The organism is Acrocarpospora catenulata (genome assembly GCF_018476525.1).
Lineage (GTDB): Bacteria > Actinomycetota > Actinomycetes > Streptosporangiales > Streptosporangiaceae > Acrocarpospora > Acrocarpospora catenulata.
On the sequence record NZ_JAHCST010000001.1, the window covers coordinates 245,740 to 302,414 of the forward strand.

General features: G+C 70.5%; 49 protein-coding genes (2 of these 49 only partly in view). 29 read left to right on the forward strand and 20 right to left on the reverse strand.

The annotated features are described in order from the left end of the window. The 6 genes in view from KIP79_RS01070 to KIP79_RS01095 are tightly spaced (at most 1 nt apart) and all read left to right on the forward strand, a layout consistent with a single transcriptional unit that may run on beyond the window. A protein-coding gene (locus tag KIP79_RS01070; protein ID WP_214102936.1) for a CoA-transferase subunit beta crosses the window boundary here: on the forward strand, positions 1 to 604 show its 3' portion. It extends 119 nt beyond the left edge of the window; 604 of the gene's 723 nt are visible here — the last part of the coding sequence; its start codon lies beyond the left edge, outside the window; the stop codon is at positions 602 to 604. Beyond that, positions 604 to 1,371: a protocatechuate 3,4-dioxygenase subunit beta gene (gene pcaH, locus KIP79_RS01075; protein WP_214102741.1), complete on the forward strand. Its 768-nt coding sequence runs from the start codon at positions 604 to 606 to the stop codon at positions 1,369 to 1,371. Before KIP79_RS01070 ends, pcaH begins: the two co-directional genes overlap by 1 nt. Further along, positions 1,368 to 1,928: a protocatechuate 3,4-dioxygenase subunit alpha gene (pcaG, locus tag KIP79_RS01080; protein WP_214102742.1), complete on the forward strand. Its 561-nt coding sequence runs from the start codon at positions 1,368 to 1,370 to the stop codon at positions 1,926 to 1,928. The genes pcaH and pcaG overlap by 4 nt, the downstream gene beginning before the upstream one ends. After that, a complete protein-coding gene (locus KIP79_RS01085; protein WP_250212483.1) occupies positions 1,915 to 3,267 on the forward strand; it encodes a lyase family protein in 1,353 nt (450 codons plus the stop codon). Before pcaG ends, KIP79_RS01085 begins: the two co-directional genes overlap by 14 nt. A 1-nt stretch (position 3,268) precedes the next feature. Next, positions 3,269 to 4,381 carry a bifunctional 3-oxoadipate enol-lactonase/4-carboxymuconolactone decarboxylase PcaDC gene (pcaDC, locus tag KIP79_RS01090; RefSeq protein WP_214102744.1) on the forward strand — a complete coding sequence of 371 codons (1,113 nt, stop codon included), beginning with the start codon at positions 3,269 to 3,271 and terminating at the stop codon, positions 4,379 to 4,381. Continuing rightward, positions 4,381 to 5,538, forward strand: a complete 1,158-nt coding sequence (locus KIP79_RS01095; protein WP_214102745.1) for a 4-hydroxybenzoate 3-monooxygenase — start codon at positions 4,381 to 4,383, stop codon at positions 5,536 to 5,538. The genes pcaDC and KIP79_RS01095 overlap by 1 nt, the downstream gene beginning before the upstream one ends. On the opposite strand, the gene KIP79_RS01100 is transcribed toward KIP79_RS01095, so the two are convergent. Continuing rightward, the gene (locus tag KIP79_RS01100; protein WP_214102746.1) at positions 5,527 to 6,273 is read right to left on the reverse strand and encodes a class I SAM-dependent methyltransferase; all 747 of its coding nucleotides are present in this window, start codon (positions 6,271 to 6,273) and stop codon (positions 5,527 to 5,529) included. The genes KIP79_RS01095 and KIP79_RS01100 overlap by 12 nt on opposite strands. 102 nt (positions 6,274 to 6,375) lie before the next feature. Between KIP79_RS01100 and KIP79_RS01105 the strand changes: the two genes are divergently transcribed. The 4 genes from KIP79_RS01105 to KIP79_RS01120 are packed head-to-tail and all read left to right on the forward strand — an operon-like array spanning position 6,376 to position 10,146. Next, entirely contained in the window at positions 6,376 to 6,915 is a 540-nt protein-coding gene (locus tag KIP79_RS01105) for a CGNR zinc finger domain-containing protein (RefSeq protein ID WP_308169500.1), read from the forward strand. A 42-nt stretch (positions 6,916 to 6,957) separates the two neighbouring features. Continuing rightward, positions 6,958 to 7,902, forward strand: a complete 945-nt coding sequence (locus KIP79_RS01110; protein ID WP_214102748.1) for a Ppx/GppA family phosphatase — start codon at positions 6,958 to 6,960, stop codon at positions 7,900 to 7,902. A 60-nt stretch (positions 7,903 to 7,962) separates the two neighbouring features. After that, positions 7,963 to 8,112, forward strand: coding sequence for a hypothetical protein (locus KIP79_RS01115; protein ID WP_214102749.1), 150 nt, complete (start codon positions 7,963 to 7,965; stop codon positions 8,110 to 8,112). 24 nt (positions 8,113 to 8,136) lie between these two features. After that, entirely contained in the window at positions 8,137 to 10,146 is a 2,010-nt protein-coding gene (locus KIP79_RS01120) for an MFS transporter (protein WP_214102750.1), read from the forward strand. Between the two features lie 197 nt (positions 10,147 to 10,343). Here the strand turns inward: KIP79_RS01120 and KIP79_RS01125 are convergent, their stop codons facing one another. Genes KIP79_RS01125 through KIP79_RS01135 form a run of 3 tightly spaced genes read right to left on the reverse strand, consistent with a single transcriptional unit; the run spans position 10,344 to position 12,556 of the window. Beyond that, on the reverse strand, positions 10,344 to 11,762 hold the full coding sequence (locus KIP79_RS01125) for an AMP-binding protein (RefSeq protein ID WP_308169521.1): 1,419 nt from the start codon (positions 11,760 to 11,762) through the stop codon (positions 10,344 to 10,346). A gap of 5 nt (positions 11,763 to 11,767) precedes the next feature. Further along, positions 11,768 to 12,358: a VOC family protein gene (locus KIP79_RS01130; protein WP_214102752.1), complete on the reverse strand. Its 591-nt coding sequence runs from the start codon at positions 12,356 to 12,358 to the stop codon at positions 11,768 to 11,770. Positions 12,359 to 12,412: 54 nt separating this feature from the next. After that, positions 12,413 to 12,556 carry a hypothetical protein gene (locus tag KIP79_RS01135; protein WP_214102753.1) on the reverse strand — a complete coding sequence of 48 codons (144 nt, stop codon included), beginning with the start codon at positions 12,554 to 12,556 and terminating at the stop codon, positions 12,413 to 12,415. A gap of 117 nt (positions 12,557 to 12,673) precedes the next feature. On the opposite strand from KIP79_RS01135, the gene KIP79_RS01140 reads away from it, so the two are divergent. After that, on the forward strand, positions 12,674 to 13,084 hold the full coding sequence (locus KIP79_RS01140; protein ID WP_214102754.1) for a PH domain-containing protein: 411 nt from the start codon (positions 12,674 to 12,676) through the stop codon (positions 13,082 to 13,084). 8 nt (positions 13,085 to 13,092) lie between these two features. Here KIP79_RS01140 and KIP79_RS01145 read toward each other — a convergent pair whose 3' ends face one another. After that, positions 13,093 to 15,348 (reverse strand): glycoside hydrolase family 3 N-terminal domain-containing protein, encoded by a 2,256-nt coding sequence (locus tag KIP79_RS01145; RefSeq protein ID WP_250212484.1) that lies wholly within the window; start codon positions 15,346 to 15,348, stop codon positions 13,093 to 13,095. 119 nt (positions 15,349 to 15,467) lie between these two features. Here KIP79_RS01145 and KIP79_RS01150 point away from each other — a divergent pair, with 119 nt between their 5' ends. From KIP79_RS01150 to KIP79_RS01160, 3 genes are all read left to right on the forward strand, one after another. Further along, positions 15,468 to 19,550: a glycoside hydrolase family 38 N-terminal domain-containing protein gene (locus KIP79_RS01150; protein WP_214102755.1), complete on the forward strand. Its 4,083-nt coding sequence runs from the start codon at positions 15,468 to 15,470 to the stop codon at positions 19,548 to 19,550. Beyond that, positions 19,547 to 20,356, forward strand: a complete 810-nt coding sequence (locus KIP79_RS01155) for a peptidylprolyl isomerase (protein WP_214102756.1) — start codon at positions 19,547 to 19,549, stop codon at positions 20,354 to 20,356. Before KIP79_RS01150 ends, KIP79_RS01155 begins: the two co-directional genes overlap by 4 nt. 88 nt (positions 20,357 to 20,444) lie before the next feature. Further along, a complete protein-coding gene (locus KIP79_RS01160) occupies positions 20,445 to 21,884 on the forward strand; it encodes a WS/DGAT/MGAT family O-acyltransferase (RefSeq protein WP_214102757.1) in 1,440 nt (479 codons plus the stop codon). A 6-nt stretch (positions 21,885 to 21,890) separates the two neighbouring features. Here the strand turns inward: KIP79_RS01160 and KIP79_RS01165 are convergent, their stop codons facing one another. From KIP79_RS01165 to KIP79_RS01200, 8 genes are all read right to left on the reverse strand, one after another. Continuing rightward, positions 21,891 to 23,717, reverse strand: a complete 1,827-nt coding sequence (locus KIP79_RS01165) for a serine/threonine-protein kinase (protein WP_214102758.1) — start codon at positions 23,715 to 23,717, stop codon at positions 21,891 to 21,893. Positions 23,718 to 24,421: 704 nt separating this feature from the next. Then, a complete protein-coding gene (locus KIP79_RS01170; protein ID WP_214102759.1) occupies positions 24,422 to 25,294 on the reverse strand; it encodes an ABC transporter permease in 873 nt (290 codons plus the stop codon). A gap of 43 nt (positions 25,295 to 25,337) precedes the next feature. Continuing rightward, positions 25,338 to 26,072: an ABC transporter ATP-binding protein gene (locus tag KIP79_RS01175; protein ID WP_214102760.1), complete on the reverse strand. Its 735-nt coding sequence runs from the start codon at positions 26,070 to 26,072 to the stop codon at positions 25,338 to 25,340. A gap of 144 nt (positions 26,073 to 26,216) precedes the next feature. Then, positions 26,217 to 27,035: a hypothetical protein gene (locus tag KIP79_RS01180; RefSeq protein ID WP_214102761.1), complete on the reverse strand. Its 819-nt coding sequence runs from the start codon at positions 27,033 to 27,035 to the stop codon at positions 26,217 to 26,219. Positions 27,036 to 27,337: 302 nt separating this feature from the next. Further along, the gene (locus tag KIP79_RS01185; protein WP_214102762.1) at positions 27,338 to 28,465 is read right to left on the reverse strand and encodes an AI-2E family transporter; all 1,128 of its coding nucleotides are present in this window, start codon (positions 28,463 to 28,465) and stop codon (positions 27,338 to 27,340) included. A 173-nt stretch (positions 28,466 to 28,638) separates the two neighbouring features. After that, on the reverse strand, positions 28,639 to 30,234 hold the full coding sequence (gene mctP, locus KIP79_RS01190; RefSeq protein ID WP_214102763.1) for a monocarboxylate uptake permease MctP: 1,596 nt from the start codon (positions 30,232 to 30,234) through the stop codon (positions 28,639 to 28,641). After that, complete coding sequence (locus tag KIP79_RS01195; protein ID WP_214102764.1) at positions 30,231 to 30,428, reverse strand: DUF3311 domain-containing protein; 198 nt, start codon at positions 30,426 to 30,428, stop codon at positions 30,231 to 30,233. The genes mctP and KIP79_RS01195 overlap by 4 nt, the downstream gene beginning before the upstream one ends. A gap of 212 nt (positions 30,429 to 30,640) precedes the next feature. Further along, on the reverse strand, positions 30,641 to 32,212 hold the full coding sequence (locus KIP79_RS01200) for a CocE/NonD family hydrolase (RefSeq protein ID WP_308169501.1): 1,572 nt from the start codon (positions 32,210 to 32,212) through the stop codon (positions 30,641 to 30,643). A gap of 229 nt (positions 32,213 to 32,441) precedes the next feature. Between KIP79_RS01200 and KIP79_RS01205 the strand changes: the two genes are divergently transcribed. From KIP79_RS01205 to KIP79_RS01220, 4 genes are all read left to right on the forward strand, one after another. Further along, entirely contained in the window at positions 32,442 to 34,592 is a 2,151-nt protein-coding gene (locus KIP79_RS01205) for an anthranilate synthase component I (RefSeq protein WP_214102939.1), read from the forward strand. An 87-nt stretch (positions 34,593 to 34,679) separates the two neighbouring features. Continuing rightward, positions 34,680 to 35,792 (forward strand): amidohydrolase family protein, encoded by a 1,113-nt coding sequence (locus KIP79_RS01210; protein WP_214102765.1) that lies wholly within the window; start codon positions 34,680 to 34,682, stop codon positions 35,790 to 35,792. A 150-nt stretch (positions 35,793 to 35,942) separates the two neighbouring features. After that, positions 35,943 to 36,452 (forward strand): hypothetical protein, encoded by a 510-nt coding sequence (locus KIP79_RS01215; protein ID WP_214102766.1) that lies wholly within the window; start codon positions 35,943 to 35,945, stop codon positions 36,450 to 36,452. Between the two features lie 91 nt (positions 36,453 to 36,543). Further along, positions 36,544 to 37,161 (forward strand): LysE family translocator, encoded by a 618-nt coding sequence (locus KIP79_RS01220; RefSeq protein WP_214102767.1) that lies wholly within the window; start codon positions 36,544 to 36,546, stop codon positions 37,159 to 37,161. A gap of 12 nt (positions 37,162 to 37,173) precedes the next feature. Here the strand turns inward: KIP79_RS01220 and KIP79_RS01225 are convergent, their stop codons facing one another. Next, the gene (locus KIP79_RS01225; RefSeq protein WP_214102768.1) at positions 37,174 to 38,010 is read right to left on the reverse strand and encodes a universal stress protein; all 837 of its coding nucleotides are present in this window, start codon (positions 38,008 to 38,010) and stop codon (positions 37,174 to 37,176) included. Between the two features lie 107 nt (positions 38,011 to 38,117). Further along, complete coding sequence (locus KIP79_RS01230; protein WP_214102769.1) at positions 38,118 to 38,798, reverse strand: gamma-glutamyl-gamma-aminobutyrate hydrolase family protein; 681 nt, start codon at positions 38,796 to 38,798, stop codon at positions 38,118 to 38,120. Positions 38,799 to 39,148: 350 nt separating this feature from the next. On the opposite strand from KIP79_RS01230, the gene KIP79_RS01235 reads away from it, so the two are divergent. Beyond that, complete coding sequence (locus tag KIP79_RS01235; RefSeq protein WP_214102770.1) at positions 39,149 to 40,264, forward strand: globin domain-containing protein; 1,116 nt, start codon at positions 39,149 to 39,151, stop codon at positions 40,262 to 40,264. A gap of 160 nt (positions 40,265 to 40,424) precedes the next feature. Next, the gene (locus KIP79_RS01240; RefSeq protein ID WP_214102771.1) at positions 40,425 to 40,733 is read left to right on the forward strand and encodes a ubiquitin family protein; all 309 of its coding nucleotides are present in this window, start codon (positions 40,425 to 40,427) and stop codon (positions 40,731 to 40,733) included. Between the two features lie 8 nt (positions 40,734 to 40,741). Here the strand turns inward: KIP79_RS01240 and thyX are convergent, their stop codons facing one another. The 3 genes from thyX to KIP79_RS01255 are packed head-to-tail and all read right to left on the reverse strand — an operon-like array spanning position 40,742 to position 43,199. Next, complete coding sequence (thyX, locus tag KIP79_RS01245; protein ID WP_214102772.1) at positions 40,742 to 41,452, reverse strand: FAD-dependent thymidylate synthase; 711 nt, start codon at positions 41,450 to 41,452, stop codon at positions 40,742 to 40,744. A gap of 56 nt (positions 41,453 to 41,508) precedes the next feature. Further along, positions 41,509 to 42,297, reverse strand: a complete 789-nt coding sequence (locus KIP79_RS01250) for an ABC transporter permease (RefSeq protein ID WP_214102773.1) — start codon at positions 42,295 to 42,297, stop codon at positions 41,509 to 41,511. Further along, positions 42,294 to 43,199 (reverse strand): ABC transporter ATP-binding protein, encoded by a 906-nt coding sequence (locus KIP79_RS01255; RefSeq protein WP_214102774.1) that lies wholly within the window; start codon positions 43,197 to 43,199, stop codon positions 42,294 to 42,296. The genes KIP79_RS01250 and KIP79_RS01255 overlap by 4 nt, the downstream gene beginning before the upstream one ends. A gap of 83 nt (positions 43,200 to 43,282) precedes the next feature. Here KIP79_RS01255 and KIP79_RS01260 point away from each other — a divergent pair, with 83 nt between their 5' ends. From KIP79_RS01260 to KIP79_RS01270, 3 genes are read left to right on the forward strand one after another with little or no spacing between them, the layout of a single operon-like run. Next, positions 43,283 to 44,008, forward strand: coding sequence for a phytanoyl-CoA dioxygenase family protein (locus tag KIP79_RS01260; protein ID WP_214102775.1), 726 nt, complete (start codon positions 43,283 to 43,285; stop codon positions 44,006 to 44,008). A 56-nt stretch (positions 44,009 to 44,064) separates the two neighbouring features. Continuing rightward, positions 44,065 to 44,709 carry a phosphatase PAP2 family protein gene (locus KIP79_RS01265; protein ID WP_214102776.1) on the forward strand — a complete coding sequence of 215 codons (645 nt, stop codon included), beginning with the start codon at positions 44,065 to 44,067 and terminating at the stop codon, positions 44,707 to 44,709. A 43-nt stretch (positions 44,710 to 44,752) separates the two neighbouring features. Then, positions 44,753 to 47,884, forward strand: a complete 3,132-nt coding sequence (locus KIP79_RS01270) for an NACHT domain-containing protein (RefSeq protein ID WP_214102777.1) — start codon at positions 44,753 to 44,755, stop codon at positions 47,882 to 47,884. Between the two features lie 28 nt (positions 47,885 to 47,912). Here the strand turns inward: KIP79_RS01270 and KIP79_RS01275 are convergent, their stop codons facing one another. Both KIP79_RS01275 and KIP79_RS01280 read right to left on the reverse strand, forming a co-directional pair. After that, entirely contained in the window at positions 47,913 to 49,094 is a 1,182-nt protein-coding gene (locus KIP79_RS01275; RefSeq protein WP_214102778.1) for an acyl-CoA dehydrogenase family protein, read from the reverse strand. Between the two features lie 18 nt (positions 49,095 to 49,112). Further along, on the reverse strand, positions 49,113 to 49,706 hold the full coding sequence (locus KIP79_RS01280) for a class I SAM-dependent methyltransferase (RefSeq protein WP_214102779.1): 594 nt from the start codon (positions 49,704 to 49,706) through the stop codon (positions 49,113 to 49,115). 131 nt (positions 49,707 to 49,837) lie between these two features. On the opposite strand from KIP79_RS01280, the gene KIP79_RS01285 reads away from it, so the two are divergent. The 6 genes from KIP79_RS01285 to ftsR form a co-directional block, all read left to right on the forward strand. Further along, a complete protein-coding gene (locus KIP79_RS01285) occupies positions 49,838 to 51,469 on the forward strand; it encodes a sensor histidine kinase (RefSeq protein WP_214102780.1) in 1,632 nt (543 codons plus the stop codon). Beyond that, positions 51,466 to 52,128 (forward strand): response regulator, encoded by a 663-nt coding sequence (locus KIP79_RS01290; RefSeq protein WP_214102781.1) that lies wholly within the window; start codon positions 51,466 to 51,468, stop codon positions 52,126 to 52,128. The genes KIP79_RS01285 and KIP79_RS01290 overlap by 4 nt, the downstream gene beginning before the upstream one ends. 76 nt (positions 52,129 to 52,204) lie before the next feature. Beyond that, positions 52,205 to 52,801 (forward strand): cardiolipin synthase ClsA, encoded by a 597-nt coding sequence (gene clsA, locus KIP79_RS01295; RefSeq protein WP_214102782.1) that lies wholly within the window; start codon positions 52,205 to 52,207, stop codon positions 52,799 to 52,801. Further along, on the forward strand, positions 52,798 to 55,302 hold the full coding sequence (locus KIP79_RS01300) for a mannose-1-phosphate guanyltransferase (protein WP_214102783.1): 2,505 nt from the start codon (positions 52,798 to 52,800) through the stop codon (positions 55,300 to 55,302). The genes clsA and KIP79_RS01300 overlap by 4 nt, the downstream gene beginning before the upstream one ends. Positions 55,303 to 55,502: 200 nt before the next feature. Continuing rightward, positions 55,503 to 56,033: a double zinc ribbon and FHA domain-containing protein gene (locus KIP79_RS01305; RefSeq protein WP_214102784.1), complete on the forward strand. Its 531-nt coding sequence runs from the start codon at positions 55,503 to 55,505 to the stop codon at positions 56,031 to 56,033. Positions 56,034 to 56,065: 32 nt separating this feature from the next. After that, on the forward strand, positions 56,066 to 56,675 hold the 5' portion of the coding sequence (gene ftsR, locus KIP79_RS01310) for a transcriptional regulator FtsR (RefSeq protein ID WP_214102785.1). Its footprint extends 47 nt past the window's final position; the window shows 610 of its 657 coding nt (coding positions 1-610); its start codon is at positions 56,066 to 56,068; the stop codon falls past the right edge of the window.

Consider the following 56,675-nt stretch of genomic DNA (forward strand, 5'->3'; position numbering starts at 1 on the left):
CTACGAGTCGGGCACGCTCGGCTCCAAGCCGACCACGCTGCCGCTCTCCATCGGGGACGGGGAACTGGCCGACACCGCCGACGCGGTGATCTCGGTGCCGGAGATCTTCAACTACTGGCTCCAGGCCGGGCGGATCGACGTCGGCTTCCTGGGCGCGGCGCAGGTGGACCGGTACGCCAACATCAACACCACCGTGATCGACCGCGGGCCGGACCGGCCGGAGGGGCGGCTGCCCGGGGCCGGCGGCGCGCCGGAGATCGCGGCCAGCTGCGGGAAGGTGCTGATGGTCCTCCGGCACTCCCGGCGAAATTTCGTGGAAAAGCTGGATTTTGTGACAACAGTCGGGCATGGCTCCGGGCCCGGGGACCGGGCCAGGCTGGGGCTGCCCGGGGCGGGGCCGGTGACGGTGATCACCGATCTCGGGGTGCTCCGGGCCGACCCGGAGACGGCGGAGCTGGTGCTCACCGAGGTCCACCCAGGCGTCGAGGTCGAGCAGGTCGTCGAGGCCACCGGCTGGAAACTCCGTACCGCCGCGACCGTGGGCGTGACCGCGCCCCCCACCACCGAAGAACTGACCGCGTTGCGTGATTTGAGGAGGGTGTGATGGGTGACCCGTTGACACAGGCGGACATCGATCGGGAGATCGCCGACATCGGCGCGGCCGTCGCCAAGGCGGTGGCCGCAGGTGAGCCGGAGCCCGAGCGGGTGACCCGCGACTACCCGCCCTACCGCAGCAGCCTGCTCCGCCACCCGCGCCACCCGCTCATCCTGACCGAGGAGGCCGAGGTCGAGCTGCGCGGCCCCGTGTTCGGCGTGACCGACGTGACCGACCTGGACCGCGACCTCACCCTGCACCACACCGGGGAGCCCCTCGGCGAGCGCATCACGGTCACCGGCCGCATCCTGGACCGTGCCGGGCGGCCGGTCCGCGGTCAGCTCGTCGAGGTCTGGCAGGCCAACGCCGCGGGCCGGTACGCCCACCAGCGCGACCAGCACCCCGCCCCGCTGGACCCCAACTTCACCGGCACCGGCCGCTGCCTCACCGACGACGAGGGCCGCTACTCCTTCGTCACCATCAAGCCGGGCGCCTATCCGTGGAAGAACCACGTCAACGCCTGGCGTCCGGCGCACATTCACTTCTCCATCTTCGGCACGGCCTTCGCGCAGCGGCTGGTCACCCAGATGTACTTTCCCAACGACCCGCTGTTCCCGTACGACCCGATCTACAACTCGGTGACCGGCGAGGCGGCCAGGCAGCGGATGATCGCCCGCTACGATCACGACCTGTCCAGCCCGGAGTGGTCGCTCGGGTACCGGTGGGACATCGTGCTGGACGGGCCCTCGGCGACGTGGATGGAGGAAGGCCGGTGAAACCGACGCCCTCGCAGACGGTGGGGCCGTTCTTCGGGTACGCGCTGCCGCAGGCGGGCGGGGGAGACCTGGCCCCCGCCGGGCACCCGGACGCGGTGGTCGTGCACGGGCACGTGTACGACGGCGCCGGGGACCCCATCCCGGACGCGCTGCTGGAGTTCTGGCAGGCCGACCCCGCCGGGAGCCTCACCGGCAAGCCGGGGTCGATGCGGCGGGACCACGTGGACGGCAGTTTCGCCGGGCGGGACGGGGTCCGGTTCACCGGGTTCGCCCGGGTCGCCACCGACGCCGACGGTCACTGGGCCCTCCGCACGCTCCCGCCGGGGGCGGCCACGCCGGGGCGTCCCCCGTACATCTCGGTCTGCGTGTTCGCGCGCGGCCTGCTCCAGCACCTCTACACTCGCGTCTACCTCGAACCCGGCACCGACCCGCTGCTGGCGTCCCTGGACCCCGGCCGCCGCGCCACCCTGCTGGCGACCCCGGAGTCCCCGGGCGTCTACACCCACGACATCCGCCTCCAGGGGGATGGGGAAACGGTCTTCCTTGACTTCGGATGAGGCTGGCGACTTCGGGCTGACCGCTCCCATCTGGGCGGGCACCCCGGCCGAGGCCGCGACCGGCGACCTGGCGTTCCTCCGCGCCCTGCTGGACGCGGAGGTCGCCCTGGCCGGCATCACCTCCACCGATATTTCGGACATCGCCGCCGCGGCCGACGAGCTGCTCCCGCACGCCGTCCGCGACCTCGCCCGGCGGGCCGCCCCCGCCGGGGGCAACCCCGTCATCCCCCTGGTCAAGGCCCTCACCGAGGCGGTCGCCGCGCGGAACCCGGCCGCCGCCGAGTCCGTGCACCTCGGGGCCACCAGCCAGGACATCATGGACACCGCGTTCATGCTGGTGGCCTCCAGAACCCGGACCGGCCTGCTCGCCGACCTCACCCGCGCGGCGAGCGCCCTCGAACACCTGGCGGCCGAACACGCGCACACCCCGATGGCCGCCCGCACCCTCACCCAGCAGGCGCTCCCCACCACCTTCGGCCTGAAGGCCGCGGGCTGGCGCGACCTCGTCCTGGACGCCCACGACCGCCTGGCCTCCGTCGTGCTCCCCGCCCAGCTCGGCGGCGCCGCCGGAACCCTCGCCGCCTTCGGCGCGGAACTCCCGCCCGAGAGCGTGCTCGCCCTGCCGGACGCCTTCGCCGCCGAACTCGGCCTGGCCCCGCCCCGGCTGCCCTGGCACACCCTGCGCACCCCGGTCGCCGAACTTGGCACCGCGCTCGCCGTCACCGTCGGCTCGCTCGGCAAGCTGGCGGCCGACGTGCTGGTCCTCACCCGCACCGAGATCGGCGAGCTCGCCGAGGGCTCCGGCGGCGGCTCCTCGGCGCTGCCGCACAAGAGCAACCCCGTACGGGCCACTCTGATCGCGGCCGCCGCCCGGACCGCCCCGGCCCTGGCCGCCGTACTGCTCGGCTCCCTCGCGGCGGAGGACGAACGCCCCGCCGGGGCCTGGCACGCCGAATGGCTGCCCCTGCGCGACCTCCTCCGCCTGGCAGGCGGCGCCGCCCACCACGCCGCCGTCCTGGCCGAGGGCCTGCGCGTGAACCCCGGCCGCATGCGCGACAACCTCGCCTTCACCCGGGGACTGGTCACCGCCGAGCACGTCGCCGCCGGGCTCGCGCCCATACTCGGCCGCCGCCAGGCCCGCGACCTGGTCACCACGGCCTCCCGGAAGGCCGCCGCCGCCGGGATCCCGCTCCGGGTGACCCTGGACGAGGAACTCGGACCCCTGACCGGCCACCCGAGCCCCGAACTGCTGGACGAGCTCTGCGACCCGGCCGCCTATCTGGGCTCGGCGCCCGCGCTCACCCTCCGGGCCTTGGCCCGCCGACCCGCCGGAGGCTGACTTGCTGCACTACCAGGTGAACGGCCCCGCCGGCGCTCCGCCGCTGCTGCTCGGGCCGTCGCTGGGCACCTCCCTCGCCGTCTGGGAGGCCCAGGCCCGGGAACTCGGGCGACATTTCCGGGTGGTCAGGTTCGACCTGCCGGGGCACGGCGGGTCCGCCTTCCGCGACCTGGCCACCGTGCGCGAGCTGGCGGATCTCGTCCTGGGCGTGGCCGACGAGCTCGGGATCGCCCGGTTCCACTACGCCGGGATCTCCCTGGGCGGGGCGATCGGCGGCTGGCTCGCCGTCCACCACGCCACCCGGGTCCGGTCCCTGGCCATGATCTGCTCGGCCGCGCGCTTCGGCGAACCCGAGAACTGGCGGGAGAGGGCCCGCCGGGTCCGTGCCGAAGGCACGGACTGGCTGGCCGAATCCGCGCTCACGCGATGGTTCACCCCGGCCGGCGCGGACACTCCCGCCGCGCAGCGCATGATCACCGACCTGCGCGCGGCCGACCCCGAGGCCTACGCCGCCTGCTGCGACGCGCTCGCCGCCTACGACCTGCACCGCGACCTCCCGCGCATCACCGCCCCCACCCTCGTCGTGGCCGGGCGCGAGGACCCCGCGACCCCACCGCCCCTGGCCAGGGAACTCGCCGACGCCATCCCGGACGCCACCCTGGTCGAGATCGCCCGAGCCGCCCACCTGGCCCCGGTGGAACAGCCCGCCGCCGTACTGGCCGCCCTCCGTGCCCACCTGCCCGCCGAGGAGGGCATGGCCGTACGCCGGGCGGTCCTGGGCGACGACCACGTCGACCGCGCCATCGCCAGAACCACCGACTTCACCGCCGACTTCCAGGACCTCATCACCCGGTACGCCTGGGGCGAGATCTGGACCCGCCCAGGACTGGACCGCCGCACCCGCAGCTGCATCACGCTCACCGCCCTGGTCGCGGGCGGCCACCTGGAAGAACTGGCCATGCACGTGAAGGCGGCACTCCGCAACGGTCTCACGCCCGACGAGATCAAGGAGGTGCTGCTCCAGAGCGCCGTCTACTGTGGAGTCCCCGCCGCCAATTCCGCCTTCGCCGTCGCCCAGCGGACCCTGGAGCAGCACCCCCACGGGAGGACCTGATGCACGCCACCGTCGCCATCATCGGAGCCGGCCCGGCCGGGCTGCTGCTCGCGCGCCTGCTGCACAACGCCGGCATCGACTCGGTCGTGCTGGAACACCGCGACCGCGCGTACGTGGAGCACCGCCAGCGGGCCGGCATGCTGGAGCAGACCACCGTGGACGCGCTCCGCGCCGCCGGGGCCGCCGCCCGGCTGGACCGGGAGGGTCTGGTCCACCACGGCATCGAGCTCCGCTTCGACCGGCGGGCCCACCGCCTGGACTTCCCGGACCTCACCGGCGGCCGGAGCGTCATGATCTACGCGCAGACCGAGATCGTGAAGGACCTGGTCGCGCTCCAGCTGGCCGAGGGCGGCCCGCTGCTGTTCGAGACCCAGGCCGTCGGCATCGAGGACGGCCTGGTCCGCTTCCTCCGCGACGGCGTCGAGGAGAAGCTGACCTGCGAGTTCGTGGTCGGCTGCGACGGCTTCCACGGCATCTCCCGGGCCGCCCTGCCGAACGCCCGGGTCTACGAGCGGGAGTACCCCTACTCCTGGCTGGGCATCCTGGCCGACGTGCCGCCCTCCTGCGAGGAGCTCATCTACGCCCACTCAGAACGCGGCTTCGCCCTGCACAGCATGCGCTCGGCCACGGTCAGCCGCCTCTACCTCCAGGTGCCCAACGACGCCGACCCGGAACACTGGCCGGACGACCGTATCTGGGACGAACTGGAGGCCCGCTTCGCGGTGGACGGCGACTGGAAGCTCTCCCGCGGCCCGATCACCCAGAAGGCCGTCACGCCCATGCGCAGCTTCGTCACCGAGCCCATGCGCCACGACCGCCTGTTCCTGGCCGGCGACGCCGCCCACATCGTCCCCCCGACCGGCGCCAAGGGCCTCAACCTCGCCGTGGCCGACGTCGTCGTCCTCGCCGAAGCCCTGGAACACTGGCGGAGAACCGGCGCCACCGACCTCCTGGACGCCTACTCCGACACCTGCCTGCGCCGCGTCTGGCGCGCCGAGCACTTCTCCTACTTCATGACCACCCTGCTCCACCTGGCCCCCGGCCAGACCGGCTTCGACACCCGCCTCCAGCTCTCCCAGCTCGACCGCATCGCCACCTCCCGGCACGCCGCGGCCGAACTGGCGGAGAACTACACCGGCGTCGCCCTACGGCAGTAGCGCGCAGAGCACCCGGTCGTTGCCGCGCTGCCAGAGGGGGCCGATCTCGGTGAACCCGGCCGCGCGCAGGGCCGTGACGTGGCTGTCCAGCAGCAGGGACTCCGAGCCGTGGTGGGTGGCGGAGCGGTCCAGGACGAGCGGGCCCAGGTCGGGGTCCGCGGCGACGGCGCCCCACCACTGGGACCAGTCCTCGGGCGGTGCGTCGCCGTACCGGCGCGCGGTGGCCTGGTCGGCCAGGGACTCCTCCAGGCGGCGGAGGCGGGGCGCGGAGGCCGCCAGGTGGTCGCCGTTGAGATACATGCCGCCGGGGTGGAGCACCCCGGCCAGTTCGGCGTACACGGCTCTGAGCGACGGTTCTGAGATCCAGTGCAGGGCGGTGGTGCTGACCGCCGCGTCGGCCGGGCGGTCCAGGCCCAGCGCCGCCGTCCAGCCGGGCTCGCGCAGGTCCTGGCGGACGAAGCGGAGGCCGGGCAGGTGGCCGTACTCGGCCTCGCCCAGGGCGAGCAGCAGCGGGTCGGTGTCCACGGCCACCACGGTCGCCTCCGGGAGGCGCGCCAGCAGCCGGGCGGACAGCGAGCCGGGGCCGCAGCCCAGGTCGATCACCAGCGGGTCTGGCCGGTGGGCCGCGACCGCGTCGATCAGTGCGGTGAAGCGCTCCTCCCGGTAGGGCAGGTAGCCCTCCTGCTGCCGGTCCCAGCGCTCGATCCAGGTGTGGGCGCGCTCGCGGGTCAGCATGTCAACTCCTCTGTCACTGTCGTCTATCATTTCGACAGTCACCAACGTAGAACCGAGAATGTAACTGGTCAAGTGAACTTCAACAGTCACTCAGATTTGGTGGTGGCCGTGGCCGTGGCCCTGGTCAACACCCTCACCCCAGGGGAACGGCGGGGCAGGCCGTACCGGATCCCCGAGGGGGAGGCGCGGCGCGCGGCCGTGGCCGAGGCGTTGCGCATGCGGCGGGAGATCACCGAGGAGGAGGCCGACGAGCTGGAGCGGTACGCCGCGCGGTTGCGCCAGGTCTTCGACGCGGTGGCGGCGGGGGACCTGGACCGGGCCGCCGGGCGGCTCAACCGGCTGCTGCGGGACACCGAGGCCCGCCCGCACCTGGACCGCCACGACGGCGAACCCTGGCACCTGCACTTCCACGGCACCGGCGGCACCCTGGGCGGGGACTGGGCGGCCTCCTGCGCCACCGGCCTGGCCATCGTGCTCGGCAGCGAACTCCACGACCGCCTCGGCGTCTGCACGGCGGGCCGCTGCGACCGCGTCTACGTGGACGTCTCCCGCAACGGCACCCGGCGGTACTGCTCCACCGCCTGCCAGAACCGGGTGAAGACCGCCGCGTTCCGAGATCGCGGGCTGATCAAGGAGCGATAACGGAGGGATGAAGGGTTGTGAGCAGGCGGTAGCGTCGCAGGCATGCGACTTGGTGTCCTCGATGTCGGCTCCAACACGGTGCACCTGCTGGTGATGGACGCGCACCGGGGAGCCAGGCCGTTGCCCGCCTATTCCCACAAGGTGGAGCTGCGGCTGGCCGAGCATCTGGACGGGGACCGGCTCTCCGCCGGCGGGGCCGAGCAACTGCACGGATTCGTCCAGGAGGCGCTGCGGATCGCCGAGGACAAGGGCGTGGAGGAGCTGATCGCGTTCGCCACCTCGGCCGTGCGGGACGCGGTCAACGGGGAGGAGGTGCTCAGCCAGATCAGGGCCGACACCCAGGTGGACATCGAGGTGCTCAGCGGCACCGACGAGGCCCGGCTGACCTTCCTCGCGGTGCGGCGGTGGTTTGGCTGGTCGTCGGGGCGGCTGCTGGTGCTGGACATCGGCGGCGGCTCGCTGGAGATCGCCTCCGGCATCGACGAGCGGCCCGACACCGCCGTCTCGCTCCCGCTCGGGGCCGGACGGCTGACCCGCGAGTGGTTCACCGCCGACCCGCCGTCCAGGGACGAGGTGCGCGCCCTGCGCCGGCACATCCGCGCCGTGATCGGCCGCAGCGTCGGCGACGTCATCCGGTACGGCCGGCCCGACCACGCCGTGGCCACCTCCAAGACCTTCCGCCAGCTGGCCAGGATCGGCGGCGCCGCCCCCTCCAGCGAGGGCACGTACGCCAAGCGCACGCTCACCCACGAGTCGGTCAGCCACTGGACGGCCAAGCTGGCCGACATGACCGCCGCCCAGCGCGGCACCCTGCCGGGGGTCTCCGCCGGCCGGGCCGCCCAGCTGCTGGCCGGTGCCCTGGTCGCCGACGCCACCATGGACCTGTACGAGCTGCCCGTCCTGGAGATCTGCCCCTGGGCGCTCCGCGAGGGCGTCATCCTGCGCCGGTTGGACGTGCTTCCGGGAGGGGCCTCACCTGGCGAATAGGTAAGGAGTGCATTCGGATAGATCGGGCAAGCGCTTCAAAAGGATCGGGGAGGAGGCGTATTGGTCGACCTGGCAGGCGTACTGATGTCCATTCTGGTGGTCGTGGGGCTGGCGGTGCTGGCACTGCTGCTGATCTCGATCATGACGCTGGTCGGGCTGGCCGTGCTGGCGGCCACCATCGCCTACAAAAGGACACCAAGCATGAAATAAGGTCATCCGGGGACATTGTGACCTATGGGAGGTCCGGGAGAGCCGACCGCCGCCGAGCGCGGCGTGCTGGTGATCATCTCTGCGCTGATGCTGGCCCTCCTGCTGGCCGCCCTCGACCAGACCATCGTCTCCACCGCGCTGCCCACCATCGTCGGCGAGTTCGGCGGCCTCAGCCACCTGTCCGTGGTGGTCACCGCGTACCTGCTGACCACCACGGTCTCCGCCCCCCTCTGGGGCAAACTGGGCGACCAGTACGGCCGCAAGGGCCTCTTCCAGGCCGCCATCGTCCTCTTCCTGATCGGCTCGGTGCTCTGCGGCCAGGCCAGGAGCCTGAGCGAGCTGATCGCCTTCCGCGCGGTCCAGGGGCTGGGCGGCGGCGGCCTCATCGTGCTGGCCATGGCCATCGTCGGCGACGTGATGGCCCCCCGCGACCGGGGCCGCTACCAGGGCCTGTTCGGCGGCGTCTACGCCTTCGCCAGCGTCATCGGCCCGCTGGTCGGCGGCCTGTTCGTGGACCACCTCACCTGGCGCTGGGTCTTCTACGTCAACCTGCCGATCGGCGCCGCCGCGCTGACCGCCATCGCGCTCGTCCTGCCCCGCCGGGACGGGCAGGCCCGGCAGACCATCGACTACCTCGGCGCCGCCGTGCTCACCGCCGCCGTGACCTGCGTCGTGCTGATCAGCACCTGGGCCGGCACCCAGTACGCCTGGAGCTCCCCTGAGATCCTCGGCCTGGCCGCGCTGACCCTCGCCCTGATCTCGATCTTCGCCCTGGTGGAGCGGCGCGCGGCCGAGCCGGTGCTGCCGCTGCGGCTGCTCCGCGTGGACGTCTTCCGGGTGGCCGTCCTGATCGCCGTCGTCACCGGGTTCGCGATGATGGGCTCGCTCGCCTACCTGCCCCTCTTCCTCCAGGTCGCGCACGGCGTCTCGGCCACCGCCTCCGGCCTCTACCTGCTCCCGCTCATGGTCGGCCTGCTCGGCATGTCCATCACCTCCGGCCGCCTCATCAGCAGGACCGGCCGCTACCGGGTCTTCCCCATCATCGGCCTGGCCGTGACCACCGTGGCCATGCTGCTCCTGCACACCATCGACGAGACCACCCCGCTGGCCCTGTGCGGCCTGTACTTCTTCCTGCTCGGCGCCGGGCTCGGCATGGTCAACCAGGTGCTGGTGATCGCGGTGCAGAACGTGGTCGGCTACACCGACCTCGGGGTGGCCACCTCCTCGATCGCCTTCAGCCGCTCGATCGGCGGCGCGTTCGGCGTCTCCGTCTTCGGCTCGGTCTTCGCCGGCCGCCTGGCCGACACCCTCCGGCACGGCCTCGGCCTGCCGCCCGGCTTCGACCCCGCCGCCGTCCAGGGCGACCCGAAGGCGGTGCGCGCGCTGCCGCCCGCACTGGTCGGCCCGGTGGTGCACGCCTACGCCGAGTCGATCACCGCCATCTTCCTGGTCGCCGCCCCTGTCGCCTTCGTCGGCTTCCTGCTCGCCTGGCTCCTGCGCGAACTGCCGCTCCGCACCACCGCCCACAGCGCCGCCACCGACCTTGGCGACGGGTACGGCTGCCCGCGCGGGCCCACCTCCCAGGCCGAGATCGAACGCGCCCTCAGCCGCCTGATGCGCACCGACCCGGGGGCCGTCGCCCTCTACACCGACCTGGCCCACCGCGCCGGGTACGACTTCTCGGCCGGCACCACCTGGACGCTCTGCCGGGTGGCCAGGGAGGGCCGGGTGGCGCGCGCGGTCCTCGCCGAGCGGGCGGGGATCACGGTGGAGCAGGGCATGCCGTACGTGCAGCCGCTGGTGGAGCGCGGCCTGGTGGAACGGACCGGGCCGCTGCTGGTGATCACCGCGCCGGGCCTGCGCGCGGCCCGCCGCATGATCGGCATCCGCCGCCAGGCCCTGGCCCGCCACCTCGACGGCTGGGACCCCGACGCCCACCCCGAACTCACCCGCCTGCTCGCCCGCCTGGCCACCGAGACCGTCGGCTGCGACGCCGACGCCCGCGCGGTCTCCCCGGACAGAACCTCCCCTTGACACTCTCCCGAATTTGATTGAATCTTCAATTGACCTCGACGGGGAGGTTGCCGTCGAGGCCCCCTCGGCGACCTCCCCACGATCATCGAGTTCGACGCCGCCACCATGGTCCTCACCACCTTCGGCCGCGGCAACTTCGGCACCGTACGCGGCGACCTGACCCTGTCCGGCCGCTTCCTGAACCTGTTCTTCCGGATCTAGGGGTTCTCGGCGTCGTAGTCGCCGGGATCTCGGGAGAGCAGGTGTTTGGCCACGCGGGCGGTGGGGGTGCGGGGGAGGGCCTCCACCGTCTGCCAGTAGCGGGGGACCTTGAAGGGGGCCAGGTGGGCGGTGGCCCAGGCGTGGAGGTCGGCGAAGTCGAGGGGGCCGTTCGCGGGGACGACGAACGCCTTGATCTCCTCCTCGGAGAGTTCGGAGGGGACGCCGATGACCGCGCATTCGAGGACGGCGGGGTGGGCCGTGAGGACCTCCTCCACCTCCAGTGGGGAGAGGTTCTCGCCGCGCCGCCGGAGCACCTCCTTGCGGCGGGAGACGAAGGTGTAGACGCCCTCGTCGTCCACGGTCACCAGGTCGCCGGTGCGGAGCCAGCCGTCCTCGGTGATCACCTGGGCGGTCTCCTCGGGCATCTCCCAGTAGCCGGGGGTGATCACGGGGTTGCGGAGGAGGAGTTCGCCGTCCTTGATCCTGGCATGGTTGATCGTGCCGAGGGCGGGGTGCTGGCGGACCGTGCCGAGGGTGCCGAAGGGGCGGGAGCCGTGCGGCCAGATGAGGCCGTAGGGGGACTCGGAGAGGGCGTAGCCGACGACGACGCGCAGGCCGAAACGGCGTTCGATCTCCAGCTGGCGCTCCCGGGCGGGGGCGGGGCCGGTGTAGCAGAGGCGGAGCGGGGTGTCGGCGTCGTCCGGGTGTTCCGGGCGGCGCATGAGGATCTCCAGCATCGCGCCGATCGCGTTGAACTCGGTGGCGCCGTGGCGGCGGGCCGCCTCCAGGAAACCGCTCGCCGAGAAGCGCTCCAGCAGGATCAGCCCGGCGCCGCAGGCCAGTGAGCCGAGCACCGAGTACGCGGGCGCGTTGATGTGGAAGAGCGGCAGCGAGGTCATCAGCCGGTCCTCGGCGGTCAGCTTCATCCAGTACGGGAAACCCTCGCCCGCCAGCGCGTACGCCCGGTGGGTCTGCATCACCAGCTTGGAACGACCGGTGGTCCCTGAGGTGGGGATGAGCGTGGCCAGGTCGTCCGGCCCGGCCTCGACCGCGAGCTCGGCGTCCACCGGCGCGGTCCAGTCCCCGGCCAGTTGCTCCGCCAGGTCGTCGCCGACGGTCAGCCGCGGCCGGGTCTGCCGGGTCAGCCCCGCCAGCTCGGCCGGGGCGCTCGCCGGGTTGACGTAGACCGCGACCGCGCCCATGGCGGTCAGCGCCAGCCAGATCAGCAGGTACGGTGGCGTGTTGCGCGCCGTGGCCAGCACCCGGTCGCCCTCGCGCACCCCCAGCGCGCGCAGCCTCGCCACGGTCACGGCGGTACGCGCGGCGGCTCCCGCGAAGGTCAGGGAGCCGCCGTCGGCGCGGAGCCAGACGCCGCGGGGGTCGCGATCGGCCGCGGCCCGCAGCAGTCCCGGGATGGTGTCTACGTGGACCGCCGGATGTCCTCGATGATCGAGTCGACCAGCTGGGTCGGCACGGTGTGGTCGAGCTGCCCGGTCTCCCGCAGTTCCACCACGGCCGGGACCGGGTTGGGGTCGAGGAAGAGCCGCGAGTCGGTGTAGTCGACCGGCCGCCCGGTCGGGTCCACCCGCCAGTAGCTGGCCTCCAGCGCGATGCCGCTCGGGTCGCTGAAGTAGATCGACAGCAGGAAGCCGTGGTCGATGACGTCGGTGACCTCGCAGTCGTGCGCCTTGAGCCGCTCCCGCAGGCGCAGCAGCGCCTCCTCGTCCGGCAGGTGCAGCGACAGGTGGTCGAACTGCGAGGCATGCTCGTACGGCACACCGGCCGGTTTGGCGAAGGTGGCCAGCTCCTTCCCGGTGAACTCGAAGAAGGCGATCGTGTTACCTGGGGCCACCTCGAAGAAGTAGTGCCGGAACTCGGGCGTGGCCAGGGTGGTCACCAGCCGCGCGTCCAGCACGCCGTGCCAGAACCGCACGGTCGCGTCCATGTCCGGGGTGACCAGGGCAAGATGGTGCACTCCACGCCAGTGCACGGGATCGGGTGTCGTGGCCATGCCTCGAACGTACGCTCTCCCGGCTGATCTGGGGAGAGCGAACCGATAGAAATTTCAACTAACTGGCGGCGGGGCTTCCTCGGTCAGCGCCTCCAGCATCTCCGTCAGGTGGGCCACCTGCGTTTCAAGACCGCGGACCCGCGCTTCCAACTCCACGAGGGTGAGGCCTGGGTACCCGTTGCCGATCTGCCTGCTCATCGACCCTCCGGCGGTTTCGGGATGCGCGCGGGGTGGCGCGCCTGGGCTTTCTTCCCAAAATATCCGCCTTCGCACGTCAACGGGCTGGGCCCGCGCGGTGCCGGTTAGGCTGACGGCATGGTGGATCTTTCGCCGCGGGAGTGGCGGGTGGCGCCGGTGATCATCATCCTGAAGGCCGTGGGCACCGCCGTGCTGCTGGTGCTCGCGCTCACCGCGGACGGGCGCGGCCTCTTCCTGGCCGGGGTCGGCGCGCTCGCGCTGCTCGTGCTCACCGTCCGCGACCTGCTCGCCCGGGTACGGCTGGCCGCCGACGCCGACGGAGTCACGGTGGTGTCCGGGTTCGCGGGACGGCTGCGCATCCCGTGGCCGGAGATCGAGCGCATCCGGGTGGACTCGCGGGCCCGGTACGGGGCCCGCATGGAGCTGCTGGAACTCGACACCGGGGAGAACGTGCACCTGTTCAGCAAGTTCGACCTCGGCGAGCCGGTGGTGCCGGTCGCCGAGGTCCTCATGCGTATGCGTCCTTGAACAGACTTTTACACTATTGCGCAGTTTGTGCCGTTAAGGGTGAATGACGGCGGTGTGGTGTTGGTGCCGGAGTAGGTGCCCTGGAAGCCGAAGTTGGCCGTGCCGCTGACGGCGATCGTCCGGTTGTGGTCGACGTTGACGGCGGTGACCTGCTGGCCGGACTGGGTGATCGTGGCGTTCCAGGCGTTGGTGACCTGCTGGTTGCCGGGGAAGGTCCACCGGAGGGTCCAGCCCGTGATGGCGGCCGACGAGCGGTTGGTGATGGTGACGTCGGCGGTGAAACCGGTGCCCCAGGAGTTGAGGCGGTAGGCGACCGAACAGCCGGTCGTGGGAGAAGGCGACGGGGACGGCGATGGCGATGGGCTGGGCGACGGGGATGGCGACGGGGACGGGCTGGGCGACGGCGACGGACTCGGAGATGGGGACGGTGACGGGCTGGGGGAGGGGCCGGAGTAGGTCAGGCCGAAGCCCTGCGGGAACAGGCCCGTCTTACCGTCCCCCGCGTTGATCGGCTGCTGGCTGACGCTGTTCATCCAGGTCATCGGCAGCTTCCCGGTCGGCGCGTAGTCCCCGAAGAGCACGTCGGCCACGCCACGCCCCTCCGTACCCGGCAGCCAGGCGGCGACCAGCGCCCGCCAGTTCCCGAGCTGCGAGGCGATGTCCATCGGCCGCCCCGACACCAGCACCACGATCACCGGCACCCCGGACGCCTGCAACCGCTGCAACGTGGCCAGATCGGTGCTGTCCAGCCCCATCGACCCGGTCCGGTCCCCCTGCCCCTCCGCGTACGGCGTCTCGCCGACCACCGCGATGGCCGCCCGGAAGGTCGAGTCGATCCCGTTCCCGCCGGCTTCGTAGGTGACCTGGGTCCCCGACCCGACCGTGTCCCGGATGCCCTGGAGGATCGTGGTCCCGGGGGTGATGTTCCCCGACGATCCCTGCCAGGAGATCGTCCACCCACCGCTCTGGTTGCCGATGTTGTCGGCGCTCTTGCCCGCCACGAAGATCTTGCCCCCGGTCTTGGCCAGCGGCAGCACGTTCCCGTCGTTCTTCAGCAGCACCTGCGACTTGCGCACCGCCTCCCGGGCGATCGCCCGGTGCGCGGCACTGCCCACCGTGCCGGTCAGGGACCGGTCGGTGAGCGGGCGCTCGAACAGGCCGTACTCGAACTTCTTGGTGAGGATGCGGCGGTTGGCGTCGTCCACCCGGGCCATGCTGATCCGCCCGGCCTGGACCTCCTGCTTGACCAGCGTGATGAACTGCCGGTAGTTGTTGGGCACCATCACCATGTCGATGCCCGCGTTCACCGCCGTGGTGATCTCCGCGCCCGTGAAGCCGGTGGCGCCGTCGAGCTGGTCGATACCGGCCCAGTCGGAGACCACGAACCCGGTGAAGCCGAGCTCGCCCTTGAGCAGGTCGGTGATGAGCGCGCGGTGGCCGTGCAGCCTGGCGCCGTTCCAACTGCTGTAGGAGATCATCACCGAGCCGACGCCGCGCTGCACGGCCGCCTGGAACGGCGGCAGGTGGATCGCGCGCAGCTCGGCCTCGCTGATCTGGGTGTTGCCCTGGTCGACGCCATTGGTCGTGCCGCCGTCGCCGATGTAGTGCTTGGCGGTGGCCAGGATGCCGCTGCCCTGGAGTCCGGTGATGATCGAGGTCATCGGGCTGACCAGGGACGGGTCCTCGCCGAAGGACTCGTACGTGCGGCCCCAGCGGTCGTTGCGGGCCACGCACAGGCAGGGGGCGAAGGTCCAGTCGATGCCGGTCCCGGCCACCTCCTCGGCCGTGGCCTGCCCGATGCGCCGCACCAGGTCGGCGTCCCTGCTGGCGCCCAGGCCGATGTTGTGCGGGAAGATCGTCGCGCCGACCACGTTGTTGTGGCCGTGCACCGCGTCGATTCCGTAGATCATCGGGATGGCCAGCGGGGTGGACTGGGCCTGTCGCTGGAAGTTGTCGTACATGTCCGCCCAGGACGTGGCCGTGTTCGGTGAGGGCGCCGAGCCCCCGCCGGAGAGCACCGAGCCCAGCCGGTAGGTGGCGATATCCGACACCGGCACGATGGCGGCCCGGTCCGCCTGGGTCATCTGCCCGACCTTGTCGTCCAGCGTCATCCGGGAGAGCAGGTCGCTCACCCTGGTCGCCACCGGCAGGCTCGGATCCTGGTACGGCAACGCCGCCGCCGTGGCCACCCTCCCCGGCACCACGGTCAGCACCGTTCCCAGCAACATGACGGCGAGCGTCAGCCGTCCACGGCGGAATGTCATGGATCCTCCCTCGATATCCCGAGGAACGTACGAACGCGCCACTTACGGGTCAATGAACAGCGGGTTCCCGTGCGGATGACCTGCTCCTTCTCCGGAAACTTTCAGTGCATGATCGAGGAATGCGCATCCTTGAGGTGGAATCCACGGACCTGTTCACCGAAGGCCCCCGCCAGGTCATCCGGGTGCGCCTGGCGGATCCCGTCCCCGGGGCGGCGGTCCGGGTCACGGGTGAGGGGGTGACGGGGACCGCCCTCGTCGGCGACTCGGAGCACGTCGAGGTCCCGGTGGACGCCGGCCATCCGGCGGGGGCGCGGGTGCCGGTCACCGTCTCCGCCGGGGAGGCCGAGGCCGCCGGGGAACTGGTGGTGGCCGAGCCCGGGTGGACGGTGTGGATGGTGGCGCACTTCCACTACGACCCGGTCTGGTGGAACACGCAGGCGGCGTACACGGCCACCTGGGACCACGCCGGGGAGGCCGCGCAGCGCAATCGCAATGACTTCCAGCACGCCGGGTTCGAGCTGGTCAAGCTGCATCTGGAGACGGCTCGGCGGGAGCCGGAGTACAAGTTCGTGCTGGCCGAGGTGGACTATCTCAAACCCTTCTGGGACGCCCATCCGGAACACCGGACGTACCTGCGGCGGCTGCTCGCCGAGGGGCGGGTCGAGATCATGGGCGGGACGTACAACGAGCCCAACACCAACCTGACCGGGGCCGAGCTCACCATCCGGAACTTCGTGCACGGGCTCGGCTTCCAGCGGGACGTGCTCGGCGGGGATCCCCGCACCGCCTGGCAGCTGGACGCCTTCGGACACGATCCGCAGTTTCCCGGGCTGGTCGCGGAGGCCGGGCTGGACTCCAGTTCGTGGGCGCGCGGGCCGTACCACCAGTGGGGGCCGATGCTGGGCGGCGGCGATCCCGCGAGGATGCAGTTCCCGGCCGAGTTCGCGTGGGTGTCCCCGTCCGGGCGCGGGGTGCTCACGCACTACATGCCCGGGCACTACAGCGCCGGCTGGTGGATGGACTCCGCAACCAGCCTCGGTCAGGCTGAGGCCGAGGTGTACCGGCTGTTCCTGGCGTTGAAGAAGGTCGCGAGCACACGGAACGTGCTGCTGCCCGTGGGCACCGACTACAGCCCGCCCAACAAGTGGATCATGGAGATCCAGCGGGACTGGAACACCCGCTACGTCTCTCCCCGGGTGGTCTGCGGCCTGCCCCGCGAGTTCTTCGCCGCCGTACGCGCCGAACTGCCGGAACCGCTGCCGCAGACCCGCGACATGAACCCGGTCTACACCGGCAAGGACGTCTCCTTCATCGACACCAAGCAGGCCCAGCGCCACGCCGAGTCCCAGCTGATCGACGCCGAGAAGCTCGCCACCCTGGCCGCGATCACCACTGGCACCCCCTACCCGTACGCCCTCCTCGACAAAGCCTGGCGGCAGCTGGTCTACGGCGCCCACCACGACGCCATCACCGGCTCCGAGTCCGACCAGGTCTACCTGGACCTGCTCACCGGCTGGCGGGAAGCCCACGACCTGGGCGCGACCGTCCTGACCACCTCGCTGGCGGCGTTGAGCCCCGACGGCGTCACCGTCTGGAACCCCTCCTCCTGGCCCCGGACCGACCTGGTCCGCGTCAACATCACTTTTCCTCCCGGCTGGTACGGGGTCGCCGGGAAGGTTCTCCTGGAGAACGCTCAGCACCATCCCGACGGCAGTCTCCGCTCGGCCGACCTCACCTTCCTCGCCGAGGACGTGCCGGCCTTCGGTTACCTGACTTTCTCCTTCACTCCCGGCGAGGCCGCTGGATGGGCCTTCCGGGACGGTACGCGCATCGAGAACGCCACCCACGTGGTCGAGGTTGACCCGGCGCGGGGCGGCGGCGTCACCAGCCTGCGGGTCCGGGGCCGGGAACTCCTTCAACCGGGACGGGTCGGGAACGAGATCGTGGTCCACGACGAGTACCCGGCCCACCCGAAATTTCACGAAGGACCCTGGCATCTGGTGCCCAAAGGGACCTCGGTGGGGTCGGGGCAGACCACGGCCGCGGTCGAGGTGGCCGAGTGCGCCATCGGGCGGCGGCTGGTCGTCACCGGGCAGGCCGGGCCGGTCGCCTACCGGCAGGAGATCACCCTCTGGGACGGCCTGGACCGCGTCGACCTGATCACCCACGCCGACTTCGACGGCTCCGACCAGCTCCTGCGGCTCCGCTGGCCGGTGCACGCGCCCGGCGCGCTGCCGGTCAGCGAGGTCGGAGCGGCCGTGGTCGGGCGGGGCTTCGCGCTGATCGAGGCCGACTCGGCCGCGCATCCGTGGACCCTGGACAACCCCTGCGACAAGTGGTTCGCCCTCTCCACGACCTGCCGCATCGGCACCCGGCCGATCGGGGTCGCGGAGATCGTGTTCGGGGAGGGCACCTCGCCCGGCCAGCTGCGGGAGCTGGCGAGCGCTTTGGTCAGGCAGGGGGTCACCGCCACCTGCTCGCCCGCCTCCGGCCCCCGTTACGGCAACCTCGCCGTGGATTCCAACCTGCCCGACGTACGGATCGCGATCGGCACCCCCGAGGACAACCCCTTCGTGGCGGCACTGCTCGACGGCGAAGCCCTGGCCGGAGACCGCGTCTGGGTGTCCGCCGAGACCCCGCTCCAGGAGGCCTGGACGCCGAGCGCGAACCTGGCAGGGCCGCGCGCCCTGCCCGTGCTCGTCGTGGCCGGGCCCGGGGCGGTTGACGCGCTGATCGAGGATCTCGCCGACGGCGTGGTCGAAGCGGACACGCCTGGGGAGTCCTTCGACGACTACACGATCGGGCTGATAAATCGGGGCATTCCCGGATTCGCCGTGGAGCCGGATGGTTCGCTGAACGTGTCCCTCATGCGGTCCTGTACGGGCTGGCCCTCCGGAATCTGGATCGACCCCCCACGGCGTACCACACCGGACGGAAGCAACTTCCAGCTCCAGCACTGGACCCACACCTTCGAATGCGCCCTGATCGCCGCCCCCGGCGACTGGCGGGCCGCCGACCTGGTCCGCCACGGCCACGACGTCAACCATCCCCTGCTCCCGCACGTTCGCGGCCTGACCGGACCGCAACGGTCACACTCCTACCTGTCGACCGAACCGGGCGTGGTCCTGGCCGCGATGAAGGCCGCCGGGAACCCCATCGCCTCCGGAAGACGTCCGGCCGGGGTGGAGGGGGTGACCCTCCGCCTCTACGAAGCTCTTGGACGTGAGGTGTCCGCCTACATCACCGCCGCGTTCGGTGGTCGTCAGGCCGGGGACGTGCCTGGGCGTCGGGTCACCGCTGCGTCCGGCAGTGGGCGGCGCGAGGATGCGCCTGGGCGTGGGGTGTCCGCCGAGGTCGCCCTGGGCGGATGGCTGCGGGCCGACTTGCGTGAAAGTGTGGTCAGCCCGGCCCCCCGACGCCTCACCGGCATGGAAATCGCCACCCTCACCGCGTCCCTGACGCCGTCGTCACCAGCGGCATCTCCCGCGAAGGAGCCTCATCAGCCGGTCTTCACGCGCTACTGGCTCCACAACACGGGGCCCGCGCCGCTGGGCAACATGCCCGTCGCCCTTCACCTGTCCGCCGCCGATCTGTCCATCGCCGATCTGTCCATCGCCGCCGGACATCCGGAGGGGCTCAACTTCTCCATCGCCTCCGGCCTGACCGAGGACACGGCCGAAGGGGTGGTGACCCTGGTCGGCCCCGACGGCTGGCTGGTCGAACCGGCCGTGCGGCCCTATGCGCTGCCGCCGGGCGGGCACGCGACCGTGCCCATCCGCGTCACGCCACCCCCCGGCGTACGGGACGGGCTGTACTGGCTCCGCGCCCGGACGGCCTTCGACGGCCAGGAGTACGAGGACGTCACCCGCGTCCACGTCGGCGGCACGCAACCGGTCGGACTCGACGTGTCCACCTCCGGGACCCTGGTGCTCTCGCCCGGAGAGGAGGCCGAGTTCGTCGTCCGGCTGCGCGGCCACGCGCTGACGCCGGTCTCGGCACAGGTCCAGCTGATCAGCCCCTGGCCGACCTACGGCATGTTCCCCGTCTGGAACACCGGCACGGAGATCCCCGCCGCGGGCGAGGCCGAGGTGCGGTTCCCCGTCATGGCCGGGCGTCCCGGCCGCTGGTGGGCACTGGCCAAGGTCGCCTGCGCCGGGTGGCTGCACTACACCGAGACCATCGGCGTCGAGGTACGCGCATGATCGCCGCCGAAGTCCAGGGCAGGCCCATCACCGTGGCCGAGGTCGACGCCCGTCTCGCCGCCCTCCGTACCGGGCCTCTGGCAGACCGGCTCCCGCACCCGGGCAGCGCGGAAGGGCGCAACCTGAGGCGGTGGCTGGTTCAGCTGATGGCGGCCGAACTGATCGTGGCCCAGGAATACGCCGCTTCCGGCGAGCAGACGTACGCGCAGACGTTCTCCGAGACGTCGGCTGAGATTCCGACGACGGGGGAGGTTCTGGGGACGGGGGAGGTTCTGGGGACGGGGCAGGCCGCGGCGGTGGGAGAGGTTCTGACGATGGCGCAGGCGATGCGGACCGGGGGAGTGGTCGCCGCCGTGCTCGCCACCGCCTGCGGCCGGGCGGTCTTCGACCAGGTCACCGCCCCCATCAACACCCCCGAACCCGAAATTTACGACTATTACGCGAGAAATCCGGATCGGTTCGCGCGGCCGGAGACGCGGTGGACCGCCGAACTCGGCCCCATCCGCCGGGGCGAGCTCACCGGCCCGATCGAGGACGCCGTCTTCGCCGCCGCCGAAGGCGACACCCTCGGCCCCATCGACGGCCCCGGCGGACCGTGGACGCTGACCGTGACCCGGATCGAGGGGAGAGGGCGTCAGCCGTACCGGGAAGTGCGGGAGGCGATCGCGGCCGAGCTGACCGCCGCGCGTCGGGAGCGGGCGTTCGGGCAGTGGCTGGAGGCTCGCGCGGCCGAGTGCGTACGGCTCATGCCGGGGTTCGAGCACCCCGCCGACCCCCGCCAGCCGGACGCCACCCACCGCCACTAACGCACGCGTATGGGGCAGACAGGCGATCAGAGTTAGGATCACGGGATCGGGGCTTGTCAAGGAAGTGTCGCGGGGAAAAGTAGGGGTCATGGCTCGCCAGCTGAGCGCGTTGGACGCGCAGTTTCTGAACTTCGAGACGGCCGCGAATCCGGCCCACATCGCGGGGTTGACCGTGCTCGACCCGACCACCGCGCCGGACGGCGTGGTGACCAAGGAAAGCCTGATCGCACTGCTGAAGCGGCGAGCGCACCTGGCGCCCCCGCTGCGGCGGCGGCTGGTCGAGGTGCCGTTCGGGCTCGACCATCCGTACTGGGCGGAGGACCGCGAGGTCGACTGGGACTACCACGTGCGCGAGCTGGCACTGCCCGCGCCCGGCAACGACCACCAGCTCGGCGAGCAGGTGGCGCGGCTGCACGGGCGCCGGCTGGACCGGCGGCGGCCGCTCTGGGAGCTCTACCTGATCCACGGCCTGGAAGGCGGCCGGGTCGCCGTCTACACCAAGGTCCACCACTCGGCCATTGACGGCATCGAAGGCGCCGAGGTGCTGGCCGCGCTGATGGACCTGACCCCCGAACCCCGCGAGGTCGAGCAGGACCAGACCCCGCCGGCGACCGCGCCCGACCTGCCGGAGATGCTCGGCCGCGGGTTCACCCGGCTGCTGGACAACCCCTCCGCCGTGCTGCGGTTCGTGGCCAACGCCGTACCGCGGCTGGACGAGATCCCCGTGGTCGCCCAGATCCCCGGAGCCGGACTGATCGCGCGGGTCATCCGGGGCGTCGGCTGGTCGGCCGACTCGCCGGTGCTGCCCGACCTGCCGCGGGTGAGCGTGCCGCGCACCCCGTTCTCCGGCCCGGTCACCCCGCACCGGCGGTTCGCCTTCGGACGGCTTCCGCTCGCGGACGTGAAGAAGGTCAAGAACGCCTACGGCGTCTCCGTCAACGACGTCGTCATGGCCGTCTGCGCCGGGGCGGTCCGCCGCTGGCTGGACAAGCGGGACGAACTCCCCGCCGAGCCCCTGGTCGTCGGCATCCCCTTCTCCACCCGGGGCGACGCCGCCGACGACTCCGTCGCCAACCAGGTGCTGCTCGCCACCACCACCCTGCCCACCGACCAGGCCGACGCGCAGACCCGGCTGTTCAGCGTGAGCAAGGCCATGAACGCGGTGAAGGAACGCTTCTCCGTCGCCCCCGCCCGGTGGCTGCTGGAGTTCAGCCAGGCCATGCCGGCCGCGCTGAGCGGCATGGCCGACCGCGCCGCCTTCCGGCTGGCGTCCAGGACCGTGCCCGCCATGAACCTGATGATCTCCAACGTCCCCGGCCCGCAGCTGCCGCTCTACATCTGCGGCGCCCGCGTCCTGGCCCAGTACCCCGTCTCGGTCATCACCGACGTCAGCGGCGGGCTCAACATCACCGTCTTCTCCTACGACGGCTCCCTGGACGTCGGGATCGTCGTCGACCGGGAGATGGTGCCGGACGTGTGGGACTTCATCGAGTACCTCCAGGACGCCCTGGCCGAACTGATGCCCTGACGGGTCTCACCCGGCCGCGAAGTACGTCCCGGGAGCGTTCCTGCCCTCGATCCCGCCCACGCAGCGGTAGCTGCGCACGCCCTTCGCGAACTGTTCCGCGGAGGGCGGGAGGATCGACAGGTGCCACCGGTCGGCGGTGATCTGCCTGGCCGTACCCGACCGGGAGGCCAGCAGCACCGTCATCGAGCACAGCTTCGCCACCGTCGGATGACGTTCCAGGTCGTTGCCGTTGCTGGTCAGGGCATCCGTCGGCAGCGGCGCGATGGCGAAGGTCTGCCAGGCGTGCGGGCTCTCACAGCCCACCCTCGGCGCGGTGTACGCACCCGAGACGGCGACGATGTCGCGCCAGCACTCGGCCTCCTTGACACAGGCCGAACCGGGAACCGCCTTGCTCGCCGCACACCCCTCGGTGAAGCTGGCCACCTCGATGGACGGCGCGGCCTCGGTGTCCAGCTGCCCGATCGGGCCGGTCTGGACGGTCGGGCCCGAGCTGTTCGGCTGGCCCGGGGGCTGCTCCATCACCAGATACACGATTCCGCCGATGAGCAGCAGCGCGAAGATCGCGGCCACGACCGCGAACCCGGTCGAGGACGAGCGGGGGGCCGGGGGCGGTGGCTGGGTGCCGAACTTGGGCGCGGTCGGGGCGCGGTGCATGTCCGGGACCGGCTGCTGGCCCGCGCCCGGGGCGGTCATCGCGTAGGGCTGTGGGGTGGCGTACCCGCCATCCCGGAACGGCGCCTGGTACGCGGGCGGCGGGTTGCCCTCCGGGCGGCGCGGCGGGGGAGCTCCCGTGACGGGCGGGCTCGCCATACCGAGGGGGTTCGCCATACCGAGCGGGTTCCCCGTTCCGGATGGGTTCGCCGTTCCGGGCGAGTTCATCGCTCCGGGCGGATAGGAGGGATTCGCTGTTCCGGGCGGGTAGGGCGAACTCGCCATTCCAGCCGGGTTCGGAGAAGCGGACCGGCCCGGCGGGGCCGGTTGGGCGCCGGTGCTGGTGCTGGTGCCGTCCACGGTCAGCAGGCTGAGGGCGTCCCGGAAACGGGCCGCGGTCGAGGTGCGTTTGCCGGGGTCGCTGGCCATGGCGTCCCGGAGCACGTCCACCAGGGCGTTCGGCACGCCCGGGATGTCCGGGATGGGCTGGCGGTGCAAGGCCATGATCGCGGCGATGTTGACCACGCCGTTCTGCGGGAACCTCGGCGGACGTCCGCTGAGCAGGGCGTAAAGGGTGGCGGCTATGGCGTAAACGTCCCCCGCCGCGGTCGGCTCACTCAGATCGAACGCCTCGGGCGGCGCGTACGCGGGCGTCAGCGACTCCCGCGTCACCGACAACTCCCCCTCCCCGCCCTGCGAGGGCATCGTCGCCAGCCCGAAGTCCGACAGCGCCACCAGCCCGTACGAATTGATCAGAATGTTGGCCGGCTTCACATCCCGATGCAGCACCCCAGCGGCGTGCGCCGCCGCCAGCGCATCCGAGATCTTGATCCCGATGTCCCGGACCTCGCGCACACTGAGCGGCCCATGCTTCTTCAACCGATCAGCCAGCGACCCACCCGGACAAAGCTCCAACACCATGTACGGCCGACCATCAGCCAGCACACCCGCGTCATACACGTCCGCCACATGCGGATGCCCCGACAACGCCCCCGCCGACGTAACCTCACGCATAAACCGGCGCCGATCCCGATCCGAAACCAGCACCCGGTTGTCAATCTTCAGCGCCACCTCACGGCCCACGGCGAGCTGCTTCGCCCGGTAAACAACCCCGAACCCGCCCTGCCCGAGGATGCCAAGCGCCTCGTACCCCTGCACCAACGGGGCACCCGCCTCACTCATGGCCTCCTCCTCGCCAGCCGCACCCTACCGCAAGCGCCTATAGCTGATCACACGCCTTGGACGCCCGAGGGGTTCGATCCGACGCGGAAACATCCGCAGTCCTGCCCTATTGGGTCTGTTTCGTCCGCCCTGTGGAAATTCAACGCTGGCTCGGTACGACCGGTAGGTCACTTATCAGGGTCCAGACCCTTACGGATTGGTCGTCGGAGCCGGTGGCGAGGAGGGTGCGGCCGTTGGGGAGGGTGTGCAGGGCGCACCCGCCCCGGAGTCGCCTCCTGCAACCGCTGAAGCAGCGCCCCGTACCCGGCTCCCTTCCAGAACCCCGGCCAGATGTGCCACCCCATGATCAGCCCCGCGGGCTTCAAGCGGAAAGCCGGATCCGGAGGCCCATCCCCGACGTCCGGAAGGGACATCGCCGCCAGAACTTCGCTACTGTGCACCAACCCATTCCGCATAGCCCCAAGGCAGCCCCGACGGCATCAAGAACCCCGAACGGGCACCCGAATTTCCCGATCATTCAGTCGCAGGAAGGCGCAATCAGTCGCCGGCCTCCGAGCCCTCCGAGAGGAGGGACTCCACCTCCGCGTGGAGCGCGTGGATAAGAATGAGGCCAAGGTGAAAATCCGGGTCAGGTGGGTTTTCGGGAATCATGACGTCGCCCTTTCTCATCAAAGGGGACGCCCCACCACAAGCCAGGGTTGGCGCTATTCACCGAACCGGGAAAGCCGGCCTTTGGCGCGGGCGTGCCGAAGCGTCACCGCGTACAGCCAGAGCGCCAGCGCCACGTACACGACATCGAGCACACCGGCGAAGGCCATCCGATCCCACGGAATGGCACCGCCGTTCAGCACCGCGCGCATGCCCTCGAAGACATGCGTGGCCGGCACGAACGCCGCGATGTACTGAAGGGGCTGGGGCAGCACCGAGACGGGATAGAAGACCCCGGCCAGCGGCTGGAAGACGAACACCAGGCTCCAGGCCAGCACCTGCGCTCCCTCGCCGAACCGCAGCACGCAGGAGATCGCGACGAACGCCAGCGCCCACCCCATGATCATCAGCAGCGCCATGAACGGCACCAGCCCGATGCCCACCGTGAGCAGCCCGAACCCGTAGATCACATACGCCAGCAACGCCATCGCCGTGATCCCCGCCGCGATCTTGGTGAGCGAGAACAGCACGAGCCCGGTCATGTACTCGGGCGGCGTCACCGGCGTGACGTGCATGTTCAGCAGATTCCTGCTCCAGATGTCCTCCAGGAACCCGATCGCCACCTCGTTGGAGGCCCGGTGCAGCACCTGCCAGAGCAACACGGCCCCCAGCAGCATCGACACCACGAACGGAACCTTCTGCGACTCCAGGAACAGCGTCACATACCCCCAGACCACCAGCTCGACGACCGGCCAGAAAATGATCTCGAAGACGCGCACCGGGCTGCGCCGCAGAGCCGCGAGGTCCCGGAGCACCACCCCCGTCACGCGACGCCGCCGCGCCGCGAAACTGAGCGGCGGAAAAGCCAGCGCGGTGCCCGCCCGCAGACTGGGCGCGAATTCCGCACTGCCATTCGTACTGACGGTCATGGCGAATCGCCCGTCCAATCAATCAAGTCCGGATCGGGAATGGTCAAATATGGATCGAACCTTGGCGGGCCACCTTCAGGAACACTTCCTCAAGGTCCTCGACGCCGAAATCACTGGCCAGCTCGGCCGCGGTCCCGGTCGCCACGATCCGCCCGCCGGAGATGAAATGGATCCGGTCGCACATCCGCTCCACCTCGCGCATGTTGTGCGAGGTGATGAGCAGCGCCTTGCCGCTCTCCCGCGCCACCCGCACCAGCAGCCCCCGGATACGATCCCCCGCGTCCGGGTCCAGTGCGGCGGTCGGCTCGTCCAGGATCAGCAACCGGGGATCGTTGAGCAGCGCCTTGGCCAGCTGGATCCGCGTCTGCTGCCCGGAGGAGAGCTCGATCACCTTCCGGCGGAGCAGCGGCCCGATCTCCAGCAGTTCCACGATCTCGTCCACCCGTTCGCGCGGCTGCCGCAGCCCGTACATGCGGGCGAAGGAGTCGAGCACCTCCCGCACGTGCAGCACCCCGGGCAGGCCCAGATAACTGGCCGAGAAATTGACCTGGCTGAGCACCTCGGTGCGATGCCGGGCCAGGTCGAGCCCGAACATGCGGATTGTCCCCGAATCAGGGGTGACCAGTCCCAGCAGCATGTGCAGGGTGGTGGATTTCCCGGCCCCGTTGGGTCCGAGCAGCCCGGCGATCTCCCCCTGCCGGACTGTGAGGCTGACATCCGCCACCGCCTGTACGGGCCCGAACCTTTTGGCGAGTGACGTGGCCTCAAGAATCTTCACTAAACCAGCCTGAGCGGCGGCACCCCCCTCTCGCAAACCGTTTTCCCACTGGTACGGCCCAAGAGGTTCCAACAATATGACCAACCGGGACAACGGCGGCTTCTGCCGCAATGAAGGCGATGCCGCCCCGAGCCCCGACGTGACTCATGGATTGGGGAAGCAAACCAGGGAGTGCTCAATGGACCGGTTTGTCCCCGTCTGGTTGTTGAAAGTCAACTTCCATCCGGGACTGGTGGGAATGGTGCCGGTCACGATCGTCGCCTTCGGGTCGCCTCCGATGAGCCTGAAGCCGCCGCCAGTGGTGATGCCGTTGGTGCACTTGCTGAAGAAGGTCCCGGACTGGCCCGAGTTGGCCTGCACCGGGGAGAGCGAGGCGAAGTGGCCGGTCAGGCTCGCGCACGTGGTGGCCGCCTGCAGGAAGGTGGGGACGGTGGTGCCGTTGAAGACGCGCGTCTGCCAGGTGTTGCCGGTGGAAAGGCGCGAGGCGTCGACGACGAGCCTTTCATTCCGCGCGAGTATGAACCCACCGCCCAGGGCGATCTCGCCCATGGGACACGTCACGCTGGCGTCCCCGAAGCCGCCGCCGGGAATCTCGTCGAACGCCGAGTACGCCTTGGCGTAGCCGGTCACCCCCGTGGCGCAGATGGCCCCGAGATCGATCTCCTGGGTGACATCGGAGCGGTTGATGGCGGTCACCAGCCAGGTGGTGTCGCTGCTCGGGTAGGAGGCGGTGAACTTGACCTGGGGGCTCAGGCTCTGGGAGAGGTAACCGCCGCTGATCACTTTCTCGCTCGAACTGCAGCTGACGGAGGCGGACCCCTCCTGGACTGGGCCAATCGTCGTCCGGAACTCCACGAACCGGGTTCCGACCGCCGCGTGGGCCGGGAGCGCGACGGCGAGCGAGGTGCTCAGGGTCACTGCCGCCGCCAGCCGGGCGAACCGTTTTCGTGGACTGCTCCTCATGGCACCCTCCTTGGGAGGCTGGGGGAGGTGGCCGTCCAACGCGCCGCACGGAAGAGCCACGGTGAACCGGCGGGGCCGGCACCGGCCGCACGGCGCGGCGATGGACACGCGGGGACCGCCTACCCAAGGCCGGCCCATATGCCAAGGAGGGAGCGAGGCGGCGGCGCCGCGTGCTTACGTTTCCCCGTCGCCCGGACTGATGGCGTTGTCACCGGGCAGCAGCGAGGAGTGATGTTGTCTCAAACAACGTTACTCGCACCAGTGGTCCTGGCGGCAGAGAGGTCGCGTGCGCCCCGGTATCGTCAGGCCGGTGCGGGTTCGGCGGCGGGCGGTTCGGCGGCCGGTGGTTTGGGCTGTTCCGGGGGAGTGGTCGGCACCCCCGACTCGGGGGAGCGGCCCTGCGCGGTCCGGATCAGCGCGACGATCACCGAGGTCACCGGGGCGGCCAGGAAGGCGCCGATGATCCCGGCCACCACGCTGCCGACGGCCAGCACCACCAGGATGACCGCGCCCGGCAGGTCCAGCGCCTTGCCGTAGATCATCGGGGCCAGCACGTGGCCCTCCAGCTGCTGGACCAGCACCACCACGGCGATGACCACCACCGCGATCACCCAGCCCTTGGCGACGAAGGCCACCACCGCGGCCAGCAGCCCGGCCAGGAACGCGCCGACCACCGGCAGGAAGGCGCCCAGGAAGGTCAGCACGGCCAGCGGCAGCGCGATCGGCACCCCGAGGATCCACAGGGCCAGCCCGATGAAGAAGGCGTCCACGAACCCGACCATGGCGACGCCCCGGATGTACCGGCCGACCACGTCGAAGACCACCCGGCTGGTGTTGAGGATGTGCGGGCGGCTGGTCCGGGGCGCCAGGTCGGCCACCCAGCGCAGCAACTGGTCGCCGCCGTGCACCAGGTAGATGGCGAGGATGAGGGCGAGCACCGCGCCGATCAGGATCTCCCCGGCGATGGTCACCCCGGTGAGCGCCCCCGTGGCGATCATCTGGGCCCGCTCCTGGAGGAACGTGCGCGCCTGGTCGATCAGCTCGTTCAGCCGCGCCTCGTCCAGCCCCATGGAGGCGGCGAAGGTCTGCATGTCGGTGATGGCCTTGCCGAGGCTTTCGCCCAGTTGCCCGAAGCCGCTCACCGTGGGCGGCACCAGCAGGGCGATGAACCCGGAGATCAGCGCGAGCCCGCCCACGCAGACGATGAGCGTGGAGGGCGTCCGGCCCAGGCCCCTCGCCCGCAGCCAGCGCGCCGGAGGCATCATCAGGGCGGTCAGGAAGACGGCGAAGACCATGGAGATGGCCACCGTCCTGATCTGGTAGAGCCCCCACATCAGGACCGCCGCCAGCGCGACCAGGGTGAGGATGCGCCACGCCGTCGTACTGGCCCGGCGCAACGCCCCGCCGTCCTCCGCCAACGCCACCTTCATCGTCCGCCCCTCCCGTTCCCGCCGAAGCATCCCCGCGATGATTGCATACCTCCAAGTAAAAGCTGTGTCGATCAACTTCAGGCACGGATCTACTTTGTAAAGGCGCCGGGGTCTGTAAAAAAGGGCAAGCCCGGCGGTTGGGGGAGTCCGCCGGGCTTGCCGTGGGGGAGGGGTCAGGTGGAGCCGCGGAGGGGGATTTCGTGGACGCGGGGGTCGTTCGCGTCGGCGTGGTAGTCCTCGGGCTGGGTGGAGTCGATTCCGTCGGCGACTCGGGCGGCTCGTGCGATCCAGGTGCCCACCGCGGCCACCACCAGATTCACGATCAACGCCAGGAAACCCGCATATATCGTCATCTTGGTGTCGAGGCCGAGTTTCTCCAGCGGAAAGGCCGAGCCGCCGAAATGCGCGTGTTTGGTGGCCGGATTGGCGATGTTGTAGAGCATCAGCATGCCCGCCGACATCCCCGCCACCCAGCCCGCGATCAGCCCGGTCCGGTGGAACCACCGCCCGAACAGCCCGAGCGTGATCGAAGGCAGCGTCTGCAGGATGATCACTCCGCCGATCAGCTGGAGGTCGATCGAGAACTGCGGGTCGATGAGCAGGATGCAGAGCACCGCCCCGATCTTCACCACCAGCGAGGTGACCTTGCTCACCGCCGCCTCCTGCGCGTCGGTGGCGTTCGGGCGCAGGTACTCCCGGTAGATGTTCCGGGTGAACAGGTTGGCCGCCGCGATCGACATGATCGCCGCAGGCACCAGCGCCCCGATCCCGACCGCCGCGAACGCCACCCCCGCGAACCAGTCCGGGAACATCCGGTCGAACAGCTGCGGAACCACGGTGTTCACATCGGTCCCGATCGGGGTGACCCCCGCCGCGATGGCCATGTACCCGAGCAGCGCGATCAGCCCCAGCAGCAGACTGTACGCGGGCAGCGCCGACATGTTCCGCTTGATCACGTCCCGGCTTCTGGAGGCCAGCACCCCGGTGACGCTGTGCGGGTACAGGAACAGCGCCAGCGCCGACCCCAGGGCCAGCGTCACGTACTGAAGCTGGTTGTTGGCGTTGAGCAGCAGCCCGTCCCCGGGTGCGGGCGTGGCCGCGAACTTGGCCTCCGCCGCTCCGAAGATCGCGCTCCACCCGCCCAGCCGGGCCGGAATGTAGATGATGGCCACCAGGATCACCACGTAGATCAGCGTGTCCTTCACGAACGCGATCAGCGCCGGCGCCCGCAACCCCGACTGGTAGGTGTACGCCGCCAGAATGGCGAACGCGATGATCAACGGCAGGTCCCCGGTGACCCCCATCGTCTTCAGCACGGCCTCGATACCCACCAGCTGAAGCGCGATGTACGGCATCGTCGCCACGATCCCGGTCACCGCCACCAGCAATGCCAGCGTCGGCGACCCGAACCGTGCCCGTACGAAGTCGGCCGGCGTCACCAGTCCGTGCACATGCGACACCGACCAGAGCCGCACCAGAATCAGCATCACCAGCGGATACACGATCACCGTGTACGGCACGGCGAAGAATCCCATCGCGCCGGCCCCGAACAGCAACGCCGGAACCGCCACGAACGTATAGGCCGTGTACAGATCCCCGCCCACCAGGAACCAGGTGATCCACGACCCGAAGTTCCGCCCTCCGAGCCCCCACTGATGCAGACTCGCCAGGTCATCGGCCTTCCGCCACCGCGAGGCGACGAACCCCATCCCGCTGACCAGCGCGAACAGCGCCGTAAAGATAATGATCTCGGTGATGTGCCCGCTCATGACCGCGTCCGCCAATACACCACGAGCGTGACCGCGACACTCAGCAGGATGAACACCAGCTGCAGCCAGTAGAACAGCGGAATCCCGAACAGCCGTGGTTCAACCGCGTTGAAAAGGGCGGGAACGAGCGGGACCACGATCGGGACGACCAGCAACCAGTACCAGGGATTGCGGTCGGAGCGGGGAGCGTCCAAGGCGAGTCTCCTTTCCGGAAGTCCGGACAGGTTCTTGACTCGCAGCGTAAAGTGATCTGCGTCACAGGCAACCGCCCGATCGACGAGCGGCACGGTTGACGCGCTGAGCGGTCAGACGGACCGCCGCCAAGCGACAGATGTCTACCTTGTCCCGTCGCCCTGAACATCAGGATGAGGTCGGTGTGGATCATGGTCGCCCGTTCTTGATGGGGTCAGACGTGCGGCAGCAGTACCGCCGACGGTCGGGCCGGGTCGTGGAAGACCTCCTGGTCGCTGGGGAGCATCGGCCCGATCGTGCCGATCGGCTCACCGGTGCCGGGGTTGCGTGGAATGCGGGGATAGGCGCCGCTGGCCACCTGTACCCGGATCTGGTGCCCGCGCCGGAACCGGTGCCCGATCGGCCACAGGTCCACCAGGATCCGCCGTACCCCGTCCGCGTCGGCCACGTCGGCCGGGGTCAGCCGCCGGACCCCCTCGCAGACGTTCATCGAGGTGCCGTCCGGATGTACGTCGCAGACCCGGACCACCAGGTCGGTGTGGTCGCGGCTGGTCCGCACGTACAGGTCGGCCGAGACCGGCCCGATCAGGTCGGTGTCGGCGGTGAGCACCGGCGAGGTGTAGACGAGCACGTCCCGGCGGGCCTCCAGGCGCCGGTTGTCCCGTGGCTCGGAGTTGCCGATCAGCACCGGGCCGCCCAGCACCGGCGTGGGATGGCGCGGGTCGTAGCGGTAGGCGTCGGGCGCCGAGTCGACCACCGAGGGCCCCAGGTTGAAGCCCGGCTGGAGGTGCCAGCGGCGCTGCGAAACGCCCGGAACCGGCCAGTCCGGGTAGTCCCGCCACTCGTCGGCGCCGGTCACGTACAGCCGTACCGGCAAGGCTCGCAATCCGGACGGATCGCCGAGCAGATGCGCCCGGAACCAGGCCAGCGCGTCCGCGTTGGCCGGCCGCCCGTGCCGCAGGTCCGCGTGGTACCAGGGCCCGATGGTCAGGTACGGCTGCCGCCCCGCCGCTCGCATCGCCGCGTAGTCCTTCAGCTGCCACGGCAGGAACACGTCGTACCAGCCGCCGGTCATGGTCACCTCGGCCGCCACCCGCTGCACCGTGTCGGAGAAGTCGCGTTTCTTCCAGTACGGCGACGCGGGGTCCCCGTGATGGGTCAGCAACTCCTGGAAGAACGGCAGCGGACGCCCCGCCGACACCCGGTCCAGGTCCTTCAGCGGGCGGCCCGACAGCACCGCCCGCCGGGTCCGGTGCGGGGCCAGCAGCGCCCCGGCCCGGCTCCGGCCCTCCAGTTTGGCCGTCATCGTCGTCCAGACCAGCGAGGACTCCAGCGCGAAGGCCCCGCCCACGTACGCCGCGTCCCGGAAGCAGGAGGCGGTGACCTGGGTCGCCATAGCCTTCAGGTCGGGGGTGTCCGCCGCGATGGCCCACTGGGTGAAGCCCAGGTAGGAGGGGCCGTGCATGCCGAAGCTGCCGCTGTACCAGGGCTGGGCGCGCATCCATTCGACGGTGGCCAGGCCGTCCTCGTGCTCGTCGCCGAGCGGGTCGAGCAGCCCGCCAGAGCCGAAGCCGCCACGGCAGCTCTGTACCACGACCTGGAAGCCGTGCCGCGCGAAGGCCCGCCCGTACATCCAGCCGACCACGCCCGCCCGGCCGTACGGGGAGCGGATCAGGATGGTCGGCGGGCGTTGCACGCCCACGGGGGAGTAGAGGTCGGTCAGCAGGCGCACGCCGTCGTGCATCGGCACGGGCACGTCCCGCTGGACCGTTACACGTGAAGTCACCTACCCATTGGTAACATACCAAAAGGGGTGTGTCAGCACGTCTCGTTGCGTAGGCGGGACGGGGGAGGCTATTGTTCTCGCATGCGAATTCCTCAGGAGTGGTGGCGCCGCTGACGGCGGCTGTCGAACCCAGGTTTTCGCGTACGCGAGGAACGTACTGGCCGCCCCGGAACGGGCGGCCTTTTTGGTATTCGCCTCCGGGGCTCGATGAGAGAAACAGGGGCGAATGATGGAGACCAGCGGATATCCGACCTATATCACGGGCGGGGGCGTCGAGGTCGAGCGCCGGGTGCGCGAGGTGCCGGAGGAGGCGCTTGAGGAGATCGTGACCGCGCTGGGGGAGCGGCGCGGCGGGGCGTTCTCCTCGGGCATGGACTATCCGGGCCGTTACAGCCGCTGGGCCTTCGGTTACGTCGATCCCTGCCTGGAACTGGTCGCGCGCGGGCGGCGCATCGCCGTGCGCGCGTTGAACGAGCGCGGCCGTGTGGTGCTGCCCGCCGTCGCGCCCTGCCTGCTGGCGGCCGGCCGGCCGGTCGGCGAGCCCACCCCCGACCTGGTCGAGGTGGTGGTCGAGGAGTCGGCCGAACTGGTGCCGGAGGAGATGCGCAGCCGCCGCCCCACCGTCTTCACCGCGATCCGCGAGGTGATCGCCGCCTTCCGCGGCGACGACCCGCACCTCGGCCTGTACGGCGCGTTCGGCTACGACCTGGCGTTCCAGTTCGAGCCCATCCGGTACGCGCTGACCCGCCCCGACGACCAGCGCGACCTGGTGCTGCACCTGCCGGACCGCCTCGTGGTCATCGACCGGGTCAGGGAGACCAGCATCGAGTACTCCTACGACTTCACGGTCAACGGCGTCTCCACCCATGGCCTGCCCCGCACCGGCGACACCTCCCCCCTCCGCAAGGCCACCCAGATCCCGAAAAATCCGGAAAAGGGGGCTTACTCGGAGGTTGTTGCGCAGGCGAAGGAGAAGTTCAAGCGCGGTGACCTCTTCGAGGTCGTCCCCGGCCAGGTCTTCCACGCGCCCTGCGACGACCCCGCCGCGTTCTACCGCTCCCTGCGGGTCAGCAACCCCGCCCCGTACGAGTTCCTGATCAGCCTCGGCGAGGGCGAGCACCTGGTCGGCGCCTCGCCCGAAATGTACGTCCGAGTCAGCGGCGACCGTGTCGAGACCTGCCCCATCTCCGGCACCATCGCCCGCGGCGCCAACCCCGTCGAGGACGCCGAGGCCATCCGCACGCTCCTGTCCAGCGTGAAGGAGGAGTCGGAGCTGACCATGTGCACCGACGTGGACCGCAACGACAAGTCGCGCGTCTGCGTCCCCGGCACGGTCAAGGTGATCGGCCGCCGCCAGATCGAGATGTACTCCCGCCTCATCCACACCGTCGACCACATCGAAGGCCGCCTCCGCCCCGAGTTCGACGCCCTGGACGCCTTCCTCACCCACATGTGGGCGGTCACCGTCACCGGCGCCCCCAAGACCTGGGCCATGCAGTTCATCGAGGACCACGAGGCCACCACCCGCCGCTGGTACGGCGGCGCGGTCGGTTTCATCGGCTTCGACGGCTCCATGAACACCGGCCTCACCCTGCGCACCGCCCAGATCTCCGGCGGCGTCGCCACCGTCCGCGCCGGCGCCACCCTGCTCTTCGACTCCGACCCCGAGGCCGAGGAACGCGAGACCGAACTCAAGGCCAGCGCCCTGATCGCCGCCCTCGCCGCCGTCGGAAAACCGGAGAAGGCGCCCGAAGCCCCCGCTGAGGACCTCCCCGGCACCGGCCACAACGTCCTCCTCGTCGACCACGAGGACTCCTTCGTCAACACCCTCGCCGACTACTTCCGCCAGCAGGGCGCCACCGTCGTCACCCTCCGCCACGGCTTCCCGATCGAGATGCTCGACGACATCGCCCCCACCCTGGTGGTCCTGTCACCCGGCCCCGGCTGGCCCTCCGACTTCGGCACCGACGCCCTGATCAAGGCCCTGTACGCCCGGGACCTGCCCGTCTTCGGCGTCTGCCTCGGCCTCCAGGCCATGGTCGAACAGGCCGGCGGCACCCTCGACCTCCTCCCGTACCCCGAACACGGCAAACGCGGTCAGGTCAAACGCGAGGGCGACAGCGCGCTGCTGAACGGCCTCCCGGAAACCTTCACCGCCGCCCGCTACCACTCCCTCCACGCCAAACACCCCGGCGTCCACGGCTTCACCGTCACCGCCGCCACCGCCGACGGCGCCGTAATGGCCATCGAGGACGTCCCCAACCGCCGCTTCGCCGTCCAGTTCCACCCGGAGTCCATCCTCACCACCGAGGGCGGCGCGGGCGCCCAGATCATCGCCAACGTCCTACGTCTCTCCGTGATCGCCGGACACGGAGGGTAACCAACCCCTAGGCTCACGGGTGTCCCCACCCCGCACGACAAGGGCGGCCCACCGGTTTCCGGGGGCCGCCCTCCGGATTGGCAGGCGATGACCCCGGCACTCCCCGACCAGGTCCAGGAGGCCCTGACCGCCCCCTTGGTCGATCAGCATTGCCGAGCCGTTCGCCGCGACCCACTGACCCGCTCCCAGTTCGAGACCCTCCTCACCGCCACCGGCATGCCGGCCCCGTCAGGAACCACCCACTTCGACGGCCCGCTCGGCCTGGCCGTCCGGCGCTGGTGCGCCCCCCTCCTCGACCTGGATCCCCACGCCCCACCCGCCGTCTACCTCGCCCGCCGCACCGAACTCGGCTCCGAGGAGGTCAACCGCCGCCTCCTCCGCGCCGCCAGGGTGGTCGCCTTCCTGCTGGACAGCCCGGACGGCGATCCCGGGCTGCTGTCCGTCCCCGAAACGGGTCGCCTTGGTGGGGCCGCCGCCGACGAGGTGATCTGTCTGGAGCGGGTGGAGGAGGAGATCGCCGCCGGGGCGCCCCTCGCTCTGGACTACCTCGACCAGCTCGAACGCGAGCTGGCCACCCGCGCCACCCGATGTGTCGCCCTGTCCTCCACCATCGCCTACCGCCACGGCCTGGACTTCGACCCGGCCCGCCCTTCTCGCGGCCTGGTCCTGGCCGCCGCCGGCCGCCGGCTGACTGACCCGAAGGACCCTCTCACCGACCCCATCCTCCTGCGTCATCTCCTCTGGATCGGCATCGACGCGGCCCGCGAACGCGCCCTCCCCGTCCAGTTCCTCTGCGGGCTCGGCGCGCCCGCCCCGCACCTCGGCGATCCGGGCCGGATGAGCCCTTTCATCCGCGCTCTGCTCCCGCTCGGACTCCCCGTCATCCTGCTTCACTGCCACCCGTTCCATCACCAGGCCGCCTACCTGGCCGCGGCCTTCCCGCACGTCTACGTGGACACCGGCGGCACCCCCTCCGGCATCGCCGACCTCCTGAACCTGGCCCCGTACCACAAGTACCTGTACGGCTCCAGCGGCACCGCCGCCGCCGAATCCTGCTTCCTGGCCGCCCTCAACCACCGCATGACCCTGTCGCACGTGCTCTCCGCCCGCCTCACGGACGGCACCTGGAGCATCGGCGACGCCGCCAGAGTGGCCCACATGATCGGCTCAGGAAACGCCCGCCGCGTGTATCGGCTCTGAAGTTCCCCAGCGGCGTTCCAGGGGGTTCCACGTCGTGCCGTGACGTGTCAGCCGTTCCCCTCGGATCGCGCATCGTGTCACGTCGTGTCACGCCCTTGGTGGTGAGGCGCCGCCGTCCGAGTCGGCGCTCGAATCCCGAGGGAGCTTACGTTGACCACCAGAGAACACCCCAACCGCCGCATGAAGCGCGGCTTCCTGGGGCTGCTCACCATAGCCATGGCGTCCGTGCTCGGCATCGTCCTGATGTCGGGCCCCGCCTCCGCCGCACAGCAGTGCACGTACACCGCCGACTACAACGCATGTCTGTTCATCACCCGGCAATCCACCGGAGATTACCTGGTCCGCTTCGGCATCGACCTTCGCAAGCTGAGCAAGAAGGAGGCCCAGACGATCATCGATGCCCCCGGCCACCCCTTCTACGCCAATCTGATCGGATCCGACTTCAAAGACGAAGACTTCATCGGGCAGATTTCCACCACCCGCGTGTGGGCCTCGACGGAGAGCGGACTCAGCGGCGAGGGTGCTCGTGTCTTCTCCAGGTCCGCGCTCAACGAGGACCCCGAGGGCTGTGACGAGCTGTACGCGCGGATCGCCTTCATCGATCCCCGGACCGGGGCGTCACGCGGCTGGACCACACCCCAGATCGCCCTCTGCATTTAGGCGCGGGAAGTCGGCTGAATGCCGGTCATGCTGATCGTGTGGCTCGGGAAATGGTTTGCCCATCCGCTGTGACGGTTATCAGCATGGCCGCATGTTGTTTCTCGCATTCGTCGGTTCCTGCGTGTTGCTGGCCATGATTCCCGGGGTCAGTACGGCGGTCATCATCCGGCAGACCCTCCGCGACGGCCGGGCATCCGGGGTGGCCGCCACCCTGGGCAACGAGACCGGCATCTTCTTGTGGGCGATGGCCGCCGTCTTCGGTCTTTCCACTCTCCTCCTGGCCTCCGAGGCCGCCTACCACGCGCTTCGTGTGGTGGGTGCGGTGGCGCTGGTCGTCATGGGGGTGCAGTCGATCAGGCAGGCCAGGCGCGGGATTGTTCCCATTGATGTGGCGGGGGAGTCCCACAAGGGGTGGCGGCGCGCCTATGGCCTGGGGCTGGCCACCTGTGGTGCCAACCCCAAAGCGGCGGTGTTCGCGATGTCCTTTCTCCCGCAGTTCGTCCCCGCTGGTGCGCCGATTCCCGCCACGCTGACCCTGTTGGCCGTGGTCTGGGTGCTGGTCGACACGCTCTGGTATCTGGTCCTGATCTGGCTGGTCCAGCGCGCTCTCACGTTTTTCGCCCGGCCGGCGGTTCGCAGGACTTTGGAGCGAATCTCGGGGACTGTGCTTATTGCGCTCGGCGCACGTCTGGCACTGGAGACACGCTGAAGCCCGTTCGGTCTATGGCGTGATCCGGACGACCGCAACCGGGCAGGGGGCGCGGTGCAGCATGGACTGGCTGACTGAGCCGAGGAGCATGCCTGTCAGCAGACCGTGGCCGCGGGAGCCCACGACGAGGAGTTCCGCGCCCTCTGCGGCCTGGCGTAGGACGTCTGCGGCGCGGCCTTGCACGATCTCCGTGGAGACCCGGACGTCGGGGTGGGTCTCGCGCCATCCGGCCAGGGCCTCGGCCAGTGCGCGGCGGCTGTTGTCCGGCTCGCTGCCGACCGTCGTGCGCATCAGGTCGGGCCAGTCCCAGGCCAGGACCGCGCGCAGGTCGGCACCGCGCAGGTCGGCCGCCCGGAAGGCGAACTCCAGGACGGCGGGCTGGGCCGCCGAACCGTCGACGCCGACGACGATCTCCGGTCGGGACGGCGACTGCCGCTTCCGCACGACCACCACGTCGCACGCAGCGTGACCGGCGACGCCGTACGCGACGGAGCCGATCAGCGCGCCGCGCAGGGCCCCGAGGCCGCTGTCGCCGACCACCAGCAGGTCGGCCTCGCGGGAGGCCTGGATGAGCGCCGCCCGGGGGTCGCCGCCCAGCAGGGCGGACTCCACGTCCACCTTCGGCTGGGCCCGCCGGGCCGCCTCGACGGCTTCGGTCAGCGCGGCCTTCCCGCCGTCGGCCATCCAGGTCGCGATGCCCCGGTAGGGCTCGTGGAGCCCGGGCTCCAGGCACCAGGCCGGTACCGCGCTGGCCACCAGCAGTGGCACATCACGGAGTACGGCTTCCTGCGCCGCCCACTCCACGGCCTCTACCCCGGCCCGCAGGCCGTCCACTCCGACGACGATCACGGCGACCCCCTCTGTCCCGACACGGTGACCTGGCATCATGCTCGGCGGCCGACGCGCGTGGGAGTAGAGGCCATCGCCCCGTGAAGCCGGGACTTCCGGCCATGGCGTCAGGGGCGGGCGGCCTCGATCAGGGATTCGATGAGGCGGTTGTCGGGGCCGCGTTCGGGGTGCCACTGGACGCCGATGGCGAAGCGGTGGGTCTGGAGTTCGATGGCTTCGACGATCTGGTCGTCGGCCCAGGCCACGGCGAGGAGGTTGGTGCCGAGACGTTTGACGGCCTGGTGGTGGGGGGTGGTGACCTCGATGCGTTCGCCGAGGGCTTTGCCGGTTTTGCTGGAGACGCTGATGGTGACCGGGTGACGGCTGGTGTGACGGTCGTGGCCGACGACCTCGGGGAGCCAGGGGATGAGGGCGCCGCCCTGGGCGACGTTGAGCATGTGCATGCCGCGGGAGACGCCGAGCAAGGGGAGGCCGGCGGCGATGGCGGCACGGGTCAAGGCGAGTTCGAAGCGGTCACGGTGGGTCTGGGGTTCGTCCACCCGGGGCTCGCGGGGCTCGCCGTACAGGCCGGGGTCGAGGTCGGCGCCGCCGGCCAGGATGAGGGCGTCCAGGCCGCGCAGATAGTCCTCGGCGCCGGAGGGACCGAGCGGGGGGATCAGCACCGGCAGGCCGCCTGCCTTCTCGACCGCGCGCGCGTACGCCTGCGGAGAGAGCACCGCCTCCCGGACCCAGGCGCCCCAGCGGGCGGCCTCCAGATAGGTGGTGATGCCTACGATCGGTCGGGGCATGCTGTTCTCCAGGTATTCGCGTCGGCTAGCCCATCATGGCGCACACGATTTCGGTTTTGTCACGTATCTCATGGATCAGTGGCACCATCCTCCACCGACGCGAATTTTCTTCATGTTCGATGTCCGAAATTTACAGAACCAGAACCACGGAGCATGACGGGCTCGTTACGCAGCGTACGTATTCGCACCACCTTGCAGGGAAACAGTTGTGACGCCCGAGTGCGAGTGGAAGACTCCGAAATGAGTGTCCGGTTGAGCCGGGGCCGCCGGCGCTCATCACCCGGAACCGTCAGGGAGGTGGATCGACACGACCGGAGAGGCTTTCCGGTCACCAAGGGTGGGACACACACATGTCGCTGAATCCGCGCCTCGTCAAGGAGAGTTTCTCCCTCATCGAGCCCGTCGCGGACAAGGCCGCCGCGTACTTTTACGGTCGCCTTTTCGCGGAAAATCCGCACTTAAGGGGAATGTTTCCCCCGGCAATGGACGTGCAACGTGACCGCCTTTTCGGCGCGCTCACCCGCATCGTCTGGATGCTCGACAGCCCGGACACCTTGGGGGGGTACCTGGGTCAGCTGGGGCGGGACCACCGCAAGTACGGCGTCGTGGCCGAGCACTACACCGCCGTCGGCAACGCGCTGCTGGCCACCATCAGGCGCTTCGCCGCCGAGGTGTGGAACAGCGAGATCGAGGCCGCCTGGGTGGCCGCGTACACGGCGGCGGCCGACATCATGATCGGCTCGGCCGACGCCGACGCCGGAGTCTCCCCGGCCTGGTGGCTGGCCGAGGTGCTCAACCACGAGCGCCGGGCGCCCGACCTCGCGGTGCTGACGCTCCGCCCGGGCCAGCCCCTGGGCTTCACCGCCGGCCAGTACGTCAACGTGCAGACCGCCCGCTGGCCCCGGGTCTGGCGCACCTTCTCCATCGCCAACGCCCCCCGGTCAGACAACACCATCAGACTGCACGTACGCTCCCTGCCCGGCGGCTGGGTCAGCAGCACGCTGGTCCAGCACACCCGGATCGGCGACCAGGTGCTGCTCGGCCCCCCGGTCGGCACCATGGCCGTCACCGACTCCGACCGCGACATGCTCTGCGTCGCGGGAGGCACCGGCCTGGCCCCGCTGAAGGCGATCATCGAGCAGGTCATCGCCTCCGGCCGCCGCCGCGCCATCCACCTGCTGGTGGGCGCCCGCCACGCCACCGACCTGTACGACATGCCCGACCTGGTACGCATGGAGTCCGGTTACCCGTGGCTGCGCGTGGTCCCCGTGGTTTCCGACGAACCCGCGTACGACGGACTGCGCGGCAACCTGCCCGAAGTGATGGAGCGCTTCCACACCTGGACCGAGCACGAGGTCTACGTCTGCGGCCCGGCCGGCATGGTCAACGAGACGGTACGGCGCCTGCAGAACTCGGGGGTGCCCCTCAACCGCATCCACCGCGATGCCATTCAGGGAGAACCGTAAGGGACGACATCCGCAGAGCGGGCACCTGATCGGCGCGTCGGCTGGCACCATGGGCATCATGGGGGGCATCCCGGAGGGGCATCACGGGGCATCACGCGCCGACGCGTTGGAGGGCTATCCCATGAAGACACCGGCCGTGATCCGAATGGTGGTTCGATAGATGGCCAGGCCCGTCACGCTGGTCACGTTCGTGCTGCCCAGCACGCTCCGCCACTGGGTCGGCGACCGTACCGAGGTCAAGGTCTTCGCCGTCGCCGCCGCGGGCGACGACCTGCCGACCCTGGGCGGCGCGCTGGAGGCGCTCCGCCGTACCCATCCCTTGCTGGAGGAACGCCTGCGCGACGAGTACGGCGGTCTGCGGCGGCACATCGGCATCTTCGTCTGCGGCGAGAACGCGCGCCGCCTGGGCGGCCTCAGATGCGCGCTCCCGCCGGGGGCCGAGGTCTACGTGCTCCCGGCCCTGGCCTGATCAGACCGTCAGGGGGAGACGCGCCCGTTGGCGTTGAAGGCGGCGTGGGTGAGGGGCATCAGCTCCGCCCACAGGGCCTCCATCTTCTCCGCCACCATCTCGATCTCCCGCTGCGGGAAGGTCGGCACGGTCGCCCGCTCGTCCCTGGTGCGCAGCGACAGGAAGTGCATCAGCGCGCGGGCGTTGCAGGTGGCGTACATGGAGGAGTAGAGGCCGACCGGCAGCACCGCGCGGGCCACCTCCCGGGCGACGCCCGCCTCCAGCATGCGCTGGTAGGCCGCGTACGACTCCCGGTAGGACGCCTCCATGGTCTCGGCCACCAGGGCGTGCTGCTCGTCGGTGCCGTCCACGAACTCGTACTTGCCCGGCCGCCCCCGCTGCACGAGCTTGCGATCCCGGCCGGGCACGTAGAAGACCGGCTGGAGCTCCCGGTACCGCCCGCTCTCCTCGTTGTACGACCACACCCGGTGCCGGTGGAACTCCCGGAACACGAAGATGGGCGCGCTGATGAAGAAGGTCATCGAGTTGTGCTCGAACGGGCTGCCGTGCCGGTCCCGCATGAGGAAGTTGATCAGTCCCTTGGACCGCTCGGGGTCCTTGTGGAGTTCCTCCAGGGACTGTTCCCCCGCCGTCGAGACCCGGGCCGCCCACAGCACGTCCGTGTCGGACGCGCTGTGCTTGACCAGCTCGACGGTCACCTCACTCTGGATCTTTACCATGACATTCAGCCTAGAAGAAGATCGCGGGCCTGGGCGGCCCGCGACCCCCCTCAGGCTCAGGTGATGTCGCGCTTGGTCGTGGTGAGGTTGGCCACCACGGCGAACAGCACCGCGTACCCGACCAGCAGCAGTGCGCCGCCCCACGCGGGCAGCAGCTGGGACTCGCCGAGCCCGGTGTCGATGTCGATGCTCATCAGCGCCTGCGTGCCCCCGCCGGGCAGCCACTTGCCGACCCCCTGGAGGGCCGGGATGGCCGCGAAGATCGACTCGATCACGTACGCCCAGACGATGCCGCCGATCAGCGCCGCGATCTGGTTGCGGATGAGGGCGCCCAGGCCGATGCCGAACATCGCGTACAGCGCCAGCGAGGCGACCACACCGATCGCGATCTGCGGCACCCGGCTCTCGGTGAAGCTGACCTCGCCGCCCGCGATCAGCACGGCGGTCACCGCGACCACGCCCACGACCACCAGCGCGACCACGGCGAAGAGCAGGCCCACCAGCACGCCGGCGCCCAGCTTGGCGGCGATCACCCGGCCACGCCGGGGGGTGGTGAGGAAGGTGCCGGTGATGGTCTGGTACCGGTACTCGCTGGTCATCATGATGATCCCGAGGATCATCGTGAAGATGGTGCCGCTGGAGCCGACCGACAGCGCCATCTGGAGCCAGCTGGGGTCCTCCAGACCGGGCAGCCCGGGGGCGGCGCCGTTCTGCGGCGTGTCGCCGGCGAAGGCGATGATGAAGAACAGGTTGAGGCCGACCAGCAGCAGCATCACGATGAGCATGGCCCACCAGATGCGGGTGGTGAACAGCTTCTGGAGCTCGGCGCGGATCAGGGCGGTCATTGCGCGGCCTCCGCGGCGACCGGCTCCCCGGTCAGTTCGAGGAACACTTTCTGCAGGTCGGATCGTTCGTGGGCGACCTCGGTGAGCAGCACCTTGTGGTCGAGGGCCAGTTGCCCGATGGTCTCGGCCTCCAGGCCGTACACCCGGAGCAGGCCGGGTTCCACCTTTTCGACCCGGGCTCCCGCCTCTTCCAGGGCGGGGGCGAAGTCGGCCGTGGTGCGGACCCGGACGGCGCTCTCCCCGTTCTGGGTGAGCTCGGCCAGGGTGCCCTGCCGTACCAGCCTGCCCTTGGCGATGATCACGACGTTGTCCACGGTCTGCTCGACCTCGGCCAGCACGTGGCTGGAGACCAGGACGGCCGCGCCCTGGTCGTGGGCCAGGTGGCGGAGGAAGCCGCGCAGCCACTGGATGCCCGCCGGGTCCAGGCCGTTGGCGGGCTCGTCCAGGATGTAGATCTTCGGGTTGCCCAGCAGCGCCCCGCCCAGGGCCAGGCGCTGGCGCATGCCGAGGGAGAAGCCGCCGACCCGCTTGCCCGCCGCATCGGCCAGGCCGACCTGCTCCAGCGCCTCGTCGGCCCGGGTGGCGGGCAGACCGGCGGCGGTGCACATGATGCGCAGGTGGTTGCGGGCCGTACGGCCCGGGTGGAAGCTCGTGGCCTCAAGCACGGCGCCCACCTCGTTGAGCGGGTGCGCCAGGGAGGCGTAGCGCTGACCGTTGACCAGGGCTTCCCCGGCATCGGGGGTGACCAGGCCGAGCAGCGACCGGAGGGTAGTGGTCTTGCCCGCACCGTTGGGGCCGAGGTAACCGGTGACGGTCCCGGCCTCCACGGTGAAGGAGACGTCGTCGACGGCCCGCACCGGGCCGAAAGATTTGGCTAGATTTCTGATCTCAATGGCAGTCATCGCCAGAGAATTATCTTCGCAAGATCAGCGCGTTGTCCTCCTACTTGAAGACGATATGTTATGACGTTCCTGGGAGGGCAATAATGATCGATTTCTACCAGGAGAACGGGTACCTGCTGGTCAAGGGCCTCCTCACCAAGGAGGAGGCGGCGGCGTACCGGGCGGAGTGCCACGCGCTGCTGGCCCGGTTGCGGCCGGTGGACCCGACCTGGGGCAGCGCCCGCGCGCTGACCCCCACCGCCACCGAGTTGCGCCACTGCCACGACGCCCAGTTCTGCTCGGCCGCCTTCGCCCGGCTGATGCTGGACCCGCGCTTCACCGACGTGGCCGCCGCCGTGATGGGCACCGAGAACGTGCAGCTGCACCACACCAAGATCTTCGTGAAGCCGCCGGAGAAGGGTTCCCCCTTCCCCATGCACCAGGACGCCGCCCACTTCCCGCACACCCGCCACACCCTCGGCGCCGCCATCTTCCACCTCGACGACGCCCCCTTGGAGAAGGGCTGCGTCCGCCTCCTCCCCGGCAGCCACAAGCAGGGCCCCCTCCCGCACATCGAGGAGGGCGGCTGGCACCTGCCGCTCGCCGACTGGCCCCTGGAGGCGGCAGTGCCCATCGAAGCCGAGGCCGGTGACGTGCTCTTCTTCAACTACCTCACCGTGCACGGCTCCGGCCTCAACACCTCGCCGGAGGCCCGCACCACCTTTCTGGTCCAGTTCCGCGACCCCGAGGACCTGCCGGCCGACGACGTGCACCGCTCCCGGGGCCAGGGCATGATGCTGCGCGGCGTCGACCCCACGGCCAGAGGGTAGAAACGCCCATTAGGGTCTGACCACATCCGGGTCCTGACCGGCGAACCTGAGATGTCATGAAGAACAACCTGCTCAGCCACCACGACAGGACGGCGCCGGCGCTGTGGGCGCCCCTGGCGCTGTTGCTCTGCGGCGCGCTGCTGGGCCTGGCCTCGCGGACCGCGGTCTGGACCCGCGCCGACTTCCGCCTGGACACGCTGGTACGCGACCTGCGCACGCCCTGGCTGAACGACATCGCCTTCGGGCTGGACGTCGGTCTCGCGCCCCCGAAGGGGTTCGTGATCGCCGGGCTGCTGGCGGTCGTGCTGCTCGCCCGCAGGCGGACGCGCGACGCGGTGACCGTCGTCGCGGTGGTCGCCGTGGGCCAGGGCCTGAGCTCGCTGTTCAAGGCCCTGGTGGAGCGCCCCCGCCCGCCCGCCGAGTTCCAGCTCCTCGCCCAGCACGGCCACGACAGCTACCCCAGCGGGCACGTCTCCATGGCCGTGGTCCTGGTGATCGCCGTCGCCGTGCTCACCTATGGCACGCGCTGGTTCTCCGTCACCGTGGCCGCCGGGATCCTCCTGGTGGTGGCCCAGGCCCTCGCCCGGCTCTACCTGGGTGTGCACTACCCGACGGACGTGATCGGCTCCTGCCTGGTCGCCACGGCCGGCGCCCTGCTGGCCCTCGCCGCCTGCCGGAAACTGCCTCTGAAGCTGAGATAGCTGGGATACTCGCCGATGTCGGGGGATCGACCGTTCTGATCGAATGGGGGCCCTTGTGCCGGGGGAGTCCGTCAGCTCGCTGCTGCCGTACGGCGGCTTGTTGCTCGCGCTTTTCGTGCTGCTGTGGCTGGTCGACAAGTTCACCGGCGGCATCGTCGAGGAGCTCGGCAAGCGGGTGCTGGACCGTTTCCAGTCCGGGCGTGAGCGCAACCTGCTCAAGCGGCGCGCGCTGCGGATGTACATCACGGCGGTACGCCAGAACTACGGCACCCACACGATGGGCTTCCGCCGCGACGACGCCCCGATCGCCGTCGAGGACGTCTACATCCCGGTACGGTACGAATCGGACGGCGAACGCCTCGACGCCGAGGAACGGCTGCGCAACGCGGACCGCGCCGTGGTCGTCGGCGAGCCGGGCGCCGGCAAGTCGATGCTGCTCAAGCACCTGATGCTGGAGTGGACCAGAAACACCCGCCGCGACCCGTCCACCCGCGTTCCCGTGCTCGTCGACCTCCACCTGTACGGCACCGGCGGCGCGACCCTGAAGGACCTGCTGGCCAGGGCGCTGAGCCACGGCAAGTGGCAGTTCACGCCCAAGCAACTCGACGCAGCCCTCGGAGAGGGCCGGTTGCGGCTCTACTTCGACGGCCTGGACGAGGTGCTGCGCGACCGCTACCCGGAGGCGCTGGCCGAGCTGAAGGACCTGGCCCAGCGACACCACGCCTGCCCGATGGTCGTGACCTGCCGCAACGAGGTCTACGACGGCGAGCTGGCCGCCGAGTTCGGCCCGCCGCTGACCGTCGCCGATCTCGACGACGCGGCGCTGCGCCTCCTGCTGCGGCACCTGCTTAACAACGACGAGCAACTGGAGTCGCTGTTCGGCGCGCTCCAGGCCAACCGTCCCGTGCTGAGCCTGGCCCGTAGCCCGATGCTGCTCACGATGATCGCCTACCTGTATTTGGAGGGCGTGTTCGGCGAGCGAGCCGAGCGCATGCCGCGCTCGCGCTCGGAGTTCTACGACAAAACCGTTGCCTACCTGCTCCGCCGCGACGAGGCACGGGGCCTCGACCAGATCACCCGGCACGGCCCCGCCATCAAGCTGGCGATCCTGCGCAAACTCGCGCTGCTGCTGATGAGCAGGCAGGATGCCGGCGACGGCGACCGCAGGGCCATCACCCATCGCGACCTGCTGGCGGTCATCCGGGCCGAGAGTGAGGACTTCAACCTCGACCGCGCGGAGGCCGGAGAGGTGATCCGCGAGATCGTCGAACGCAGCCGGTTGCTGATCCGCTTGGAGGGCGCCGAGGAACTGTACGGTTTCCGGCACCTGACACTTCAGGAATACCTGGCGGCGCTGGAACTGGGGACGAACTGGGAGGAACTGCTCCAGCACTACCAGCGCCACCCCGAGACCTGGCGCGAGGTCGTCCTCCTGTGGTCCGGCATGGTCGCCGACGACTCCACGCCGCTGCTGCGCGCGATCTACACCGGCGAGGACGACGAGGGACGGGTACTGGTCGTCCGCTGCCTGGCCGAGGCCACCCGGGTCGAGAGCGCTTTCGCCAACGAGGTCATCGCCCACTTCCTCGGCCAGCTCGCCTCGGGTGCCGTGCTGGCGGATGCGACGGTCCGCGCACTCGGCACACTCGTCGGCGTCGGCGGCCCGCGTGGCCAGGGGGTGCTGGACACCCTGCTGCGCATCGTCGACCAGGCCCCCGACGTGATCGGCGAGCCACGCGTGGCCAACCAGGCCCGCCCCCAGGTGAACATCGCCGACGAGCCCCGGCGCCAGGCGATCCGCGTGCTCGCCGCCTCCGGCCATCCCGAGGCGGGGGCCTTGCTGACCAGACTGGCGCTGTCGGACCCATTCGCCCGTGCCGTGCTGCGTTCGATGGGAGAACTGGCCATCCCGGCTCTGCGAACGGCCGCGGAACAGGATCAGGGCTGGGCGATCGAGGACATCGGCCTGATCGGCACCCCGGCCGCCGCCGAGGCGCTCGTGCCCCTGCTCGCTCCGGATTCCCCCGTGAGCGAGTTCCGGCGCCTACAGGCGGCATGGTGGCTGGCAGCGCTGCTGAACAGCGACGACGTGCGAGCGGTGCTGAACAAGGAACGCCGCGACGAGGTCGTGCCCGGCGAGCGCCTGGACTGGGTCACCAAGCCGTACCGGCGTGAATGGTTGCCGCGTTTGTCATCGGTCGTGGGCAGAGTCGCCCGGCTGCTCGTCCAGGACCTCAACGAGTACCGCCCCGAGTCGGCCCCACCCGACTCCCTGCCTCCGGTGACCCCGCTGATCGCGCTGCCATCGCATGCCGCCTTACTGGGGCATCGTGACGGTCAGGAATCGATGTGGGCGGCGGACGAGGACACGCAGCAGCAGATGGACGAGCTACGCCAGCTGGGCGTGTCTGCCTTGGCGCACGGCCACAGTTCTGCCGAGGAATGCTGTGCGATGCTGGAAAGTGTGGGCCTTGCCGCCCTGTCGGGGACTCTGGAACCGCGGGTCCGAACCGCTGCGGAGGCACTGGCACAGCGTGTCGTCGAGAAAGTCTTTCCCGACAGTCCGCAACTGCTGCTGATCCGGGCCCTCGACTGGCGGATCCGGGTCCTCCTCGTGGCCAGTTTCGGTGCCAGGCACTGTAGCCGGCAGGACTGGGAGGCACTGGCGGAGCGTACGCCGGAACCACGGGTGCTTCGACTGATTCGTAACTCGGTATTGGTGCTCCTGGCGACTTGGGTCGGGGGATTGGGAGCTGTCCGGGTCGGGGGTGCGATCACCGGATCGTGGGCGCTTGGTCCGGCACCTGCCGCTTGGATCGTCGGGGCGGCGACCGTGGGGGTGATCGTCGGCTTTGTGGGCTTGGTATTGGAGGCGACAAGCATGGGACCCTCCGCTGACAGCCTCTTCTATGTCATAAGCGGGGGCATGGCGGTGCTCGGGGGCGTCATTGTCGCGGTTGCACTGCCCATCTACGGCGTGTTCACCACGGTCGAGTGGTTGGCGTCATCGATCGGGGTTTGGGGAGGTTGGGCGGTCATTCTGGCCTCGGCCGTGGTGGCGTTCCTCCTGGGCGTAGCCGTGTCGTCGAGGACACGGCGATTCCAGAATCCGTTCCAGAACATCTTGCGGAAGTGCGCGCCACATCTGCTTCCGGCCCCGGAGCAGAACGCGTAGGTCGCGGACCGCCATTGAGGTCGAACGGTCAGAAGCTCCGGGGCAGGCCAAGGACCTGGGTGGCCAGGTAGTTCAGCAGCAGTTCCTCGGTGACGGGGGCGACCCTGCCGATGCGGGCCTCGTTGAGTAGGCGGGCGACCGGGTACTCCAGGGAGTACGCCATCCCCCCGTGGGTCTGGAAGGCGGCGTCGGCGGCCTCCCAGGCGGCCTGGGAGGCGGTGAGTTTGGCGATGTTGGCCTCGGTGCCGCAGGGCAGGCCCTGGTCGAAGAGCCAGGCGGCCTTGTGCAGCATTAGCCGGGCGAGTTCGATTTTGGCTTTCACCTGGGCGAGCGGGAAGGCGATGGCCTGGTTGGCGCCGATCGGGCGGTTGAAGACCTCGCGTTGTTTCGCGTAGTCGACCGCGACTCGGAGGGCGACCTCGGCGCCGCCCAGGGCGCTGGCGCCCAGCAGGATGCGCTCGGGGTTGAGGATGTCCCACAGGACGAGCGCGCCACCGTCGACCTCCCCGAGGACGTTCTCCGCGGGCACCCGCAGGTCGTCGAAGAAGACCATGTTGGAGGGGGTGGTGTTGGCCCCCATCTTCGGGATCGGCCGGTAGGACAGCTGCCCGGCCGCCACCGCCTCGGGTACGTTGACCAGGAAGACCGTCATACCGCTGGTCCGGGGTTTGGCCTCGGCGGCGGGAATGGTGCGGGTGACCAGCAGCATCCAGCCGGCCCGCTGCACGCCGGTGATCCAGATCTTCTGGCCGTTGATCACGTACGAGGCCCCGTCCAGGCGGGCGCTGGTGGAGATGGCCAGCGCGTTGGAGCCCGCGTCCGGCTCGGTCAGCGCGAAACACGTCTCGACCTCCCCGGTGGCCAGCCGGGGGAGCAGCTCGGCGCGCTGCCGCTCGGTGCCGTGCCGGGCCAGGGTGAGCGCGCCGAACCCAGGGGTGAGCACGTAGGTGAAGGCAGAGCCCCCGGCCGCGCCGGAGGCCGCCAGCGTCTCGGTGGCCACGGCCAGCTCCAGCAGCCCCTGCCCGCCGCCGCCGTACTCCTCGGGAACCGCGAGCCCGAGCCAGCCGCCCTTGGCCAGCTCGGCCCACACCTCCTCGGGCCAGCGTTTGTCGGCCTCGCACCGCTCCCAGTAGTCCATGCCGTACTTCGCGCACACGGCCGCGATCCCGCGCTGTACGGCCTGCGCGCTCTCCGGAAGCGTGAAGTCCATGCCAGGCCCTCCCAATGGCTAACTCTGTCGTGGCCGCCGCGCGTGGTACACGAAGGCCGGAGGCAGGTTACGCCAGACTGTACGCCCGAGCACGACCTCCTCGAAGGCCTCGGTCAGCGCCCGCCGGATGCGCACCGCCGGGGGCAGGCGGCGGGCGTGCACGTACGCGAACATGGTGAAGGCCCCGGCCGGGTTCAGCGCCGCCAGGACGCCGGAGAGCAGCGCGTGCTGGGTTCCCCACCCGAACGCCGCCCACGGCAGCCCGCTCACGATCACGTCGGCCTGCCCGGCCCGGCGGGCGGTCAGCAGGTCGGGCAGCCTGGCCGCGTCGTCCACGATGAGCTCGACGCCCGGGTGCCGGGTGGACAGGTGGGCCGCCAGTTGCGGGTTGATCTCGACCGCCAGGTGCCGCCCGCGGCCGCCGAGCCGCCGCTGGATCTCGCCGGTGAACGATCCCGTCCCCGGGCCGAGCTCGACCACCGTCGGGTTGCCGTACTCGGGGATCGGCACGGTGACGGCGGCGGCCAGCTGCCGTGAGCTGGGGGCGATGGCGCCGATCGCGGCGGGGGAACGCATGAACTGCCCGAAGAAGAGCGCAGAACCGTTAGCCATGCCCGCACGTTAGAAGTTTTTCCGCGCGCGGTGCCCCGTTCCAGCGGTCCGACTCACCGGCCACTTGGAGGAGGCCGCTCCCACGGGCGAAGGAGGGGAAGCCACCCCCGGAGGCGGATACGGTTTCTGTCATGCGGTGGCGTGTTCTGACGCTTGATCTCCTGCTGGCCTCGGCAGGGATCGCGCTGTGCGTCATGACCTGCCAGACCTGGGGCGGCCCCAGCTTCCCGACCTGGCTGGTGGTCGCTTTCGTGCTGCTCGCCGGTCTGCCGATGGGCCTGGTCCGCCGGTGGCCCGGCCAGGTCACCGTCTACCTGGCGGTGCTGCTGGTGATCCTGGACGACCTGGGCGCCGGGGTGCTGGACGGGGTGCAGATCCTGCTCGCGCTGTCGGCCGGCTCGCTGGCCAGGTCCCGCGGCTGGGGCTGGACCCTGCCCGCGGCGGCGGTGGCCTGCCTGGCCACCGGCGTCAACCTCGCCGACCCCGGCGTGCCGCTGGCCGCCAACTTCTGGTACTACACGGTCGGCATCATCGCCATTCCGGTCACCATCGGCCGGTACCTGCGCAGCCAGTCCGGCGCGGTGCCGGAGGGCGAGGAGCGGGCGCCCGTGCTGGACCTGCTGCTGGCCGGCGGCGGGGTCGCCTTCGCCGTGCTCGGCACCTGGAGCAGCTGGCCGGAGGCGGACATGCACGTCTGGGGCATCGGCCTGCTGGCGGTGATCGCCGGTCTGGCGCTGGGTGTGGTGCGCTGGCTGCCCGGTTCGGTGCTGCTGCTGGAGAGCGTCGTCCTGCTGCTGGCCGTAGGCCGCGCCCCCGAGGCAGCCGACAGCCTCCAGGTGCTGCTGTTCATCGCGCTCGGCGTTTTCGCCAGCCAGGTGACCTGGCGCTGGCAGCTCGCCGGGTACGCGCTGACCTGCATGGTCACCATGCTGGCCGCGCTCGGCGCCGCGGCGGAGGTGACCGCCTGGTGGTTCCCTGTGCTGGCCACCCTGGTCGCCGCCCCGGCCGCCATCGGCGCCTTCGTCCGGGCCCGCAGGACCGCCAACCGGCGGGAGGTGGAGCTGGCCGCCGAGCGGGCCAGGTCGGACCGGCTGGCCGAGCGGGAGCGGATCGCCCGGGAGGTGCACGACATCGTGGCCCACCACGTCGGCGCCATGGTGCTGCGGGCCGGGGCCGCCGAGTACGCGGGCGCCACCGGCCCGGCGGCCGAGGCGCTGGCCGACATCCGGGCCACCGGCCACCAGGTGCTGGAAGACCTGCGCGGCCTGCTCAACGTGCTGCGGGGCCCAGAGGCCGCGGACGGGCAGCTGTCGGTCAACGACCCGGAGGAGGTCATGCGGGACGCGGTCGCCCGGGTGACCGGGGCCGGTCTTGAGGTCACCCTGGAGCTGGCGCCCGAGGTGGCCGCCGCCCCGCTGGTGGCCCGGGCGTCGGCGGCCCGGATCGTCCAGGAGGGCCTGACCAACGTGCTCAAGCACGCCGGGCCGGGGGTGCGGGTGAAGGTGAGCGTGGCCGTGCAGGGTCCCGAGCTGGCCGTGGAGATCAGCAACGAGGGCGGCGGGCGTCCGGCCGCGCTGCCGTCCTCAGGTCAGGGCATCGCCGGGATGCGGGAGCGCGCGCACGCCCTCGGCGGGCGGCTCACCGCCGGGCCGCTTCCCGGCGGCGGCTGGCGGCTGGCGGCCGTGCTGGCCCTGCCGGAGGAGGACCCGACAGGATGGGAGTGCATGTTCACCAAGAGCGCTTTTTCGGGGAGCGCCGGATGATCCGGGTAGTGGTCGCCGACGACCAGGCGCTGGTCCGCGCCGGGGTGCGGATGATGCTGGAGGCCGCGGGGGACGTGACCGTCTGCGCGGAGGCCGCCGACGGCGCCCAGGCCGTGCAGGAGGCCGAGCGGCACCGGCCGGACGTGGTGCTGATGGACCTGCGCATGCCCCGGGTGGACGGCCTGGAGGCCACCCGGCGCATCCTGGCCGCCCAGCCCGCGGCCCGCATCGTGGTGCTCACCACCTTCGCCGAGGACGAGAACGTGTACGCGGCGCTGCGTGCCGGGGCGCTCGGCTTCCTGGTCAAGGACGACCCGCCGGACCGCATGGTGGAGGCGGTGCGCCGGGCCGCGCTGGGGGAGCCGCTGCTGGCCGCCTCGGTGCTGCGCCGGGTGGTGGCCCGGGCGCTGGCCGCCGAGCCCGACGCTCCCCGGGTGCCGCCCGGGCTCACCGAGCGGGAGCTCCAGGTGCTCACCCTGGTCGGCATGGGCCTGTCCAACGGCGAGATCGGGGAGCGGCTGCACCTGGGGGTGACCACCGTCAAGACCCACGTGGCCGCCGTGATGGAGAAGCTCGACCTGCGCAACCGCACCCAGGCCGCGGTGGTCGCGCACCGGCTCGGGCTGGTGGACGCCGACTTCCGGCCCACCCGCCCCTGACACCCGTGTGAATGTTGGGAAAAACGGACGGCGGGCAGCATCGGGCGCGAAGCCGCGCACATGTAGGGTCGGGGTCGTGGACACCGCCGAGGACCGGATTTGGACCATCCCGAATCTGCTGAGCTTCCTCCGCCTGCTCGGCGTGCCCGTCTTCCTCTGGCTGGTGCTCGGCCCGAAGGCCGACGGCTGGGCGCTGGTGCTGCTTATGCTGGCCGGGTTCTCCGACTGGCTGGACGGCAAGCTGGCCCGGGCCTGGAACCAGACCAGCAGGCTGGGCCGCCTGATCGACCCGGCGGCCGACCGGCTCTACATCCTGGCCACCCTGATCGGCCTGCTGCTGCGCGAGATCATCCCCTGGTGGCTGGTGGCGTTGCTGGTGGCCCGTGACCTGCTGTTGCTCTGCACGGTCCCCATCCTGCGCCGCCTCGGCTACGGCCCGGCCCTGCCGGTGCACTTCCTCGGCAAGGCCGCCACCGCCAACCTGATGTACGCCTTCCCGCTGCTCTTCCTGGCCGCCCACACCGGCTGGTACGCCGAGATCTCCGCCATCCTCGGCTGGGCCTTCGTCATCTGGGGCACCGGCCTGTACTGGTGGGCCGGGCTTCTGTACGTCGCGCAGGTACGCATGCTGGCCCAGGCCACCGGGGAGCCGACCCTCGGGGACACGCGGTGAAGGCCGTGGTGATGGCGGGCGGGGAGGGCACCCGCCTGCGCCCGATGACCGCCAACCAGCCCAAGCCCCTCCTCCCGGTGATCAACCGCCCGATCATGGAGCACGTGCTCCGGCTGCTCAAACGGCACGGCTTCACCGAGACCGTGGTCACCGTGCAGTTCCTGGCCGCGCTGATCCGCAACTACTTCGGCGACGGCGACGAGCTCGGCATGACCCTGCACTACGCCACCGAGGAGACCCCGCTCGGCACCGCGGGAAGCGTCAAGAACGCCGCCGACCGGCTCCGCCAGGACCGCTTCCTGGTCATCTCCGGCGACGCGCTCACCGACATCGACCTGACCGACATGCTCCGCTTCCACCGGGAGAACCGGGCCCTGGTCACCATCGGCCTCAAACGGGTCCCCAACCCGCTGGAATTCGGCATCATCATCGTCGACGAGCACGGCCGCATCCAGCGCTTCCTGGAGAAGCCCACCTGGGGCCAGGTCTTCTCGGACACCGTCAACACCGGCATCTACGTGATGGAGCCCGGCGTCCTGGACGAGGTGGAGCCCGGCCGCTCGGTGGACTGGTCCTCCGACGTCTTCCCCCGCCTGCTGGCACGCGGCGAGCGCCTGTTCGGGTACGTGGCCGACGGCTACTGGGAGGACGTGGGCACCCACGAGAGCTACCTCAAGGCCCAGGCCGACGTGCTGGAGGGCCGGGTCAAGGTGGACTTCGACGCCTTCGAGCTCTCCCCGGGCGTCTGGGTGGCCGAGGGCGCCTCGGTGGACGCCGACGCCGTGCTCAAGGGCCCCCTGTTCATCGGCGACTACGCCAAGGTGGAGGCCGGGGCCGAGCTGCGCGAGTACACCGTGCTGGGCAGCAACGCGGTGGTCAAGGAGGGCGCCTTCCTGCACCGCGCGGTGGTGCACGACAACGTCTACATCGGCCCCGCCGCCCACCTGCGCGGCTGCGTCATCGGCAAGAACAGCGACGTGATGACCGGCGCCAGGATCGAGGAGAACGCGGTCGTCGGCGACGAGTGCGTGATCGAGGCCGAGGCGTACGTGTCCTCCGGGGTGAAGATCTACCCGTTCAAGACGGTCGAGGCCGGCGCGGTGATCAACACCAGCGTGATCTGGGAGTCCCGCGGCCAGCGCAGCCTGTTCGGCCCGCGCGGGGTCTCCGGCCTGGTCAACGTGGAGATCACCCCCGAGCTGTGTGTCCGCCTGGCCAGCGCCTACGCCACCACGCTCAGCAAGGGCGACACCGTGGTCACCTCCCGGGACGCCTCCCGGGCGGCCCGGGCCCTGAAGCGGGCGGTGATCAGCGCGCTCAACGCCAGCGCCATCAACGTGGTGGACCTGGAGGCCGCGGCCATGCCGGTGGCCCGCTTCCACACCTCGCGGGAGAACGTCAGGGGCGGCATCGCGCTGCGCACCACCGCCGGGGACCCGCAGAGCGTCGACATCGTCTTCCTGGACGAGACCGGCGCCGACCTGAGCCCGGCCGCCCAGCGCAAGCTGGAGCGGGTCTTCTCCCGCCAGGAGTACCGCAGGGCCTTCCCCGGCGAGATCGCCGAGCTCACCTTCCCGGCCCGCGCGGTCGACACCTACGCCCGCGAGCTGCTCCGCTGCGTGGACATGACCGGCGTCAAGGACGCCGAGATGAAGGTGGTGGTGGACTGCGCCGGGGGCACCTCGGCGCTGGTGCTGCCCAGCCTGCTCGGCCGGGTCGGGGTGGGCGTGCTCACCGTCAACAACCGGCTGGACGACGCCTCGCCCACCGAGACGCTGGCCGAGCGCCGCCGCGACCTGCAACGCCTGGCCGAGCTGGTGGGTTCCTCCCGGGCCGCCTTCGGGGTGCGCTTCGACCCGGTCGGGGAGCGGGTCTCACTGGTGGACGAGAAGGGGCAGCTGATCAGCGAGGAGCGGGCGCTGCTGGTGGTGCTGGACCTGGTGGCGGCCGAGCGGCGGGGCGGGCGGGTGGCCCTGCCGGTGACCACCACCCGGGTGGCCGAGATGGTCTGCCGCTTCCACGGCGTGCACGTGGACTGGACGGCCACCAGCGTGGACGCGCTCACCACGGCCGCCGTGCACCCGGAAATGATCTTCGCCTGCGACGGCAGGGGCGGGTTCGTCGTGCCCGAGTTCGGGCCCACCGTGGACGGCCTGGCGGTCTTCCTGCGGCTGCTCGGCCTGGTGGCCCGCACCCGCCTGTCACTCAGCCAGATCGACGCCCGCATCCCGGAGGCCAGGCTGCTGCGCCGTACGGTGCCCACGCCGTGGGCGCACAAGGGGGCGGTCATGCGCTCGGTGGTGGAGGCCGCCGAGGGCTGCCGGCTGGACACCACCGACGGGGTCCGGGTGGTGGAGGAGGACGGCAGCTGGGCCCTGGTGCTGCCCGACCCGGCCGAGGCGGTCACCCATCTGTGGGCCGAGGCGCACGACGTGGACGGGGCCCAGGCGCTTCTGGAACGGTGGGCGCTGGTGGTCGAGCGTGCCACCGGATCGGCCTGAGGCGATAACCTGATGCCATCCGAAGGGAAGATGACGCGCTGGAGATGATGTTGGTGTGGCGGCATGGACCTTGGACCGTGCCTGACGGTAGCGTTGGGTAGTCAATGTCCAGCGTGCCTGCCTTGACCTTCGTGTCTGATCAGCGTAACTTTCGGCATTCGCAGTTTTTGAGCAAGTCGTGAGAGAGGCCGAGCCGTTCGATGCCCAGCGTCTACTGCACGCAGTGCGGGAACCCCAACCCCGAGGATGCCCGTTTCTGCTCTCGATGCGGTTCGCCGCTGAGCGCGCCGGCGCCGCAGACGGCCTACCAGCCCGCGTACCAGCCCGCGCACCAGGCGGTTCCCGACACGACCTCCACCATCTCGCTGGAGGCCGTGGACGAGGCGACCGGCCAGACGCTGCTGCCGGACCGTTCCGCGGTCGAGCAGCTGCCCCCGGGCACCGCGCTGCTGGTGGTGATGCGCGGTCCGAACGCGGGCAGCAGGTTCCTGCTCGACAGCGACCTCACCACGGCGGGTCGCCACCCGGAGAGCGACATCTTCCTGGACGATGTGACGGTGTCCCGGCGGCACGCGGAGTTCTACCGGCGCGGCGGCCAGTTCACCGCGCGGGACGTGGGCAGCCTCAACGGCACCTATGTGAACAGGGAGCGCATCGAGGAGGCCCCGCTGGCGGGCGGTGACGAGGTCCAGATCGGGAAGTTCCGGCTGGTTTTCCTTACCCGCAGCTGAGGGGGACGTGACTGAGGGGGTGAGAGCAGGGCATGGTCGCTGAGGCGATCAGGGCGTTCATGAGCATCGGGGAGGTGCTCGCCCTGCTGCAGGGGGAGTTCCCCGACGTCACCATCTCCAAGATCCGCTTTCTGGAGGGCGAGGGGCTGATCGAGCCCCAGCGCAGCCCGTCCGGCTACCGGAAGTTCACGCACAACGACGTCGAACGGCTCCGGTTCATCCTGACCGCCCAGCGGGACAGGTACCTGCCGCTGCGGGTGATCAAGGACCAGCTGGCCGCGGCCGAGCCCGGCCCCCGCGCGCTGCCGGTGGAGGCCGCCCCGGTCCGGCTGAGCCGGGAGGAGCTGCTGGCCGCCGCCGAGATCGACGAGGAGACGCTGGCCGAGCTGGAGTCCTACGGCCTGGTCACCGCCACCGCGCGGCGGTACGACGAGGACGCCCTCGAGGTCGCCAGGAGCGTGGCCGCGCTGGCCGCGTACGGGCTGCATCCGCGGCACCTGCGCGCGGTGCGGGCCGCCGCCGAGCGGGAGGCGGGGCTGCTGGAGCAGGCGGTGGCGCCGCTGCTGCGCCGCCGGGCTCCCGGCGCACTGGAGCACGCCGAAGAATCTGCCCGGGAAATTTCGGGGCTTCTGCTCCGTTTGC

What these genes read in the sequence shown, in the direction of transcription:
- KIP79_RS01250 (WP_214102773.1), bottom strand. Translation starts at nt 42,297, where the DNA reads ATGACCGCCCTGATCCGCGCCGAGCTCCAGAAGCTGTTCACCACCCGC.
- KIP79_RS01290 (WP_214102781.1), top strand. Translation starts at nt 51,466, where the DNA reads ATGATCCGGGTAGTGGTCGCCGACGACCAGGCGCTGGTCCGCGCCGGG.
- KIP79_RS01110 (WP_214102748.1), top strand. Translation starts at nt 6,958, where the DNA reads ATGCGACTTGGTGTCCTCGATGTCGGCTCCAACACGGTGCACCTGCTG.
- KIP79_RS01150 (WP_214102755.1), top strand. Translation starts at nt 15,468, where the DNA reads ATGCGCATCCTTGAGGTGGAATCCACGGACCTGTTCACCGAAGGCCCC.
- KIP79_RS01130 (WP_214102752.1), bottom strand. Translation starts at nt 12,358, where the DNA reads ATGGCCACGACACCCGATCCCGTGCACTGGCGTGGAGTGCACCATCTT.
- KIP79_RS01145 (WP_250212484.1), bottom strand. Translation starts at nt 15,348, where the DNA reads ATGACATTCCGCCGTGGACGGCTGACGCTCGCCGTCATGTTGCTGGGA.
- KIP79_RS01205 (WP_214102939.1), top strand. Translation starts at nt 32,442, where the DNA reads ATGGAGACCAGCGGATATCCGACCTATATCACGGGCGGGGGCGTCGAG.
- KIP79_RS01120 (WP_214102750.1), top strand. Translation starts at nt 8,137, where the DNA reads ATGGGAGGTCCGGGAGAGCCGACCGCCGCCGAGCGCGGCGTGCTGGTG.
- KIP79_RS01180 (WP_214102761.1), bottom strand. Translation starts at nt 27,035, where the DNA reads ATGAGGAGCAGTCCACGAAAACGGTTCGCCCGGCTGGCGGCGGCAGTG.
- KIP79_RS01160 (WP_214102757.1), top strand. Translation starts at nt 20,445, where the DNA reads ATGGCTCGCCAGCTGAGCGCGTTGGACGCGCAGTTTCTGAACTTCGAG.
- KIP79_RS01140 (WP_214102754.1), top strand. Translation starts at nt 12,674, where the DNA reads ATGGTGGATCTTTCGCCGCGGGAGTGGCGGGTGGCGCCGGTGATCATC.
- KIP79_RS01285 (WP_214102780.1), top strand. Translation starts at nt 49,838, where the DNA reads ATGCGGTGGCGTGTTCTGACGCTTGATCTCCTGCTGGCCTCGGCAGGG.
- KIP79_RS01255 (WP_214102774.1), bottom strand. Translation starts at nt 43,199, where the DNA reads ATGACTGCCATTGAGATCAGAAATCTAGCCAAATCTTTCGGCCCGGTG.
- mctP (WP_214102763.1), bottom strand. Translation starts at nt 30,234, where the DNA reads ATGAGCGGGCACATCACCGAGATCATTATCTTTACGGCGCTGTTCGCG.
- KIP79_RS01155 (WP_214102756.1), top strand. Translation starts at nt 19,547, where the DNA reads ATGATCGCCGCCGAAGTCCAGGGCAGGCCCATCACCGTGGCCGAGGTC.
- KIP79_RS01270 (WP_214102777.1), top strand. Translation starts at nt 44,753, where the DNA reads ATGGGGGCCCTTGTGCCGGGGGAGTCCGTCAGCTCGCTGCTGCCGTAC.
- KIP79_RS01275 (WP_214102778.1), bottom strand. Translation starts at nt 49,094, where the DNA reads ATGGACTTCACGCTTCCGGAGAGCGCGCAGGCCGTACAGCGCGGGATC.
- KIP79_RS01170 (WP_214102759.1), bottom strand. Translation starts at nt 25,294, where the DNA reads ATGACCGTCAGTACGAATGGCAGTGCGGAATTCGCGCCCAGTCTGCGG.
- KIP79_RS01210 (WP_214102765.1), top strand. Translation starts at nt 34,680, where the DNA reads ATGACCCCGGCACTCCCCGACCAGGTCCAGGAGGCCCTGACCGCCCCC.
- KIP79_RS01165 (WP_214102758.1), bottom strand. Translation starts at nt 23,717, where the DNA reads ATGAGTGAGGCGGGTGCCCCGTTGGTGCAGGGGTACGAGGCGCTTGGC.
- KIP79_RS01265 (WP_214102776.1), top strand. Translation starts at nt 44,065, where the DNA reads ATGAAGAACAACCTGCTCAGCCACCACGACAGGACGGCGCCGGCGCTG.
- KIP79_RS01135 (WP_214102753.1), bottom strand. Translation starts at nt 12,556, where the DNA reads ATGAGCAGGCAGATCGGCAACGGGTACCCAGGCCTCACCCTCGTGGAG.
- KIP79_RS01220 (WP_214102767.1), top strand. Translation starts at nt 36,544, where the DNA reads ATGTTGTTTCTCGCATTCGTCGGTTCCTGCGTGTTGCTGGCCATGATT.
- KIP79_RS01100 (WP_214102746.1), bottom strand. Translation starts at nt 6,273, where the DNA reads ATGCTGACCCGCGAGCGCGCCCACACCTGGATCGAGCGCTGGGACCGG.
- KIP79_RS01260 (WP_214102775.1), top strand. Translation starts at nt 43,283, where the DNA reads ATGATCGATTTCTACCAGGAGAACGGGTACCTGCTGGTCAAGGGCCTC.
- KIP79_RS01240 (WP_214102771.1), top strand. Translation starts at nt 40,425, where the DNA reads ATGGCCAGGCCCGTCACGCTGGTCACGTTCGTGCTGCCCAGCACGCTC.
- pcaH (WP_214102741.1), top strand. Translation starts at nt 604, where the DNA reads ATGGGTGACCCGTTGACACAGGCGGACATCGATCGGGAGATCGCCGAC.
- KIP79_RS01230 (WP_214102769.1), bottom strand. Translation starts at nt 38,798, where the DNA reads ATGCCCCGACCGATCGTAGGCATCACCACCTATCTGGAGGCCGCCCGC.
- KIP79_RS01280 (WP_214102779.1), bottom strand. Translation starts at nt 49,706, where the DNA reads ATGGCTAACGGTTCTGCGCTCTTCTTCGGGCAGTTCATGCGTTCCCCC.
- KIP79_RS01095 (WP_214102745.1), top strand. Translation starts at nt 4,381, where the DNA reads ATGCACGCCACCGTCGCCATCATCGGAGCCGGCCCGGCCGGGCTGCTG.
- KIP79_RS01305 (WP_214102784.1), top strand. Translation starts at nt 55,503, where the DNA reads ATGCCCAGCGTCTACTGCACGCAGTGCGGGAACCCCAACCCCGAGGAT.
- thyX (WP_214102772.1), bottom strand. Translation starts at nt 41,452, where the DNA reads ATGGTAAAGATCCAGAGTGAGGTGACCGTCGAGCTGGTCAAGCACAGC.
- KIP79_RS01235 (WP_214102770.1), top strand. Translation starts at nt 39,149, where the DNA reads ATGTCGCTGAATCCGCGCCTCGTCAAGGAGAGTTTCTCCCTCATCGAG.
- KIP79_RS01185 (WP_214102762.1), bottom strand. Translation starts at nt 28,465, where the DNA reads ATGAAGGTGGCGTTGGCGGAGGACGGCGGGGCGTTGCGCCGGGCCAGT.